This window comes from Pseudomonas sp. GB2N2 (assembly GCF_054897705.1).
Genome location: NZ_CM142701.1, coordinates 3,954,250 through 4,011,920, shown reverse-complemented (window position 1 = coordinate 4,011,920; position 57,671 = coordinate 3,954,250). Strand labels below are relative to the sequence as shown.

Here is a 57,671-nt window from a genome sequence, read left to right as displayed (position 1 = left end):
GCTGGCGCAAGGCATGGGCGGATTCGACGCGGCCTGCCTCGCGGTGTGGTTGCACGCCAATGCCGGCGCGCAACAAGGTAAATCGGGCCGTGGGCTGGCGGCCAGTGATCTGATTCCAGCCATTCGTCAGTTGTTGGAGGAGCAAGCACCGTGTCTGAAGTAACCCTGTACCTGGCTGATGAAGAGGCGATGACCGCGTTTGGCGCACGCATCGCACAAACCACCGAAGGGCACGGTCTGATTTTTCTGGAAGGCGACCTGGGCGCGGGGAAAACCACCCTGTCCCGGGGCATCATCCGTGGCCTGGGGCATGTCGGTGCGGTAAAAAGTCCGACCTTCACCTTGGTAGAGCCCTACGAGATCGGTGATGTGCGCGCCTTCCATTTTGACCTGTATCGTCTGGTCGACCCGGAAGAACTGGAGTACCTCGGCATCCGCGACTACTTCGAAGATGACGCGTTGTGCCTGATCGAATGGCCCCAGAAGGGTGCAGGCTTTTTGCCAAAGCCCGACCTGACCATTACCATTAGTCCGCAAGACAGCGGGCGTTCGCTGAAAATTTTGTCCCAAGGCTCGCGTGGCGAGTCGTGGTGTGCCGCTTTGGCATTGGAATCCAATTAAATGATGGAGTCTGGTATGCGCTTTCGCGCGATGGTAGCTGCCGTAGGGTTGTTGTTTTTGGCGGTGACCGTCAACGCTGTGGCCGAAACAAAGGTCAACAGCGTTCGTCTGTGGCGGGCACCGGACAACACGCGGCTGGTGTTCGACCTGACCGGCCCGGTGCAACACAGCGTTTTCACCCTGACGTCCCCGGATCGGCTGGTGATCGACATCAACGGCGCAACCCTTGGCTCGCCACTGAATGTGTCCACCGCCAACACCCCGATCACCGCAATGCGCTCGGCCCAACGCACGCCGACCGACCTGCGGGTGGTCATCGACCTGAAAAAAGCGGTCACGCCAAAAAGCTTTACCCTCGCGCCGAATGCCCAGTACGGCAACCGTCTGGTGGTCGACCTGTTCGATAACGCCGCCGACGCCGCGCCGATTCTGGCGCCGACCAACGTCGCCACGGTGGCGCCGGTGCCGGTCACGCCGATCGATCCTCCAGTCAAGCTGCCGCCTGCTCCGGCCGGCAAGCGCGACATCGTCGTGGTCATCGATGCCGGCCACGGCGGCGAAGACCCGGGTGCCTCGGGCTCTCGCGGTCAGCATGAGAAAGACCTGGTATTGGCCATCGCCCGTGAACTGCAGCGCCAGGTCAACGGCATGAAAGGCTTCCGCGCCGAGCTGACCCGCACCGGCGACTACTTCATTCCGTTGCGAGGCCGTACCGAAATCGCGCGCAAGAAAGGCGCCGACCTGTTCGTTTCGATCCACGCCGACGCCGCGCCTTCTGCGGCTGCATTCGGTGCATCGGTGTTCGCCTTGTCCGATCGCGGCGCCACGTCTGAAACCGCCCGTTGGCTGGCCGACAGCGAAAACCGTTCCGACTTGATCGGTGGTGCCGGCAGCGTCAGCCTCGACGACAAGGACCGGATGCTGGCCGGCGTGCTGCTCGACCTGTCGATGACTGCTTCCCTGACGTCCAGCCTGAACGTTGGTCAAAAAGTCTTGAGCAACATCAGCCGCGTCACACCCTTGCACAAACAACGGGTGGAGCAGGCCGGATTTATGGTGTTGAAGTCCCCGGATATTCCATCGATCCTGGTGGAAACCGGCTTCATCTCCAACGCTAACGAAGCCTCGAAGCTGTCGGCGGCCAGTCACCAGCAGGCGCTTGCGCGTTCGATCAGCGCCGGTGTTCGTCAGTTCTTCCAGCAGAATCCGCCACCCGGCACCTACATTGCCTGGCTGCGAGATTCCGGCAAGATCGCTCAAGGCCCACGGGATCACCGGGTGAGTCCGGGCGAAACCCTGGCGATGATTGCCGTGCGTTATCAGGTGTCCCCGGCCACCTTGCGCAGCGCCAACAACCTGAAAAGCGACGAGCTGAAAATCGGTCAGACCCTGACCATTCCTGGTACCGAACTGGCGTCCAAAGAATGAATCAGGCGGTGATCGACGGCGCTCGCATCGAGCTGCTCAGCCCACGACTGGCGAACCAGATTGCCGCCGGTGAAGTGGTCGAGCGCCCGGCTTCGGTGATCAAGGAGCTGCTGGAAAACAGCCTCGACTCCGGCGCCAGGCGTATCGATGTCGATGTCGAGCAGGGAGGCGTCAAGCTGCTGCGGGTGCGTGATGACGGCAGCGGCATTTCGGCCGATGACCTGCCGCTGGCCCTGGCCCGTCACGCCACCAGCAAAATCCGCAACCTCGAAGACCTCGAGCAAGTCATGAGCCTGGGCTTTCGCGGTGAAGCTCTGGCCTCGATCAGTTCCGTGGCGCGCCTGACCCTGACGTCGCGCACCCGGGATGCCGATCAGGCCTGGCAAGTCGAAACCGAAGGCCGGGACATGGCGCCGCGCGTGCAACCGGCGGCTCACCCTGTGGGCACTTCGGTCGAAGTGCGTGACCTGTTTTTTAACACCCCCGCGCGGCGCAAGTTTCTCAAAACCGAAAAAACCGAATTCGATCACCTGCAAGAAGTGATCAAGCGACTGGCCCTGGCGCGGTTCGACGTCGCGTTTCATCTGCGCCACAACGGTAAAACCATCCTCAGTCTGCATGAAGCCCATGACGACGCGGCCCGCGCCCGGCGTGTGGCGGCGATTTGTGGTGCGGGATTTCTGGAGCAGGCGCTGCCCATCGAAATCGAGCGCAACGGCTTGCATTTGTGGGGCTGGGTTGGCTTGCCGACGTTCAACCGCAGCCAGGCGGACCTGCAGTATTTCTTTGTGAATGGCCGCGCGGTGCGCGACAAACTGGTCGCCCACGCGGTGCGCCAGGCCTATCGCGACGTGCTGTTCAATGGCCGGCATCCGACCTTCGTGCTGTTTTTCGAAGTCGATCCGGCCGGTGTCGACGTCAACGTGCACCCGACCAAACACGAAGTGCGTTTCCGCGACGGGCGCATGGTTCACGATTTCCTTTACGGCACCTTGCACCGTGCCTTGGGCGACGTGCGCCCGGATGATCATCTGGCGGCGCCGGTGGCGACGGCCATCGTTCGACCGCACGGCCTCGATGCAGGCGAATTCGGTCCGCAAGGCGAGATGCGCCTGGCGGCCAATGCCCTGCTGGAACAGCCGCAGGCACAACCGTCGTTTAATACGGCTGGTTCAGGTGCTGGCGCCGGTTATCAGTATCAATACACCCCGCGTCCGCAGTCCGGCGTGCCGGCGGCTGAAGCCCAGGCGGCTTACCGTGAGTTTTTTGCGCCGCTGCCGGAAGCCAACGCGATCGCGCTTCCCGCCGGTCAGGATGATATTCCACCGTTGGGTTACGCCTTGGCGCAACTCAAGGGCATCTACATTCTTTCCGAAAACGCCCAAGGGCTGGTGCTGGTGGACATGCACGCTGCCCATGAGCGGATCATGTACGAGCGCCTGAAGATCGCCATGGCCAGCGAGGGTTTGAGCGGTCAGCCGCTACTGGTCCCGGAATCCTTGGCAGTGAGCGAGCGCGAAGGCGATTGCGCCGAAGAGAACGTCGCATGGTTCCAGCGCCTGGGCTTTGAATTGCAGCGCCTGGGGCCGGAAACCCTGGCGATCCGGCAAATCCCGGCCCTGCTCAAGCAGGCGGAAGCCAACCGTCTGGTCAGCGACGTACTGGCGGACCTGATGGAATACGGCACCAGCGATCGGATTCAGGCGCACCTCAACGAATTGCTCGGCACCATGGCTTGCCACGGCGCGATTCGGGCGAATCGGCGTCTGGCCCTGCCGGAAATGAACGGCCTGCTGCGCGACATGGAAAACACCGAGCGCAGCGGTCAATGCAACCATGGCCGACCGACCTGGACCCAATTGGGCCTGGACGATCTGGACAAATTGTTCTTGCGCGGTCGTTGATGAGCCAGCTCCCACCTGCAATTTTCCTGATGGGCCCGACCGCAGCCGGCAAGACCGACCTGGCCATCGAGCTGACCAAAGTCCTGCCGTGCGAGCTGATCAGCGTTGATTCGGCGCTGGTTTATCGCGGCATGGACATCGGCACCGCCAAGCCCTCGAAAGCGATCCTGGCCGAGTTTCCGCACCGCTTGATCGATATTCTCGACCCCGCAGAGAGCTATTCGGCCGCCGATTTCCGTCGCGACGCGCTCGAAGCCATGGCCGATATCACCGCGCGCGGGAAAATTCCGCTACTGGTGGGCGGCACGATGCTCTATTACAAGGCCTTGGTCGAAGGTTTGGCGGACATGCCGGCGGCTGATCCCGAGGTTCGCGCGCAGATCGAAGAAGAAGCTGCACGCCTTGGCTGGCAAGCTCTGCACGACCAGTTGGCGAGCATCGACCCGGAATCCGCCGCGCGTATTCACCCGAACGATCCTCAGCGCCTCAGTCGAGCGCTGGAAGTTTACCGTGTCAGCGGTCAGAGCATGACCGCGCTGCGACTGAGACAATCTGCGCAAAGTACTGAAGCAGCCGCTTCGGGACTGCAACAATTGCCCTATACTGTCGCGAACTTGGCCATTGCTCCGGCAAATCGTCAGGTACTGCACGAACGAATTAAACAAAGATTCACGTTAATGCTGGAACAGGGATTCATTGACGAGGTCGTAGCCCTGCGTGAGCGAAGTGACCTGCATTCCGGGTTGCCGTCTATACGTGCCGTAGGCTACAGACAAGTCTGGGATTACCTGGATGGCAAGCTGACACAAGCCGAGATGCAGGAGCGTGGAATCATTGCCACGCGCCAGTTGGCGAAGCGTCAGTTCACCTGGCTGCGCAGTTGGGCTGATTTACATTGGCTGGATAGCCTGGATTGCGACAATCTGCCGCGCGCCTTGAAATACCTGGGGACCATCTCCATATTGAGCTGAGTCCTTGCAATTGCCGTCTATCCTTGGGGGTGTGACGGCCAAAGCCATCTGTTTACCTATTTTTTTATATTGAATCCTTAAAGGAGTGCGGCACATGTCAAAAGGGCATTCGCTACAAGACCCTTACTTGAATACTTTACGTAAAGAGAAAGTTGGGGTTTCCATCTACCTGGTCAACGGGATCAAACTGCAGGGCACGATCGAGTCTTTCGACCAGTTCGTCATCCTGCTGAAAAACACCGTCAGCCAGATGGTCTACAAACACGCTATCTCTACAGTGGTTCCGGTTCGTCCAATTCGTCTGCCTAGCGCAACCGAAACCGAAGCGGGTGACGCTGAGCCAGGTAACGCCTGATAGGAGTCTCCTTTGTTCTTTGAGCGCCACGGTGGTGGTGAGCGAGTGATCCTCGTTCACTTGGATGGACAGGACCCTGAGGCGCGCGAAGATCCGCAGGAGTTTCAGGAGTTGGCTAATTCGGCCGGCGCCGAGACCGTTGCGTTTTTTAACGTGCCGCGTCATCGGCCAACCGCCAAATACCTGATCGGCAGCGGCAAGGTCGAGGAACTACGCGACCTGGTCCATGCCGAAAAGGCCGATCTGGTGATCTTCAATCACATCCTCACGCCCAGTCAGGAACGTAACCTCGAACGTGTTTTCGAGTGTCGCGTGATCGACCGTACCGGTCTGATTCTCGATATTTTCGCCCAACGCGCCCGTACTCATGAAGGCAAGCTCCAGGTAGAACTGGCCCAGCTTGACCACATGAGCACCCGGCTGGTTCGTGGCTGGACTCACCTTGAGCGCCAGGGTGGCGGTATCGGCATGCGTGGCCCGGGTGAAACCCAGCTGGAAACCGACCGTCGTCTGCTGCGGGTTCGCCTGCGACAGATCAAGGGACGGTTGGAAAAAGTACGCAGCCAGCGCGAACAATCGCGACGCGGGCGTATGCGTGCGGATATTCCTACCGTATCTCTGGTGGGGTATACCAACGCCGGCAAATCCACGCTCTTCAATAACGTGACGAAATCCGACGTGTACGCGGCTGACCAGTTGTTTGCCACGCTGGACCCGACCCTGCGCCGTCTGGAACTGGACGACCTGGGGCCGATTGTCTTGGCCGACACCGTGGGCTTCATTCGCCACTTGCCCCACAAGCTGGTCGAGGCGTTTCGGTCTACGCTCGAAGAGTCGAGCAACTCGGACCTGCTGTTGCACGTCATCGATGCGGCCGAACCGGATCGCCTGTTGCAGATCGAGCAGGTGATGGTGGTGCTGGGCGAGATTGGTGCCCAGGACTTGCCGATCCTCGAGGTCTATAACAAACTCGATTTGCTTGAAGGCGTTGAGCCACAAATCCAGCGCGATGCCGATGGCAAGCCGCAACGGGTCTGGCTGTCGGCGCGTGATGGCAGTGGCTTGGAGTTGCTTGAACAGGCCATTGCCGAGTTGCTGGGCAGTGAGTTGTTTGTAGGTACCTTGCGCTTGCCGCAACGATTCGCTCGACTGCGTGCGCAGTTCTTCGAACTCGGCGCGGTGCAGAAAGAAGAATACGACGAAGAAGGTGTCAGCTTGCTGGCCGTTCGATTGCCGCGCACGGAGCTCAATCGGCTGGTCAGCCGTGAAGGCGTTGTGCCGACGGAGTTCATCGAGCAACACACTTTGCAATAAAAGCCTGAGAAAGCGGTTGTGCCGCAGTCGCAGGCATTCTGTAGCATTGGTCGGCGCGCCGTGGGTGCGTCTTTGCTTTATCAGATGGAGAGCGCTATGGCTTGGAATGAGCCGGGTGGCAACTCGAATAATCAGGATCCTTGGGGTGGCAAGCGCCGCAATAACGGCGACCGCAAGGGACCACCGGATCTCGACGAGGCCTTCCGAAAGCTGCAGGAAAGCCTGAACGGGTTGTTCGGTGGTGGTAAGAAACGTGGTGATGACGGCGGTGGTTCGGGCAAGAGTGGCGGCTTCGGCGGCATTCTTGGTGTCGTGCTTGTCGTGCTGGCGGCCGTGTGGCTTTACAGCGCGGTCTACGTCGTCGACGAACAGGAGCAAGCCGTAGTGCTTCGCTTCGGCAAGTACTACGAAACCGTCGGCCCGGGCCTGAACATCTATTTCCCGCCGATCGATCGCAAGTACCTGGAGAACGTCACGCGTGAGCGTGCCTACACCAAGCAGGGTCAAATGCTGACTGAAGACGAAAACATCGTCGAAGTGCCGCTGACCGTGCAGTACAAGATCAGCAACCTGCAGGATTTCGTGCTGAGCGTCGATCAGCCGGAAATCAGCCTCCAGCACGCGACTGAAAGTGCCTTGCGCCATGTGGTGGGTTCCACCGCGATGGATCAGGTGCTGACTGAAGGTCGTGAATTGATGGCCAGCGAGATCAAGGAGCGTCTGCAACGCTTCATGGATACCTATCGCACCGGTATCACCGTGACTCAGGTCAACGTACAGAGCGCAGCCGCACCGCGTGAAGTGCAGGAAGCCTTCGATGACGTGATCCGCGCCCGTGAAGACGAGCAGCGTTCGCGCAACCAGGCCGAAACCTACGCCAACGGCGTCGTACCGGAAGCCCGTGGTCAGGCCCAGCGCATCATCGAGGATGCCAATGGTTACCGTGACGAAACCGTCTCGCGCGCCAAGGGTGAGGCCGATCGCTTCACCAAGCTGGTCAGCGAGTACCGCAAGGCCCCGGAAGTCACGCGTGAGCGTCTGTACCTGGACACCATGCAGGAAGTCTTCAGCAACACCAGCAAGGTTCTCGTGACCGGCAACAAGAATGGCCAGAGCAATCTGCTCTACTTGCCGCTGGACAAGATGATCGACAGTGGCCGCAACACCAGCGCTCCGGTGACTGGCGCGGCAGCCACCAGCAATGAAGCGAATGCGCGTGCGGCAGCTGATCTGCAGCAACAGCAAGCACGTACCAGGGAGAGTCGCTGATGAGCAATAAATCGCTGATCGCCCTTATTGTCGGCGTCGTCGTGGCGATCGCAGCCTGGAACTGTTTCTACATCGTGGCTCAGACCGAGCGTGCGGTGCTGCTGCAGTTCGGTCGTGTGGTCCAGGCCGATGTTCAGCCAGGCCTGCATGTGAAAGTGCCTTACGTTAACCAGGTGCGTAAATTCGACGCACGCCTGATGACGCTGGATGCACCGACACAACGCTTCCTGACGCTGGAAAAGAAAGCTGTCATGGTCGATGCGTACGCCAAGTGGCGCGTGAAGGACGCAGAGCGTTTCTACACTGCGACGTCCGGCCTCAAGCAGATCGCTGACGAGCGTCTTTCCCGTCGTCTGGAATCGGGCCTGCGTGACCAGTTCGGTAAGCGCACGCTGCACGAAGTGGTATCCGGTGAGCGCGATGCGCTGATGACCGATATCACGGCGTCGCTGAACAAGATGGCAGAAAAAGAGCTGGGCATCGAAGTGGTCGATGTTCGGGTCAAGGCCATCGACCTGCCGAAGGAAGTGAACCGCAGTGTGTTCGAGCGTATGAGCTCCGAGCGTGAGCGTGAAGCTCGCGAGCACCGCGCCAAGGGTAACGAGCTGGCAGAAGGCATCCGTGCCGACGCCGATCGTCAGCGCCGCGTGCTGCTGGCTGAAGCCTATCGTGAATCCGAAGAGGTTCGCGGTGACGGTGACGCCCAGGCCGCTGCGATCTACTCCAAGGCCTACGGTCAGGATCAGGAGTTCTACGGTTTCTACCGTAGCCTGCGTGCCTACCGTGAAAGCTTCGCGAACAAATCCGACGTCATGGTCCTGGACCCAAGCAGTGACTTCTTCCGTTACCTGGAAAAAGCCAAGCCTTGATACAGCGTTGACCTGAATCATCCCCCGCCTGGCGGCTAAAGCCTCGGGCGGGGTGATCCTTTGGGAAAACGTGTGTATGATGCGGCAGCCGGGAAATTCCCGGCTTTTTTGCGTCTGCACGTTTGATTGCAGTTTTTATGCAGGCGCCCGAGTTGAATGACTCGACAGGTTTTTCGAGGAAAGTGGTAGGCGAAGCTGTTTTCAGGCTTTTCGCCACGTCGTTCATGCGCGTGGTTTGCACATGAACCGATCATTTTCTGCTTCACTCAAGGCTCGCCCATAGGCTGGCCGCCCGGACCATAGGGGAATGGCGTAATGGCAACGGTAGACCGCTGGCTGCTGCCAGATGGCATCGAAGAAGTACTGCCGCCGGAAGCGGCGCGCATTGAAGTCGCGCGTCGTCAGGTGTTGGATCTGTTCCAGAGCTGGGGTTACGAGTTTGTCGTGACTCCCCATATCGAGTACCTGGAATCCCTGCTGACCGGTGCGGGCTCGGATCTCGATCTGCGTACCTTCAAGGTCATCGACCCGCAGTCGGGCCGGCAGATGGGTTTCCGTGCCGACATCACGCCGCAAGTGGCGCGCATCGATGCGCATACCTTGCGCCGCGAAGGCCCGAGTCGTCTGTGCTACGCCGGCAGCGTGCTGCATGCCCAGCCACGCGCTTTGTCGTCCTCGCGCAGCCCGATCCAGCTAGGCGCCGAGTTGTACGGCGATGCCAGCCCGAGCAGTGACGTTGAAGTGATCAGCCTGATGCTGGCCATGCTGCAACTGGCCGACGTGCCGGATGTACACATGGACCTCGGTCATGTCGGCATTTATCGCGGTCTGGCCCGCGCCGCCGGTTTGTCCGGTGAAGTTGAACAACAGTTGTTCGATGCGTTGCAACGCAAGGCCATCGACGAGGTCATTACCCTGACCGAAGGTTTGCCTGCCGATCTGTCGGGCATGCTGCGGGCGTTGGTTGACCTGTGTGGCGGCCGTGAAGTGCTGGAAGCGGCGCGGGTGCGTCTGGCAAATGCGCCGGCCCCGGTTTTGGCTGCTCTGGACGACTTGCTGGCAATTGCCGAGCGTTTGTCCACGCGGTTCCCGGAGTTGCCGTTGTACTTTGACCTCGGCGAGTTGCGCGGCTATCACTACCACACCGGTGTGGTGTTCGCAGTGTTCGTGCCGGGTGTTGGCCAGTCCATTGCCCAGGGCGGTCGTTACGATGACATCGGCGCTGACTTCGGTCGCGCCCGTCCGGCAACCGGCTTCTCTACCGATTTGAAAACCCTGGTGACCCTGGGGCGTGCTGACATCGAGCTACCGTCTGGCGGTATCTGGATGCCTGACAGTACGGATGCGGCACTCTGGCAGCTGGTTTGCCAGTTGCGCAGTGAGGGTCAGCGTGTCGTCCAGGCGTTGCCTGGGCAACCATTGGCCGCCGCCCGTGAAGCGGACTGCGACCGGCAATTGATTCAGCAGAACGGGCTGTGGCAAGTATCGCCACTGGCTTCTTGAGTTTCCCTGTCGGCCCGTGGCCGGCACCAAGTTTGCGCGAATGAGGACAAGTGTTATGGGTAAGAATGTCGTAGTCCTGGGCACCCAATGGGGTGATGAGGGCAAAGGCAAGATCGTTGATCTGCTGACCGAACATGCTGCCGCCGTAGTGCGCTACCAAGGTGGCCACAACGCGGGTCACACCCTGGTGATCGATGGCGAGAAAACCGTCTTGCACCTGATCCCGTCGGGCGTGCTGCGCGAAGGCGTGCAGTGCCTGATCGGCAACGGCGTGGTGGTTGCTCCCGACGCTTTGCTGCGGGAAATCGTCAAGCTGGAAGAGAAAGGCGTACCGGTGCGTGAGCGCCTGCGTATCAGCCCGTCCTGCCCGCTGATCCTGTCCTTCCACGTAGCGCTGGACCAGGCCCGTGAAAAGGCCCGTGGCGAGCTGAAGATCGGTACCACCGGTCGCGGCATCGGCCCCGCTTACGAAGACAAGGTTGCACGTCGTGGCCTGCGCGTTGGCGACCTGCTCAACATGCCGCGCTTTGAAGACAAGCTGCGTGAACTGGTGGACTACCACAACTTCATGCTGGTGGGTTACTACAAAGAGCCGGCCATCGAGTTCGAAAAGACTCTTGCTGAGTGCAAGGAATACGCTGAGCTGCTCAAGCCGCTGATGCTGGACGTGACGGCCGAGCTGCACGACCTGCGTCGCGCGGGCAAAGACATCATGTTTGAAGGCGCCCAGGGTTCGTTGCTGGACATCGACCACGGTACCTACCCGTACGTGACCAGCTCTAACACCACCGCTGGCGGCGTTGCGACCGGTTCGGGTGTCGGCCCGATGTTCCTGGACTACATTCTGGGCATCACCAAGGCATACACCACGCGTGTAGGTTCGGGTCCATTCCCGACTGAACTGTTCGACGAAGTCGGTGCGCACCTGGCCAAACAAGGTCACGAGTTCGGCGCGACGACCGGCCGTGCCCGTCGTTGTGGCTGGTTTGACGCCGTTATCCTGCGTCGCGCTATCGATGTGAACAGCATCTCGGGCATCTGCCTGACCAAGCTGGACGTACTCGACGGTCTGGAAACCATCAACATCTGCGTCGGCTACAAAGATGCCGAAGGTAATACTGTTGCCCCGACTGACGCTGACAGCTACGTGGGTCTGCAGCCGGTGTACGAAGAAGTGCCGGGCTGGACCGAGTCGACCGTGGGCGCCAAGACCCTGGAAGAGCTGCCGGCCAATGCTCGTGCCTACATCAAACGTGTCGAGGCGCTGATCGGTGCGCCGATCGACATTATTTCGACAGGCCCGGACCGCAACGAAACCATCGTTCTGCGTCACCCGTTCGCTTAATAAGTCGTTGATGTAAAAAATAAAGGGCCCCTAATCGGGCCCTTTGTCGTATCTGCCGGCATCACGGCATGACCTTTGCTGTGTTTTCCTCAAGAGCTCATTAAGAGCATGTCTTCTGGCGTGCCATCAATTTAATGGCGTCAAAGCAGAGGGATATCAAGTGTCGGCGGTTCTCTCATTGTTACAAAGCCGTTTACTACGGCCGGTGTTCGTTACCCTTGGTATCGCCCTTTTAGTGCAGGTGCTGGTAGCGGTCGCCCTGACGCGGAGCACAGTGACTGCACTTGAGGCCGATTTGGGTGTGCGCCTGGGCGCGGACAGTCAAAAACTTTCCGGCGAACTGGAGCAAGCGGGACGCGAAGTCACGTCAAGCCTGGACAGTCTTTCCGCCAGCACGCGGCAGCGCCTGACGGCCGGTTTGTCCTCGCGACTAGAGGACGAACAGGCACAGCTGCGGACCACGCTGGAAAAAGCCCTGAAGGATTCCGCCAATGATATGGCGCAACTTCTGGCCTCGGTTGCGCCCCGCGCCATGTGGGACAGCGACGTTCCGACCCTCTCCGAATTCGCCCGTCGGGCCCAGCGCAATCCCAACGTGCTGTTTGTGGTGTATGACGATGCTACGGGGCAGCACCTGACGCGCTATCTCAACCGTGAAAACCCGATCAACAAAGCGCTTCTGGAGAAAGGCCAGGGCGAGCGTGCGCTGGACAAAGTGCTGGATGCGGCGAAGAACGATCCTTCGGTCTACTACCTCGAAGCCTCGATCAACCCTAACGGCGTGGAAATCGGCAAGGTTCTGATGGGCGTCTCCACCGCCTCGGTGGAAACCGATCTGGCGGCACTCGACAAGCGCTTCACCGCGCTGATCGCCAGCAGTGATCAACTGGTCGGCGACAGCCTCAAGGGCGCCGCCGCCGACAGCGCCACGGCAATGCGCGCGCGTCTGACGTCCGCCCAGGCCACCGCTGCTGAAATGAAAGCCAACACCACCAGTACCGTGCAGGAAGCCGCGGCGACCTTGCGCTGGCGCATCGGTATGGGCCTGGCGCTGGTCGGTTGCGGCGTGCTGCTGTTGCTGGCCGTGGTGCTGGGTCGTCGCGTGGTCAACCGCTTGAAGATGCTGATCGCCGCGATGGACGATTTGGCAGCGGGCGAGGGCGACCTGACCAAGCGGGTGCAGATCAACAGCAAGGACGAAATCGGCGACATGGCCTCGGCGGTCAATCGCTTTGTGGATAAGTTGCAGCCGATCGTGCGTGAAGCGGGGGATGTCGCTCAGCGTACAGGCGTTGAAATCGGTGCCATGACGTTGCGTAACGCCGGTGCCGATGCGGCAGCAGGTATGCAGCGCGACGAAGTGGCCGAAAGCTTGCGCGCATTGTCGCAAATGGCCGATGAAGCGCAGTCCGAAAGCCATGCCATGCAGGCGGCGTTGCAGCAAGTGGTGGACATTCGCTCGGCGACCGACGAAAACACCCGGACCTCGGCGAAAGTCGGCAGCCTGATCGAAGCGTTGGCCGGGCAGGTCGATACCGGTGCGAAAGTCATCGAGAGGCTGGCGCAGCAGAGCGAGCAGATTGAAGTGGTGCTGACTGTGATTCACGGGATCGCCGAACAGACCAATCTGCTGGCGCTGAACGCGGCCATCGAGGCGGCGCGTGCCGGTGAGACCGGTCGCGGTTTTGCCGTGGTGGCGGATGAAGTGCGAGCGCTGGCGAGCAAAACCCAGAGCTCCACGGGCGACATTCAGGCGCACATCGTTGCCTTGCAACAGGGTGCGCGTGAAGCGGTGGCGGCGATTGGGCAGGCCGGGCGTCAAGCCAGCGAAGGGTTGCTGGTGTTGCGTGACAGTGCCAAGTTGCAGCAGTCGGTGCAGGCGTCGGTCGAGCAGGTGCATGCGGCGATCGGGCTGGCGACGCAGGCAGCGGCGCATCAGGCGCAAGGCGCGCATGCGGTGCGGGGTCGGGTTGAAACCATTCATGCACAGGCTGAGAAAGCGGCTCAGGCGGTGGTGGAAACCACGGCCAGCGGCAAGGTGCTGGATGGCCTGGCAGCGCAGCTGAAGGCGAGCCTGGGGCAGTTCAGGGCCTGATCGGTTGCTTGAACTGGACCCTTCGCGAGCAGGCTCACTCCCACATTCGAACGCATTCCATCTGGAGGAATGCAGTTCCATGTGGGAGTGAGCCCACTCGCGATGGCGATCTCAGCGGCTCAAATATATCCGCGTCGTCAGCAGATACACCGGCAACCCCGACACCAGAATCAACAACGCCGCATAAGGCGCCGCCGCCGCAAACTCCACATTCGCGGTATGCGCCCACACCTCCGTCGCCAGGGTATTGAGCCCGGTCGGACTCAGTAGCAGCGTCGCCGTCAGCTCCTTCATCGCATCCAGAAACACCAGCGCAAATGCCGCGCCCAGCGCCGGGAAAATGATCGGCAGGGTGACCCGGCAAAACGCACTGAAGGATGAGGCCCCTAGCGTGCGCGCCGCTTCTTCCAGTTGCGGCGCCGCCTTGTTCAATGCTGTGCGAATCGGTGCCTGCGCCAACGGCAGGAACAACAGCGCATAAGCGATCAGCAGCAACGCCGAGGTCTGGTACAGCGCCGGCACATAGTGCAGGGCGAAATACACCAGCGCCAGGGCAATCACCAGGCCTGGCAGCGCATGCAGCAAATACGGCAAGCGCTCGGCCCAGATCGCCAGCTGACCTTTGTAACGTACCACCAGCAATCCCACCGGCACCGCCAGCACCAGGCACAACGCTGCGCCGCCCAGCGACAGCACAAGCGACGACAGCAACGCCTCGCTGATCGCCGCCACCGGAAACGCTGCCGAAGAACCCACTGTTAGCCAGTACGCCAGCATTGCCAATGGGACTCCGCTGCCAATGATCGCCAGCGTGAGGCAGTAAACTTGTCCAGCGCCCGCCCAGCGTCCCAGTCGCACCTGCTCCGCCCGGCGCGCTGCGCCTTGTCCAGTGCGCACGTGTCGACCTTTGCCGCGTACCCGCAGCTCAAGCCACAGCAACAGCAGACACATCGCCAGCAACACCGCAGACAGCATCGCCGCGTTGGCGTTGCTGAATTCCAGTTCGAACTGCTGATAGATGGCGGTGGTGAACGTCTGCAAGCCAATGATCGACAGCGCGCCGAACTCCACCAGCATGTGCAGCGCGATCAGCAGCGAGCCGGCCAGCAGTGACGGCCATAGCAGCGGAAGGGTGATTTTGAAAAACACCCCCCAACGATTCTGCCCCAGCGTACGGGCGGACTCTTCGAGGGATGGATCGAGATTGCGCAGCGTCGCCGCGACCGGCAAAAAAATCAGCGGGTATTTGGACAGGGTCATCACCAGAATCGCCCCGCCCAAACCTTCGAAATGAGCACTCAGCGAGACCCAGGTGAAGCTGCTGACAAACGCCGGTACAGCGAACGGCAAACACAGGATGACGCCCCACAGGCGCCGTCCCGGCAGATTGCTGCGCTCCAGCAGCCAGGCCAGCGACAAACCAATCACGCTACAGGCAGCCGTCACGCCCACCATCAGCGCCAGCGTATTGCGCAGCAACCCAAAAACGTACGGTCGCCACAGCAGATGCAGCGCTTCGGCCCAGCCCGCCTGCCAGGTCTTGATCCCGACATACGCCAGCGGCAACAGGCTGAGCACCACCAGCAGCAGAACCGGTAGCACCAGCCAGATCGACGGCCACTTGCGCCTTGGCACGTAACCCCCGCCGGATGTGCGGGCGGATAGCGATGCGCTCATCAGTTCAAGCCAACGTCACGTTCCAGGTCCAGAGCTTGTTCGGCGTTGCCAAGGTCGGCTGGCGTGACCTTGGGCGCTTCAAGCTCGCTGAACGGCTTGAGGCCGCGATCCGATTGCATGCCTTTGTGCAGCGGGTATTCGGCGGTCGTCTGGGTGATCACGCGCTGACCTTCTTCGCTGGCCATGTAGGCAAGAAATTGCTGGGCTTCTTTTGGATGTTTGCTGGACTTCAGCACCGCGGCGCTGGAAACGGTGATCAATCCGCCGACATCGCCGCCGGTGAAGTAATGCAGTTTCGAATCGAGCTGGCCCTTTTCACGCTGCAAGGCGAACCAGTAGTAGTTGTTCACCAGCACGGTTGCAACTTCGCCGTTTTCCACGGCTTTCAGCGCGACCATGTTGTTGCTGTAGGTCTTGCCGAATGCGCGCAGGCCGGTCAGCCATTCTTCGGCGGCGTCCATGCCGTGGACCTTGATGATCGCGACGGCTTGCTCCTGGAAGGCGCCGCTGGTGGGCACGAAGCCGACCTTGCCTTGCCATTTTGGGTCGGAAAATTCCATGACCGACTTGGGCAGGCTTTTTTCATCGATCAGTTTGGGGTTGAACGCAACCACGCGCACTCGGGCGGTGATGCCGATCCAGGTGCCATTACCCGCAACGTAGTCTTTTGGCAGAACGGCAAGGATGGCGGCATCGGTTTGAGCCAGCAGGCCTTGTTCGCCGAGTTTGTTCAGGGGCGGCGACTCTTCGGTGTAGATCACGTCAGCCGGGGAGCGATCGCCTTCTTCGACGACCTGGCTGGCGAGCTGGTTGCTGCTGCCTTTGCGCACGTTGACGTGAATGCCGGTCTTGGCTTCGAACGCTTTGGCGACGGCGTCGCCGACTTCCTTGTGTTGACCGTTATAGAGTGTCAGGGAAACTGAATCAGCAGCCTGGGAAAGCGCAGCAGCCATGGCCAGGCCGAGCAGGGTGATGGTCAGGCCGCGGCGCAGGGTATTTCGAAACATCATTCGCAGGGTTCCTCACTGTCGCATTGCAAAAACTTGCAACAATGATAAACGATATTGTTTCTCAAGTGCGCCTTGCGGAGCGCCGGCCGAATTCCTGTAGGAGCGAGCTTGCTCGCGAAGAATTAGGAATCCACGAGCTGTTTCAGAAAGCTCGCGTCATCGTTCAGGTCCATCGCGAGCAAGCTCGCTCCCACAGGGGGGGTGTTTTTGAAAACCAGAAACGCAAAAACCCGCTTTCGCGGGTTTCTGTGAAATTCAAGATTTTGACCTTGAATTTGAATTGGTGCCCAGAAGAAGACTCGAACTTCCACGACCTTGCGGTCACCAGCACCTGAAGCTGGCGTGTCTACCAATTTCACCATCTGGGCATTCATCGCAAGCGTTGCCGCTGTTGATGTGGCGCACTATACGGAGAGCATTTTGATCTGTAAACCCCTGATTTGGTTTTAATAAATCAGATACTTAGAATGCAAAAAACCCGCTTTCGCGGGTTTTTGTGTGAGCGTTGAAATTGATCTAATCTCAAGCTCGGAATTGGTGCCCAGAAGAAGACTCGAACTTCCACGACCTTGCGGTCACCAGCACCTGAAGCTGGCGTGTCTACCAATTTCACCATCTGGGCAGCATCGGCAACGTCTCCGTCGTCGATGGCGCGCACTATACGGAGCGTCTTTTTAACTGTAAACCCCCGGTATCAAAAAAACCTGAAAAATATTACCAGTGGCATTCAAATCAGCTTTGCGGTGCCGATAAAGGCCTTTAGACAGGCTCTGATAGCCTGAAATTTCCCGTTTCATTACGCCTATGCCAAACTAACCCGCATATAGACAAGGTGAAAACTCTCTAATGGCCGATTGGCAGTCCCTCGATCCCGAGGCCGCTCGTGAAGCGGAAAAATATGAAAACCCTATTCCTAGCCGCGAACTGATCCTTCAGCACCTTGCTGATCGGGGTTCGCCTGCTAACCGTGAGCAACTGGTCGAAGAGTTTGGTCTGACCACAGAAGACCAGATCGAAGCCCTGCGCCGCCGCCTGCGCGCCATGGAGCGCGACGCTCAACTCATCTACACCCGTCGCGGCACCTATGCGCCGGTGGACAAGCTCGACTTGATCCTCGGTCGCATCAGCGGTCACCGTGACGGCTTCGGCTTCCTGGTGCCGGACGACGGCAGTGACGACCTGTTCATGAGTCCGGCGCAAATGCGCCTGGTGTTTGATGGTGACCGTGCGCTGGCCCGTGTTTCCGGCCTGGATCGTCGCGGTCGCCGCGAAGGCATGATCGTCGAAGTCGTTTCCCGTGCCCACGAAACTATCGTCGGCCGGTACTTCGAAGAGGGCGGCATCGGCTTCGTGGTCGCGGACAACCCGAAGATCCAGCAGGAAGTGCTGGTCACCCCGGGCCGCAACGCCAGCGCCAACATCGGTCAGTTCGTCGAGGTGAAGATCACTCACTGGCCGACACCACGCTTTCAGCCGCAAGGCGACGTGGTTGAAATCGTGGGTAACTACATGGCGCCGGGCATGGAAATCGATGTCGCCCTGCGCGCTTACGATATCCCGCACGTCTGGCCTGAAGCGGTGTTGAAAGAAGCCGCCAAGCTCAAGCCTGAAGTCGAAGAGAAAGACAAAGAGAAGCGCATCGACCTGCGTCACCTGCCGTTCGTCACTATCGACGGTGAAGACGCGCGCGACTTCGATGACGCCGTTTATTGTGAAGCCCGTCCGGGCAAGCTGCGCCTGTTCTCCGGCGGCTGGAAGTTGTACGTGGCGATTGCCGACGTCTCCAGCTACGTGAAGATCGGTTCGGCGCTGGACAACGAATCCCAGGTTCGCGGCAACTCCGTTTACTTCCCGGAGCGCGTGATACCGATGCTGCCTGAGCAGCTGTCCAACGGCTTGTGCTCGCTGAATCCGGAAGTTGATCGCCTGGCCATGGTTTGCGAGATGACCATCTCCAAATCCGGCGAGATGACCGACTACTGCTTCTACGAAGCGGTGATTCACTCCCATGCCCGCCTGACCTACAACAAGGTCAGCTCGATGCTGGAAACGCCGAAACTCACCGAAGCGCGTCAGCTTCGTGGCGAGTACAACGACGTGCTGCCGCACCTCAAGCAGCTTTACGCGTTGTACAAAGTATTGCTGGCTGCTCGTCACGTCCGTGGCGCGATCGATTTCGAAACTCAGGAAACCCGGATCATCTTCGGGACCGAGCGCAAGATCGCCGAAATCCGTCCGACCATTCGTAACGACGCGCACAAGCTGATCGAGGAATGCATGCTGGCGGCCAACGTGGCCACTGCCGAATTCCTGAAAAAGCACGAAATCCCTGCGCTGTATCGCGTCCACAATGGTCCGCCGCCGGAGCGTCTGGAAAAACTCCGTGCGTTCCTTGGCGAACTCGGCCTGTCCCTGCACAAAGGCAAGGACGGCCCGTCGCCGAAGGACTACCAGGCATTGCTGGCGAGCATCAAGGACCGTCCGGATTTCCATCTGATCCAGACCGTCATGCTGCGTTCGTTGAGCCAGGCGGTGTACAGCGCTGATAACCAGGGCCACTTCGGCCTGAATTATGAAGCCTATACCCACTTCACCTCGCCGATCCGCCGCTACCCGGACTTGCTGACGCACCGGGCGATCCGCAGCGTCATCCACTCCAAGCAAGACACGCCGCACGTACGCCGTGCCGGTGCGATGACCATTCCGAAGGCGCGTATCTATCCGTACGACGAAGCCGCGCTGGAGCAGCTCGGCGAGCAGTGCTCGATGAGCGAGCGCCGTGCCGATGAAGCAACGCGTGACGTGGTGAACTGGCTCAAGTGCGAGTTCATGAAGGACCGCGTAGGCGAATCGTTCCCGGGTGTGATCACCGCTGTGACCGGTTTTGGCCTGTTCGTCGAGCTGACCGATATCTACGTCGAAGGCCTGGTGCACGTCACCGCGCTGCCGGGCGATTACTACCACTTCGATCCTGTGCACCACCGCCTCGCCGGCGAGCGCACCGGTCGCAGCTTCCGCCTGGGCGATACCGTTGAAGTGCGCGTGATGCGCGTCGACCTCGACGAGCGCAAGATCGACTTCGAGATGGCTGAAAAAACCATCAGCGCGCCAATTGGCCGCAAAAAGCGCGGGACGGAAAAAACCGAACCTGCTGCCAAGTCGACGGGTAAAACTGCGGCAGAGCCGGCCCCGGCGAAAACCGGCCGCCGTCCTGCCAAGGAAAAAGCGCCTGAAGCGTATCGCCCGAGCGATGCCGCGGCGAAAAACGCCGAGCTGCGTAAAAGCCGTGAAATGAAGCAGGCGTTGCTGTCTGATGCGAAAAGCGGTGGTAAAGCGGCGTCTGGGGGAAAGGCCGGACGGTCGGCGCCTGACAAGGCTCCCGGCAGCAAGCCAAGCAAGCACCGTAAGGGCCCGCCGAAAGCGGGTTCCGCTCCAGCCAAAAGTGGCGGGGCACGTAAACCTAAGGCCAAGTCATGAGTCAGTTGGAAAAAATCTACGGCGTGCATGCGGTAGAGGCATTGCTGCGTCACCACCCGAAACGCGTCAAGCAGATCTGGCTGGCTGAAGGCCGCAATGATCCGCGCGTGCAAACGCTGATCGAGCTCGCGGCGGAAAACCGCGTGGCGGTCGGCAATGCCGAACGCCGCGAGCTGGATGCCTGGGTTGAAGGCGTTCACCAGGGCGTGGTCGCGGACGTCAGTCCGAGCCAGGTCTGGGGCGAAGCAATGCTCGACGAGCTGCTTGATCGTACCGACGGCGCACCGCTGCTGCTGGTGCTCGACGGTGTGACCGATCCGCACAACCTGGGTGCTTGCCTGCGTTCGGCCGATGCGGCCGGTGCGCTGGCAGTGATCGTGCCGAAGGACAAGTCAGCCACGCTGACGCCAACGGTACGAAAAGTCGCCTGTGGCGCCGCCGAAGTGATTCCATTGGTTGCGGTGACCAACCTGGCGCGCACCCTGGAAAAACTCAAGCAGCGCGGCTTGTGGGTGGTCGGTACGGCGGGTGAAGCTGAGCAGAGTCTGTATCAGCACGACATGACCGGCCCGACCATCCTGATCATGGGCGCGGAAGGCAGCGGCATGCGCCGCCTGACCCGCGACCTGTGCGATTACCTGGTGCACCTGCCGATGGCCGGCAGCGTCAGCAGTCTCAACGTCTCCGTGGCCACAGGCGTCTGCCTGTTCGAAGCGCAGCGCCAGCGCAGCGTCAAAACCGCTGGGGCTGCCAAGAAGTCCTGATTAGCGCGATCCACTGTAGGAGCGAGCTTGCTAGCGAAGGGCTCAAGATCACCGCGGAGTATCGGCTTCCCCGCGTTATCGTTGATCACCTTCGCGAGCAAGCTCGCTCCTACAGTGCTTTCTGGTGCGGCTGTTCAAATAATCACCAATTGCCTTGCGCCTCTCCGGTCCCTTCTCTACAATTGCGCCCCTTGCTGTGACGGCAGGCACGCATGTGTCTATCGCAGGCAAGTCCATAAGTGTCATTCACTCCTTGTCTGACCGCTTTTGAGCGGCAGGCTACAACCCGTAAGGAGCATTCATGCGTCATTACGAAATCATCTTTTTGGTCCACCCGGATCAAAGCGAGCAAGTCGGCGGCATGGTAGAGCGTTACACCAAGCTGATCGAAGAAGACGGCGGCAAAATCCACCGTCTGGAAGATTGGGGCCGTCGTCAACTGGCCTACGCAATCAACAATGTTCACAAGGCTCACTACGTGATGCTGAACGTTGAATGCACTGGCAAGGCTTTGGCCGAGCTGGAAGACAACTTCCGCTACAACGATGCAGTGATCCGTAACCTGGTCATCCGTCGCGAAGAAGCCGTTACTGGCCAATCCGAGATGCTCAAGGCTGAAGAAAACCGCAGTGAGCGCCGTGAGCGTCGCGACCGTCCTGAGCACGAAGGCGCTGAAAGCGCTGATAGTGATGACAGCGACAACAGCGATAACGCTGACGAGTAATCCACGGACCTTTTGAGGAGCCTATTACATGGCACGTTTCTTCCGTCGTCGTAAATTCTGCCGCTTCACCGCTGAAGACGTGAAAGAGATCGATTACAAAGATCTCAACACTCTGAAAGCCTATGTATCCGAGACCGGCAAAATCGTTCCAAGCCGTATCACCGGTACCAAAGCACGTTATCAGCGTCAGCTGGCCACCGCTATCAAGCGCGCCCGCTTCCTGGCCCTGCTGGCCTACACCGACAGCCACGGCCGCTGAGACCGGGCAGTCGACACGTAGCAAAGGATTGAAAGCATGCGTGCCATAGCTGAGTTCATCATGCGCGGCCGTATGCAGGCCACTCTCGTAGTGGCCGGATGCGCGGCATTGCCGTTGTTGTATTGGTTGGGTGCTGCCGCAGGGTGCTTCGTGCTCCTGCGGCGCGGATTGAAGGACGCGTCAAGCGTACTTGCTCTGGGACTGCTGCCGGCCTTGGTCTGGTGGCTGTACTCCGATGACCCACGGGCACTTCTGGTGCTGCTGGGGTCTTGGAGCCTTGCGTTGGTTTTGCGCGCAAGTGAATCCTGGAACCGTGTGCTGCTGGTCAGCATAGCGATGGGAGTGGTGTTTGCAGTGGTGCTGGGGACAGCTTTTGCTCCCCAAATCGAGATGCTGGCGCAGGCTTTGATAAAAGTCATGCCGTCGCTACTCGGTGATGTCTACCAGAAGTTGTCGGTAGACGAGCAAGCGCATTTTGCGTCCCTGATTGCACCGGTCCTGACCGGCCTGATTGCGGCCTTGTTGCAAATCGTCAGTGTGCTGAGCCTGATTGTCGGGCGCTACTGGCAGGCGTTGTTGTACAACCCGGGTGGTTTTGGTCGCGAGTTTCGCACCATCCGCTTCCCGCTGGGGCTGGCGTTGTTACTGCTGGTGTTCATGCTTCTGGGGCCGAATATCGGTCCACAGATGGCCATGTTGACGCCGTTGTGCAGTGTCCCGCTGGTGTTCGCCGGGCTGGCCCTGATTCACGGGCTGGTGGCGCAAAAGCGACTGGCCAGGTTCTGGCTGGTGGGGTTGTACGTCACGCTGTTGCTGTTCATGCAGCTGATCTATCCGTTGCTGGTGGTCTTGGCCATCGTCGACAGCCTGATTGATTTTCGCGGTCGTTCGGCGCCGAAAGACGCCGATAGCGCGAACGGTGAAGGTTAAAAGTTAAGAGGATTTTCACATGCAACTGATCCTTCTGGAAAAAGTCACCAACCTGGGCAACCTGGGTGACAAAGTGAACGTTAAGGCTGGTTACGGTCGTAACTACCTGCTGCCTTACGGCAAAGCTACCGCTGCGACCCCAGCCAACCTGGCTGCGTTCGAAGAGCGTCGCGCTGAGCTGGAAAAAGCCGCAGCAGACCGTAAAACTTCGGCTGAAAGCCGTGCCGCCCAACTGGCTGAGCTGGAAGTGACTATCACTGCCACCGCCGGTGACGAAGGCAAGCTGTTTGGTTCGATCGGTACTCACGACATCGCTGATGCACTGACCGCCTCTGGCGTTGAAGTGGCAAAAAGCGAAGTTCGTCTGCCGAACGGCACCATCCGCAACGTAGGCGAATTCGACGTAGCCGTGCACCTGCACGCCGAAGTTGAAGCCACCGTACGCGTTGTTGTGGTAGCAGCTTAAGCAGCACTTGTCGGCTGGCACCCTCGGGTGCTTGTCGGTAACATCGGGCACGATCCTGTTTACAGGTCGTGCCCTTTGTCTTTCTGAAATCCCTGCTTTTCCTAATTAAACCAAGTGGCCATGAACGAAATCTCCGCTCCTGAGCAATACGATCTGCAAACCGCTTCCCTGAAGGTGCCGCCGCATTCCATCGAGGCCGAACAGGCTGTGCTCGGTGGTTTGATGCTGGACAACAACGCCTGGGAACGCGTGCTCGATCAAGTCTCCGACGGCGATTTCTATCGGCATGACCACCGCTTGATCTTCCGCGCGATTGCCAAGCTCGCCGACCAGAACTCCCCGATCGACGTCGTGACCCTTGCCGAGCAATTGGACAAGGAAGGTCAGACCTCGCAGGTTGGTGGCCTCGGTTACCTCGGGGAGCTGGCAAAAAACACGCCCTCCGTCGCCAACATCAAGGCCTATGCCCAGATCGTGCGCGCCCGGGCGACCTTGCGTCAGTTGATCGGCATCGCCACCGAGATTGCCGACAGCGCCTTCAACCCGGAAGGTCGCAGCGCCGAAGAGATTCTCGACGAAGCCGAGCGGCAGATTTTCCAGATCGCCGAGGCCCGGCCTAAAACCGGCGGCCCGGTGAGCGTGAATGACCTGCTGACCAAGGCCATCGACCGCATCGACACCTTGTTCAACACCGATAACGCCATCACTGGCCTGTCCACCGGCTACACCGACCTCGATGGGATGACCAGCGGCCTGCAGCCGTCCGACCTGATCATCGTCGCCGGCCGTCCATCGATGGGTAAAACCACCTTTGCGATGAACCTGGTGGAAAACGCCGTGTTGCGCAGCGACAAGTGCGTCCTGGTCTACTCGCTGGAGATGCCAGGCGAGTCGCTGATCATGCGTATGTTGTCGTCCCTTGGTCGTATCGATCAGACCAAGGTGCGTGCCGGTCGCCTGGAAGACGACGACTGGCCGCGCCTGACCTCGGCGGTCAACCTGCTGAATGATCGCAAGTTGTTCATCGACGATACGGCGGGTATCAGTCCTTCGGAAATGCGCGCGCGCACCCGGCGTCTGGTCCGTGAGCACGGCGATGTCGGCCTGATAATGATCGACTACCTGCAATTGATGCAGATTCCGGGTTCCAGTGGCGACAACCGGACCAATGAGATTTCCGAGATCTCCCGTTCCTTGAAGGCGTTGGCCAAGGAATTCAACTGTCCGGTAGTGGCGCTGTCCCAGCTCAACCGCTCCCTGGAGCAGCGCCCGAACAAACGTCCGATCAACTCCGACCTCCGGGAATCCGGAGCGATCGAGCAGGATGCTGACGTAATCATGTTCGTGTACCGGGATGAGGTGTATCACCCGGAGACCGAGCACAAAGGCATCGCCGAAATCATCATAGGCAAGCAGCGGAACGGCCCGATCGGTACGTCGCGACTGGCGTTCATTGGCAAGTACACCCGCTTCGAAAACCTGGCGCCGGGCAGCTACAACTTCGACGACGAATAACCTCCTGTGGGAGCGGGCAACGTGTGATTTCCGACTTTAGCCGTCGGAATTGGTCATTTTTTGTGCTATATTCCGCGCCCGCGATTTTTCATCTCAACACCGGTCACCGTCATGCAAACAGCCAAGCCGTTATTTGACTATCCCAAGTACTGGGCCGAATGTTTCGGGCCCGCGCCATTCCTGCCGATGAGCAGGGAGGAGATGGATCAGCTTGGCTGGGATTCCTGCGACATCATCATCGTCACCGGTGATGCGTACGTTGACCATCCGTCGTTCGGCATGGCGATCATTGGCCGGCTGCTGGAGTCCCAGGGCTTTCGCGTCGGGATCATTGCGCAGCCGAACTGGCAATCCAAAGACGACTTCATGAAACTCGGCGAGCCGAACCTGTTTTTCGGTGTCGCGGCCGGCAACATGGATTCGATGATCAACCGCTACACCGCCGACAAGAAAATCCGTTCAGACGACGCCTACACCCCCGGTGGCCTGGCGGGCAAACGTCCGGATCGCGCGAGTCTGGTGTACAGCCAGCGTTGCAAGGAAGCCTACAAAAACGTGCCAATCGTGCTCGGCGGCATCGAAGCGTCCCTGCGTCGCATCGCCCACTACGATTACTGGCAGGACCGGGTCCGCAACTCGATCCTGATCGACGCCTGCGCCGACATCCTGCTCTACGGCAACGCCGAGCGTGCGATCGTCGAAGTCGCCCAGCGTCTGTCCTACGGTCACAAGATCGAAGACATCACCGACGTGCGCGGCACGGCCTTCATCCGTCGCGATACGCCGAAAGATTGGTACGAAGTCGATTCCACGCGGATCGATCGTCCGGGCAAGGTCGACAAGATCATCAATCCGTACGTCAACACCCAGGACACCCAAGCCTGCGCTATCGAGCAGGAAAAGGGTCCGGTTGAGGACCCGAGCGAAGCCAAGGTCGTACAGATCCTTGCCAGCCCGAAAATGACCCGCGACAAGACCGTGATTCGTTTGCCGTCGGTTGAAAAAGTCCGTGGCGATGCGGTGCTTTATGCCCACGCCAACCGTGTGCTTCACCTCGAAACCAACCCGGGCAACGCCCGTGCGCTGGTGCAGAAGCACGGCGAAGTTGACGTCTGGTTCAACCCGCCACCGATTCCTATGACCACTGACGAAATGGACTACGTGTTCGGCATGCCCTACGCCCGCGTCCCGCACCCGGCGTACGGCAAGGAAAAAATCCCGGCCTACGACATGATCCGTTTCTCGGTGAACATCATGCGTGGCTGCTTCGGTGGCTGCACCTTCTGCTCGATCACCGAACACGAAGGCCGGATCATCCAGAACCGCTCCGAAGAGTCGATCATTCGCGAAATCGAAGAGATTCGCGACAAGGTGCCAGGCTTCACCGGTGTCATTTCCGACCTCGGCGGCCCGACCGCGAACATGTACCGCATCGCCTGCAAGAGCCCGGAAATCGAATCCGCGTGCCGCAAGCCGTCGTGCGTGTTCCCTGGCATTTGCCCGAATTTGAACACCGACCACTCGGCGCTGATCCAGCTGTACCGCAGCGCCCGTGCGTTGCCGGGCGTGAAGAAAATCCTGATCGCTTCCGGCCTGCGCTATGACCTTGCGGTCGAGTCGCCGGAATACGTCAAGGAACTGGTGACCCACCACGTCGGTGGTTATCTGAAGATCGCCCCGGAACACACCGAGGAAGGTCCGCTCAACCAGATGATGAAACCGGGCATCGGCAGCTATGACAAATTCAAGCGCATGTTCGAGAAGTACACCAAGGAAGCCGGGAAAGAGCAGTACTTGATTCCTTACTTCATCGCCGCCCACCCGGGCACCACCGACGAAGACATGATGAACCTGGCCCTGTGGCTCAAGGGCAACGGCTTCCGTGCCGACCAGGTGCAGGCGTTTTACCCGTCGCCAATGGCCACCGCCACCGCGATGTACCACTCGGGCAAGAACCCACTGCGCAAGGTCACTTACAAAAGCGACAGCGTGACCATCGTCAAGAGCGAAGAGCAGCGTCGTCTGCACAAGGCGTTCTTGCGCTATCACGACCCGAAAGGCTGGCCGATGCTGCGCGAAGCGTTGATCCGCATGGGCCGCGCCGACCTGATCGGACCGGGCAAGGATCAGTTGATCCCGCTGCATCAGCCAGCGACCGACAGTTACCAGAGCGCCCGTCGCAAAAACTCGACGCCGGCTGGCAGCCATAAAGTGGCCGGTGAGAAGACCACCAGGATCCTCACCCAGCACACCGGTCTGCCACCGCGCGCCAGTGATGGCGGCAACGCGTGGGACAAGCGTGAACAGGCCAAGGCTGCGGCATTTGCCCGCAACCAGCAGGCGGCCAAGGATCGCAAGGACGCGGCCAAAGGCAAAGGGCCCAAGCCTGCGCGCAAGCCTGTTGTGCCGCGTTAAGCCTCGCTTGAGCTGAATAGAACGCCAACCTTCGGGTTGGCGTTTTTTTTGATCTTCGCCACATTTGCGTGCAACTCCCTCAAACCAAATTCCCGCGTCGCCCGATTTTGGTGCTGTACTGCCCTTAGCAAATCCATGAAAGCGCCAGCATCACTGGATGGCATAAGTCTTGCGCGCTTTCGAATACGCTTAAGGCTCGCAGGAGGCACGCCGTGTCGATTCATGTCGCATTGCACCACGTCACGCATTACCGCTACGACCGCGCTGTCGAGCTCGGTCCGCAGATCGTTCGCCTGCGCCCGGCCGCTCACAGCCGCACGCGGATACTGTCCTATGCGCTGAAGGTCTCGCCCGAGCAGCACTTCATCAACTGGCAGCAGGACCCCCAGGGCAATTACCTGGCGCGCCTGGTATTTCCGGAGAAAACCACGGAGCTGAGAATCGAGGTCGATCTGCTGGCCGAGATGGCGGTGTTTAATCCCTTCGACTTCTTCCTCGAACCCTACGCGGAAAACATCCCGTTCATTTACGCCGCGGATGAGCGCAAGGAACTGGCGCCGTACCTGGAAACCTTGCCCCTGACGCCGAACTTCAAGGCGTACCTGGACGGCATCGACCGCACACCGCTGCCGAGCGTGGATTTCCTGGTCGCGCTGAATCAGCGCCTGAGCGATGACATCGGTTACCTGATCCGCATGGAGCCGGGTGTGCAGACGCCCGAGCACACCCTTGAACATGCCTCCGGCTCCTGCCGTGACTCGGCGTGGCTGCTGGTGCAACTCCTGCGTAACCTCGGCCTGGCGGCACGTTTCGTCTCCGGCTACCTGATTCAACTGACCGCCGACGTCAAAAGTCTCGATGGCCCTTCTGGCACCGACGTGGACTTCACCGACCTGCACGCCTGGTGCGAGGTGTATTTGCCGGGTGCGGGCTGGATTGGCCTGGACGCGACGTCAGGGCTGTTTGCCGGTGAAGGACACATTCCGTTGGCGTGTAGTCCCGATCCCGGCTCTGCGGCACCGATCAGTGGCCTGGTGGAGCCGTGCGAGTGCGAATTCACCCATGAAATGTCCGTGGAACGGATTTGGGAAGCGCCGCGGGTCACAAAGCCCTACACCGAAGACCAGTGGCTGGCGATCCAGGCCCTGGGCCGGCAGATCGACGCCGATCTGCTGGAAGGCGATGTACGCTTGACCATGGGCGGCGAGCCGACCTTCGTCTCCATCGACGATCCCGACGGCGACGAATGGAACACCGCCGCGCTCGGGGAGGACAAGCGTCGTTTGTCCGCCGAACTGTTCCAGCGCATGCGTAAACACTACGCGCCGAAAGGGCTGGTGCATTTTGGTCAGGGCAAGTGGTACCCCGGCGAGCAATTGCCGCGCTGGTCGCTCAATTGCTACTGGCGCCGCGACGGCGTGCCGATCTGGCACAACAGCGCGCTGATTGCCGACGAGCAGGACGACTATGGCGCCGATGGGGAGCTGGCCGGGCGTTTTCTGGCGAGTGTCGCCGAGCGCCTGAAAATTCCGACGCGTTTCGTGTTCCCGGCCTACGAAGACAATTTTTATTACCTGTGGCGCGAAGGCAGTTTGCCGCAGAACGTCAGCGCCGAAGACTCGCGCCTGGAAGAACCGCTGGAGCGCGCGCGTCTGCGCAAAGTTTTCAGCCAGGGCCTGGAAAAAGTCATTGGCCAGGTGCTGCCGCTGGCGCGCACCGCCAAGGGCAATCAGTGGCAAAGCGGCCGCTGGTATTTGCGCGACGAACACTGCCGGCTGGTGCCGGGGGATTCTGCGCTGGGTTACCGCTTGCCGTTGGGTTCGCAGCCCTGGGTGAAGGCCGCCGAGTATCCGTTCATCTACCCCACCGACCCCAATCAGGAATTCCCGACGCTGCCAGACACTCAGCAATTAAACAGTCCGAGAGCAGCGGCGGAAGCGATTGAGCGGGATCTGGAAATCGACGAGTCTGCCGATTGGCTGACCCGCACCGCGTTTTGCGCCGAGGCGCGGGAAGGGCGTTTGTACCTGTTCATGCCGCCGCTGGAACGGGTCGAGGATTATCTGGAACTGGTCACCGCGATTGAGGCCACGGCGCAGGAGCTGCATTGCCCGGTCCTGCTGGAAGGCTATGAGCCGCCGAGCGACCCGCGCCTGAGCAATTTCCGCATCACCCCGGATCCGGGCGTGATCGAGGTCAACGTGCAGCCGTCCGCCACCTGGGATGAACTGGTCGAACGCACCGAGTTTCTCTACGAAGAAGCGCGCCAGACCCGCCTGACCACGGAAAAATTCATGATCGATGGCCGGCACACCGGCACGGGCGGCGGCAACCATTTCGTTCTCGGTGGCGCGACGCCGGCTGACTCACCGTTCCTGCGTCGCCCCGATTTGCTGCGCAGCCTGATCAGTTACTGGCATAACCACCCGTCGCTGTCCTACCTGTTTTCCGGATTGTTCATTGGCCCGACGTCCCAGGCGCCGCGCGTCGATGAAGCGCGCAACGATGCGCTGTACGAGCTGGAAATCGCTTTCGCGCAAATGCCTGAACCCGGCGAGGAATGCGCGCCGTGGCTAGTGGATCGACTGCTGCGCAACCTGCTGATCGACGTGACCGGCAATACGCATCGCGCCGAATTTTGCATCGACAAGCTCTATTCACCGGACGGTGCGACGGGACGCCTCGGCTTGCTCGAGTTGCGCGCCTTTGAAATGCCGCCTCACGCGCGCATGAGCCTGGCCCAGCAACTGCTGCTGCGGGCACTGGTCGCGAAGTTCTGGCGCGAGCCGTATGCGCCGCCGAAATTGGCGCGTTGGGGCACGGAGCTGCATGACCGCTTCCTGCTGCCGCACTTTATCGAGCAGGATTTTGCCGACGTCATCGTCGATCTCAACGCTTCGGGTTATCCAGTGCGTGCCGAGTGGTTCGCGGCGCACCTGGAGTTCCGTTTCCCCAAAGTGGGTGATTACGTTGTCAGCGGCATCGAGCTGGAATTGCGTCAGGCGTTGGAGCCCTGGCATGTGCTGGGCGAGGAGGGCGCGGTCGGCGGCACGGTGCGTTATGTGGATTCGTCCCTTGAACGCCTGCAAGTCAAACTCACCGGCCTGCCGCCGCAGCGTTACCTGCTGACCTGCAACGGCATTCCGGTGCCGTTGCAACCCACCGGTCGGGTGGGCGAGTTCGTTGCCGGCGTGCGCTTCCGCGCCTGGCAACCGGCCAACTGTCTGCAACCGACAATCCCGGTCCACGCGCCGTTGGTGTTCGACCTGCTCGACACCTGGATGCAGCGCTCGCTGGGCGGCTGTCAGTACCACGTCGCCCATCCGGGCGGGCGTAACTACGACAGTTTGCCGGTGAATGCCAATGAAGCCGAGAGTAGGCGAATGGCGCGTTTCTTCCGAATCGGACACAGCCCGGGGAAACTTCCTATACCGATTGTGGAAATTAACGACGAGCTGCCGATGACTCTCGATTTGCGACGTTTCTAAACCCTACGCGACGCTCGGATTATTCGTCTATCCGGGCGTCATGAGCCTGCGTTAGTCTGACCGTTCTTTGCTGTCCGCCGAGCTTTCCATGCCTGACCTGCTAGACCGCTACCCGCTGACGGCGGGCACTTACCACGAACTGCTCGACAACGGCGGCGCCGTGCGTCCGCACTGGCGGCGCCTGTTCGACCAGCTGCAACGCAGCACGCCCGCGCAACTGCTGCAGCGTCAGGCACTGCTGACCCGGCAGATCCAGGAAAACGGCGTGACCTACAACGTCTACGCCGACCCCAAGGGAGCGGACCGGCCGTGGGAACTCGACCTGCTGCCGCATGTCATCGCGGCAGATGAGTGGGAGCAATTGTCGGCGGGGATTGCCCAGCGTGCGCGTTTGTTGAACGCGGTACTGGCTGACCTGTACGGCCCGCAACGCCTGATCGCGGAAGGCTTGCTGCCTGCCGAACTGGTCTTCGGTCACAACAACTTTCTCTGGCCCTGCCAGGGCATTGCGCCGCCCGACGGGGCTTTTCTGCATCTTTATGCCGTCGATCTGGCGCGCACGCCCGACGGGCGCTGGTGGGTCACGGCGGATCGCACACAGGCACCGTCCGGCGCCGGTTATGCCCTGGAAAACCGCACCATCGTGTCGCGGGCGTTTCCCGAGTTGTACCGCGATTTGAAAGTGCAGCATCTGGCCGGGTTCTTCCGCACGCTTCAGGAAACCCTGGCCCGGCAAGCGCCGAGCGATGATGAAGTGCCATTGGTGGTGCTGCTGACGCCGGGGCGCTTCAACGAGAGCTATTTCGAACACCTTTATCTGGCGCGACAGCTCGGTTACCCACTGGTGGAGGGCGGCGACCTCACGGTGCGCGACGCCACGGTCTACCTGAAAACCTTGAGCGGCTTGCGCCGCGTCCACGCGATCATGCGGCGGCTCGACGATGACTTCTGCGACCCGCTGGAACTTCGCACCGACTCGGCGCTCGGCGTGCCGGGGTTGCTTGAAGCCGTGCGGCAAGGGCGCGTGCTGGTGGCCAACGCGCTGGGCAGCGGTGTGCTGGAGTCGCCGGGGTTGCTGGGCTTTCTGCCGAGGATCAATCAATTCCTGTTCGGCGAAGAGCTGATCCTGCCTTCTATCGCCACGTGGTGGTGCGGCGAACCACCGGTGCTGGCCCAGGCACTGGAAAAACTCCCGGAGCTGCTGATCAAACCCGCGTTTCCGTCACAAAGCTTTGCCCCGGTGTTTGGCCGGGATTTGAGCGAAAAACAGCGCCAGACGCTCGCCGAGCGCATGCAGGCGCGGCCTTACGCCTATGTCGCGCAAGAACTTGCGCAATTGTCCCACGCCCCGATCTGGCAGGCCGAAGACGGTCGGTTGCAGCCCCGGGCCATCGGCATGCGCGTGTATGCGGTGGCGAGTCGGGACGGCTATCGGGTGCTGCCCGGCGGTTTGACCCGTGTAGCTGCCGATGCCGACGCCGAAGTGGTGTCGATGCAACGTGGCGGCGCGAGCAAGGACACCTGGGTGCTGGGGGAACGCGCCCCGAGCGGCGAACAATGGAAAGCCCAGCGCAATATTGGCGTGCATGATCTGGTGCGACTCGATCCGTATCTGCCGTCACGGGTCGTGGAAAACCTGTTCTGGTTCGGCCGTTACTGTGAGCGTTGCGATGACAGCGCGCGGTTGCTGCGGATCATGCTGACGCGTTATGTCGATGGCGACGACCCGCAAGCCCTGGAGGCGGCGGTCGACCTGGGCGAACGGCTGATGTTGTTGCCCGATGAAGGTGAATTGCCGGAACGACTGCTGGCGGCGTTGCTCGGCGATGACTGGCCGTTCAGCCTGCGTTCCAACCTGCAGCGTTTGCAGTGGGCCGCGTCACAGGTGCGCGGCAAGCTCTCGCGGGAAAACTGGCAGGCGCTGGTGGAATTGCAACGCGAGGCCATCGAACTGGAAACCGAGGAACCGGATTTCGGCGAGTTGCTGGATTTTCTCAACCGTCTGGTGATGTCGCTGGCGGCGCTGTCCGGTTTCGCCCTCGACGACATGACCCGGGACGAAGGTTGGCGCTTCCTGATGATTGGCCGGCGTATCGAACGCCTGCAGTTTCTCAGCGGCAGCCTGGCGGCGTTTCTGCGTGGCAGTGGCGCATTCGATCAGGCCGGACTGGAGTGGCTGCTGGAGCTGGGCAACAGCAGCATCACCTACCGCTCGCGGTATCTGGCGGTGGCGCAATTGCTCCCGGTCCTCGACCTGCTGCTACTCGACGAGCAGAACCCCCACGCCGTGGTGTTCCAGCTGAAACTGGTGACCCGCACCCTCAAACGCTTGAACGATGACTTTGGCGTACCGCGTGAATCCTGCCTGCCGTTATTGGTGGAGCGCTTGGCGCGCTTCGACCTGGGATGTCTGGAGAATTCGCTGTTCGGTGAAACCAGCGTGCGCGCGGCCGTTGATGGTCTGGCCAATCTGCTGCAAGAGATTGCGGATGCCAGCGGGCAAGTGTCGGATCGTTTGGCGTTGCGCCATTTCGCCCATGTCGATGATGTCAGCCAGCGCACGGTGTCCGTTTGATGAGCGCCCATTACCAGATTTTCCACGACACCCATTATCACTACGACAGTCCGGTGTCGCTGGCTCAGCAGCTTGCGCATCTGTGGCCACGGCCCTGTGCCTGGCAGCGCTGCACCGCTCGGCAATTGCAGATCAGTCCTGAACCGACAACACGCCGGGACGAGCTGGATGTGTTCGGTAATCCGCTGACCCGGCTGGCCTTCGAGCGGCCACACGATGAATTGTTGGTCAACGCCAGCCTCACGGTCGAAGTGCTGCCCCGGCCAACGCTGGATTTTAATCAGTCACCGGCATGGGAAGACACCCGCAACGCGCTGACCTACAGCAGTCAGCCGCTGTCGCCCGAGGTGATGGAAGCCTGCCGTTACCGGTTCGAATCGCCCTATGTGCACCTCAAGCGCAATTTCGTCGAATTTTCGGAAAGCTGCTTTCCGGTGGGTCGACCGCTGTTGCTGGGTGTCCAGGCGTTGATGGAGAAGATTTTCAGCGAGTTCACCTTTGATGCCGAAGCCACTCAAGTGGCGACGCCTCTGGTGGAAGTGCTGGAACGTCGACGGGGTGTCTGCCAGGACTTCGCGCACCTGATGCTCGCGTGCGTGCGTTCCCGCGGGTTGGCGGCGCGTTACATCAGTGGATACCTGCTGACTCAGCCGCCACCGGGCCAGCCACGACTGATCGGTGCCGACGCCTCGCACGCCTGGGTTTCGGTGTTTTGCCCGGTGTCGGGCTGGGTGGATTTCGATCCGACCAACAATGTGCAACCGGCACTCGAACACATCACCCTGGCCTGGGGCCGGGATTTTTCCGATGTTTCGCCGTTGCGGGGGGTGATTCTGGGGGGCGGTAATCACGACCCGGAAGTCAGCGTCACCGTGATGCCATTGGATTAACGAAGACCCCTGTAGGAGCGAGTTTGCTCGCGATGGACATCCACGATGGCGCGTCCTGTCTGGAAAAACGCGCTGTCTTCGATATCTTCGCGAGCAAGCTCGCTCCTACACACAGATCCGGTGGGCCTGATCAGATCATCGGGCCCTGAGGTCTCAGGCGTCGGGCGCCTGATCTTTCGGTGTTTCAATATCACTTTCTGCGGCCACTTCACCCTCTGTTTCCGGGTTCAGTGCAGCGGCTTCTTCTTCAGCTGTAGCTTTCTTGCGCTGAAGCTTTTCCTCTTTCTTCTGCTCCTTGGCCAAGTCTCTCTGACGTTTGGCGAAGGAATAATTAGGTTTAGCCATGGGCGATCCTCTTGGGTCGAAGGTGAGGTTGAGCGGCGCATATTCTGCCCTGTATCGGTGCCAAGCCGTTAGCTGGGTTTTTGCTCGGTCCATTTTGACAGTACCGAGGTTACCAGGCGTCCAGTGCATCGAGCAGGGTTTGCGGCGATTCGCTCACTTGCAGCATGTCACGGTGTTCTTCGCGAACGAAGCTTTGGCCGACGATATGATCAAGAAAACCAGTCAGGCGCGCAACGCTCCAAGGTCTAAACTTCGCGCTGGGACGTTTTGACAGCTCTAAAGTTGTATACAGTTTTTGACTCAAGTCATAGGAACTTGCGAAGTTTTCAGGCAGTCTTCTGTCCATTCGCACTTTTGATAACCCTGCCTTGGAGATTCACCATGTTTGCCAAACTTGTTGCGGTATCCCTGTTGACACTGGCCAGCAGCCAACTGATGGCTGCCGAGTGCAAGACGACCATCGACTCCACTGATCAAATGTCCTTCAACACCAAGGCCATTGAAATCGACAAAAGCTGCAAGACCTTCACCGTTGAACTGACCCACTCCGGCAGCCTGCCGAAAAACGTCATGGGCCATAACTGGGTTCTGAGCAAAGAAGCCGACATGCAGCCGATCGCCACCGATGGCCTGGGTGCCGGGATTGATAAGAACTACCTGAAAGAAGGTGATGCGCGCATCATCGCTCACACCAAAATCATCGGCGCCAAGGAAACCGACTCGGTGACCTTCGATGTGTCGAAGCTGGATGCGGCTGAGAAATACGGCTTTTTCTGCTCGTTCCCGGGCCACATCTCGATGATGAAAGGTACGGTTACGCTGAAATAAGCGAATCGGCCTCATAAAAAAGCGTCCTGCGAGGGACGCTTTTTTTGTGCCTGGCGAAAGACCGAGTCATCGTTCAACGCCAGCAAGCAGGCTCCTACAGGTTTTGTGTCGGACTCCGGAAATGGGCACGACGCAATCCCTGGGAGCGGGCTTGCCCGCGATGGCGTCGGGACAGGCGCCGACATTCTCACGGTGCAAACGGCATCTCGCGCTTGTGATGCGTCTTGCGGTACGTATCACAAATAATCCTGAACGCTTCCTCCCGTACCGGCTGGCCATGCAGGAACGCGTCGATCTCGGCGTAAGTCACGCCGTGGGACGCTTCGTCCGGTTTGCCCGGCGACAGATCCTCAAGGTCTGCCGTCGGGATTTTTTCCACCAGCGACTCCGGCGCGCCGAAACTGCGGGCGATGGCGCGGACCTGGTTTTTCACCAAACCGCTCAATGGCGCCAGGTCGCAGGCACCGTCACCGAACTTGGTGAAGAAACCCATCACCGCTTCCGCCGCATGATCGGTGCCGATCACCAGACCATGGGCCGCGCCGGCGATGGTGTACTGGGCGACCATGCGCATCCGCGCCTTGGTGTTGCCGAGGACGAAATCCACCGACACTGCGTGCTTGCCTTCAAAGGCCGCCACTTCATTGGCCAGCGACTTCACCGCCGGGCCGATGTTCACGGTGTGGCGCTCGTCCGGTTTGATGAAGTCCACCGAGGCCTGGGCATCGTGTTCATCAAACTGGGTTTCGTACGGCAGGCGTACCGCGATGAATTTGTAGTTGTCATCACCGCTGCGCGTGCGCAGTTCGCGCATGGCACGCTGGGCCAAAAGGCCGGCGGTCAGTGAGTCGACACCGCCGCTGATGCCGAGCACCAGGGTCTTGAGCCCGGAATTGACCAGGCAATCCTGGATGAAGCTGATGCGCCGGGCGACTTCAGCCTCGAGGGCGCCCTTGTTCGCGAATGGCGGTTGAACCTTGAGCTGCTCGGCAATCTCACGCTGTACGGCTTGCATGAATTCACTCCTTGCTTGGTGTACTGGAAAGGGCGGCAGGTACTTTGAACACGTGTCGCAAGTACGCGACGAAATTCGGGTCTGTGCAGTGCGTCTTGCCGGGCTCGTCGGAGATCTTCGCCACCGGTTGGCCGTTGCAGGCAGTCATTTTAAGCACGATGCTCATCGGTTCAACACCTGGAATATCGCAGGTCAGGTTGGTGCCGATGCCGAAGCTGACATTGATCCGACCGCGCAACGCGCGAAATATTTCCAGCGACTTGGGCAGCGTCAGGCTGTCGGAGAACACCAGGGTCTTGCTCATCGGGTCGATGCCCAACTGGTGGTAGCGGGCGATGGCCTTTTCCGCCCAGATCACCGGGTCCCCGGAATCATGGCGCAGGCCGTCGAAGAGCTTGGCGAAGTACAGGTCGAAATCGTTGAGGAAGGCATCGGTGGTGATGCAATCGGTCAGGGCGATCCCGAGCAGGCCGCGGTATTCGCGTACCCAGCAATCGAGGGCGGCAATCTGGCTGTCGATCAGTCGCGGGCCCAGTTGCTGGTGGGCCATGATCCATTCATGAGCCATGGTGCCCAGCGGTTTCATGTCCAGTTCTCGGGACAAATGCACATTGCTGGTGCCGACGAAACGTCCGGGGAAGTCGTGCTTGAGCACGCTCACCACTTCTTCCTGCACGCGGTAGGAAAAGCGCCGACGAGTGCCGAAATCCGCTACCTGCAATTCGGACAATTCGTCGCTGCCGGCGTTGGCGGTCAGCCAGTCGAACTTGCGGTAAAGCTGCTCACGGGCCTGTTCCAGCACGATGTCCCGGTAGCGATAGCGGTTGCGCACTTCGCTGACAATCGACAACAACGGCACTTCGAACAGGATCACATGCAACCACGGCCCGCGCAGGCGGATGAAGAGTTCGCCGTTTTCAATGCCGGTGTGGACGTAGCGCAGGTTGAAACGGAATAACCCGAGGAAACGCAGGAAATCCGGCTTCATGAAGCTGATGCGCTCCATGAAACTCAACTGGTCGGCGCTCAGGCTCAACTCGGCCAAGCGTTCGATCTGAAAGCGTATCTCTGCCAGATAAGGGCGCAGGTCTTCACTGTTGCGGCAACGAAACTCCCATTCGACTTCGACGTTCGGGTAGTTGTGCAGCACCGCCTGCATCATCGTCAGTTTGTAGAAGTCGGTGTCGAGCAGGTTCTGCACGATGCGATCGGCAAACACACTCTCGCTCATAACGGGGTTCTCCACTTTGAATACGGACAGTGGCGCATATCGGTGCCGGGTATTGCCAGTGATTTTTGCGTTGAAGGCGATACGGGGAATTGTGTGAGCTCTCACACTCTCGGTATGTCGGGACTATCGATCTGCTCCAGCATCCACTTCACAAAGTCCCGCACCTTGGGCACTTCCGCCGAATGTTCGGGGTACGCGAGGTAGTAGGCGTCGGAACTGGGCATTGCATGCTGCCAGGGAATGACCAGTTTGCCGTCGGCTAATTCCTCCTCCACCAGAAACCGTGGCAACAGCGCTACACCGCAGCCAACCTGCGCGGCGCGGATGCACATGTAAAAGGTTTCGAATCGCGGGCCGTGGTAGCTGTGTTCGGTGTGGTACCCCTGACTGTCGAACCAGTCGTGCCAGGCCTGCGGCCGGGAAGCGTTTTGCAGCAACACCAGGTCGGCGAGTTGGGTGGGGTCGGTGAACGGTGTGTCCGGCAGGCTGCCCGGTGCACACACGGGCACCAACTCCTCGCCGAACAGCTTCAGGCATTCCGTCCGAGGACGTGAGCCCTGGCCGAAATAGAACGCCAGATCGCTGCGACCTTGCAGCAGATCATCGGCCTCCTGCTCGCTGCACAGGTCCAGGTGAATCGACGGATGGCGCAGGCGCCAGCCCTTCAAGCGCGGTACCAGCCAGCGGGCGCCGAAGGTCGGCGGTGTCGAGACACGCAGGACTTCGGTTTCGCCGCCGTAGGAACGCAGGTAATGGGTCGACATCTCGACTTGCGTAAGGATTTTTCGTACCTCGACCAGGTACAAATCCCCGGCCGGGGTCATTTGCAAACGTCGGCGCACCCGGCGGAACAGCAGGTGCTGCAACAATTCTTCGAGTTGCGCGACCTGTTTGCTGACCGCGCTCTGGGTCAGGTTCAACTCCTCGGCGGCCCGTGTGAAGCTCAAATGCCGGGTCACAGCTTCGAAACACTGCAGCGCGGTGATCGAAGGCAGGTAACGTTTATTCAGCATGGGTTGTCCTTTTTCGTGTTTCTTTCTGACCAGCAATTCGCAGCATGAATAAACGGAATGATATCTCTCTTAAAGGTCGTTTGTTGGGTAACCTCCGGCGAGCTAAAACTACAGGTCTGATCAGCCGTGGCTTTCCGGCTGCACGTTTTCTGTTTTTCGCTTGAGGAGTGACCCATGGTTGCCGCATTGCTTGATCGTCTTGGTGTGAACCCGGCCCTGTACCAGAACGGCAAAGTGCCGGTGCATTCGCCGATCGATGGCAGCCAGATTGCCGCTGTGAACTGGGAAGGCGCCGCTGAAGTCGAGCAGCACATCAGTCGCGCAGATCATGCGTTCGAATTGTGGCGCAAGGTTCCGGCCCCGCGCCGTGGCGAGCTGGTGCGGCAACTGGGCGACATCCTGCGCGAATACAAGGCCGACCTCGGCGAGCTGGTGTCCTGGGAAGCCGGCAAGATCACTCAGGAAGGCCTGGGTGAAGTTCAGGAAATGATCGACATCTGCGACTTCGCCGTCGGTCTGTCCCGTCAACTGTACGGCTTGACCATCGCCTCCGAGCGTCCTGGCCACCACATGCGCGAAACCTGGCACCCGCTGGGCATCGTCGGCGTGATCAGCGCGTTCAACTTCCCGGTCGCGGTCTGGGCCTGGAACACCACGCTGGCGCTGGTCTGTGGTAACCCGGTGATCTGGAAACCGTCAGAGAAAACCCCGCTGACCGCGCTGGCCTGCCAGGCGCTATTCGATCGTGTGCTGAAAAACTTCAGTGATGCGCCGCCGCACCTCAGCCAAGTGATCATCGGCGGCCGCGATGCCGGCGAAGCATTGGTCGATGACCCGCGTGTCGCGTTGATCAGCGCCACCGGTAGCACGCGCATGGGCCGCGAAGTGGCGCCGAAAATCGCCGCACGTTTTGCCCGCAGCATTTTGGAGCTGGGCGGCAACAACGCCATGATCCTCGGCCCAAGCGCCGACCTCGACATGGCCGTTCGCGCGATCCTGTTCAGCGCCGTCGGCACTGCCGGCCAGCGTTGCACCACCCTGCGTCGCCTGATCGCCCATGAATCGGTGAAAGAGGAAATCGTCACCCGCCTGAAAGCCGCGTACTCGAAAGTGCGTATCGGCAATCCGCTGGAAGGCAACCTGATCGGCCCGCTGATCGACAAGCACAGCTTCGACAACATGCAGGACGCGCTGGAGCAAGCCCTGAGCGAAGGCGGTCGCGTGTTTGGCGGCAAGCGTCAACTGGAAGACAAATACCCGAACGCCTACTACGTTTCGCCCGCCATCGTTGAAATGCCGGAGCAGAGCGACGTGGTCCGCGACGAGACCTTCGCCCCGATCCTCTACGTGGTCGGTTATAAGGACTTCGCCGAAGCCCTGCACCTGAACAACTCGGTGCCACAAGGCCTGTCCTCGTGCATCTTCACCACCGACGTGCGTGAAGCCGAGCAGTTCATGTCGGCGGTCGGCAGTGATTGCGGCATCGCCAACGTCAACATCGGCCCGAGCGGCGCGGAAATCGGCGGCGCGTTTGGTGGCGAGAAAGAAACCGGTGGTGGTCGTGAATCGGGCTCCGACGCATGGCGCGGCTACATGCGCCGCCAGACCAACACCGTGAACTATTCGCTGGAGTTGCCGTTGGCGCAGGGGATTACGTTCGATTAAGCAGCGCCAAGTTGCAAGCTACAAGCTTCAAGCAAACTGGCTTGCAGCTTGTAGCTTAAAGCTTGCAGCTGCTCCGACAGGAGCTTGCAATGCCGTTACGCGAAGAGTGTCTGTGGGAAAAACTGACGCCGCAAAGGCCCGATAACCCGGCGCTCAAAGGCGACGTCAAAGTCGATGTCTGCGTCATTGGCGCCGGTTTCACCGGTCTGTCAGCAGCGGTGCATTTGCTCGAACAAGGTAAAACGGTAGCCGTGCTGGAGGCGCATCGCGCCGGCCATGGCGGTTCGGGGCGTAACGTTGGGCTGGTCAATGCCGGCCTGTGGATTCCACCGGACGATATCGAGGCCGGGTTCGGCGAAGCGGTGGGCAGTCAGCTCAACCGCATGCTCGGGGCGGCGCCCTCGCTGGTGTTCAGCCTGGTGGACAAATACACCATCGATTGCCAGTTGCGCCGCGAAGGCACGCTGCACATGGCGCACAACGCCCGTGGCGAAGCGGACTTGCGCAGTCGTGAAGCACAATGGAAGCGTCGCGGTGCACCGGTCGAACTGCTGACCGGCCAGGCCTGCGAACAGGCCACCGGCACCAAAAAAATCGCCGCCGCGCTGCTCGATCGGCGTGCTGGCACGATCAACCCGATGGCTTACACGACGGGGCTGGCCAACGCGGCCATCGGCCTCGGCGGTCAGCTGTTCGATCATTCGCCCGTGACCCGACTCGAGCGTCAGGGCCAGCGCTGGTCAGTGCAGACCGCACAAGGGTCGGTGTTCGCCGAGCAAGTGGTCATCGCCTCCAACGCTTACACCGAAGGAGACTGGACCGAACTGCGGCGCAACTTTTTCCCCGGTTACTACTATCAAGTGGCCTCAGTCCCGCTGACGGAAGACGCTGCGCAGCAAATCCTCCCCGGTGGCCAGGGTTCCTGGGACACCCGTCAGGTCTTGAGCAGCATTCGTCGGGATAAAGACGGGCGTCTGTTGCTTGGCAGTCTCGGTAATGGCAACCAGAAACCGGCCTGGTTCCTCAAGGCTTGGGCCGATCGGGTTCAGCAACACTATTTTCCGTACCTCAAACCGGTGGAATGGGAATGCACCTGGACCGGTTGCATTGCTTTTACCCCGGATCACTTGATGCGCCTGTTTGAACCGGCGCCCGGTTTAGTGGCAGTCACCGGTTACAACGGCCGGGGTGTGACCACGGGGACGGTGGTCGGCAAAGCCTTTGCCGATTATTTGTGTAACGGAAATCCTCAGGCGCTGCCGATTCCCTTCGCGCCCATGCAACCGCTGGCGGGTGTGGGTCTGCGCAGTTGTCTGTACGAGGCCGGGTTTTCGCTGTATCACGCAGGCCAGTGCCTGCGGATCGTGATTTGATTGTGGAAATTTGTTGCTGGAAGCGGCGCTTTTCGGCGCAGCGACTAGCCTGTAAAAGGTGCGGGTTGTAGCAGTACCGCACCAGCAGTGTGCACTTCGGTGACGCACGTTGTTACAGGCTGGTTGCACGTCGTTTGGCGCCGCGGTTGCAATGATGGCGCACGCGGGTTGCGCCTTTTAAAATAAATGGTTTCACCTCCCGCGGTTTAGACGGTTGCACGCCCAATGAAAATGGGATCGAAACAGTCGAAATAACAATAAAGCAGCGACTTTTTTCAGAATAAAAAACCGATGGCACGGCGCTTGCTCTGAGCATTCAGGAAGTCGCAGTGCCAACTAAAAAAAACCTTGGAGCACCACCTCATGTCCCAGACGTTTTACAAGAAAGGCTTTCTGGCCCTCGCAGTCGCAACTGCGTTGGGTGTTTCTGCGTTTGCACAAGCTGATGTGAAAATCGGTGTGGCAGGTCCAATGACTGGCGCCAACGCAGCATTTGGTGAGCAGTACATGAAGGGTGCGCAGGCAGCAGCCGATGCGATCAACGCGTCGGGCGGCGTAAACGGGGAAAAAATCGTACTGGTCAAGGGCGATGACGCCTGCGAACCGAAACAGGCTGTGACGGTCGCCAAGGACCTGACCAACCAGAAAGTTGCTGGCGTCGTCGGTCACTTCTGCTCCTCGTCGACCATTCCGGCTTCCGAGATCTACGACGAAGCAGGCATCATTGCAATCACTCCGGGTTCTACCAACCCACAGGTCACCGAACGCGGCCTGAGCGCGATGTTCCGTATGTGCGGTCGTGACGACCAGCAAGGCATCGTTGCCGGCGATTACATCGTCGACGTGCTCAAAGGCAAGAAAGTGGCGGTCATCCACGACAAGGACACCTACGGCCAAGGCCTGGCAGATGCCACCAAGGCTCAGTTGATCAAGCGCGGCGTGACCCCGGTGATCTATGAAGGTCTGACCCGTGGCGAAAAAGACTTCAGCGCCCTGGTCACCAAAATCCGCGCTGCCGGCGCCGACGTCGTTTACTTCGGCGGTCTGCACCCAGAGGCAGGTCCACTGGTTAAACAACTGCGTACCGAAGGCCTGAAAGACGTGAAATTCATGTCCGATGACGGCATCGTGACCGACGAACTGGTGACCACCGCTGGCGGCCCGCAATACGTCGACGGCGTGCTCATGACCTTCGGCGCCGACCCACGCCTGCTGCCAGACAGCAAGACCGTGGTAGACGCGTTCCGCAAAGCCGGCACCGAGCCTGAAGGCTACACCCTGTACGCCTACGCTTCGGTTCAGACCCTCGCTGCAGCCTTCAATGGCGCCAAGTCCAACAAGGGCGAAGAGGCGGCTGCATGGTTGAAGAAAAACACCGTCAAAACCGTGATGGGCGACAAGAACTGGGACACCAAAGGCGACCTGAAAGTCTCCGACTACGTGGTTTACCAGTGGGACAAGGATGGCAAATACCACCAGTTGGAAAAACAGAAGTGACATGAGCTGATGTGCCCGGCGCCCTGTGCGCCGGGCAATCAGAGAACATGTCCGTGCAGTACCTGTCTTTTCTCGTAGAGCTGCACACAAGCGTGTTGCGCGGGTGGCTGAACCCCGGTCCGTCGCACCCGGCTTCTGTGCAGTCTCTCAAATGCGTGAGATTGCGTTATGGATGGTATTTTCCTGCAGCAACTGGTCAACGGCCTGACCCTCGGGTCGGTCTATGGCCTGATCGCCATCGGCTACACAATGGTCTATGGCATCATTGGCATGATCAACTTCGCCCACGGCGAGGTTTACATGATTTCCGCTTACCTCGCGGCAATCAGTCTGGCTCTGCTGGCATACTTCGGTATTGAATCCTTCCCTCTGCTGATGCTCGGCACTCTGATCTTCACCATCATCGTCACGGCGGTCTATGGGTGGGTCATCGAGCGTGTTGCCTACAAACCCCTGCGTAACTCCACCCGACTGGCACCGCTGATCAGCGCCATCGGTATTTCCCTGATCCTGCAAAACTATGCACAGATCGCACAGGGCGCTCGCCAACAAGGCGTACCGACCCTGCTCACCGGTGCGTGGCGCGTTGACATAGGCACTGGCTTCGTTCAGCTGACCTACACAAAGGTGTTCATTCTGGTTGCCGCATTCGCCGGTATGGGCTTGCTGACCTACGTCATCAAGTACACCAAACTCGGCCGCATGTGCCGCGCGACCCAGCAAGACCGCAAGATGGCCTCGATCCTGGGGATCAACACCGACCGCGTGATTTCCTACGTGTTCATCATCGGTGCAGCGATGGCGGCCCTGGCCGGCGTGCTGATCACCATGAACTACGGCACGTTCGACTTCTACGCAGGCTTCGTCATCGGCATCAAGGCGTTCACCGCAGCGGTACTCGGCGGGATCGGCTCGCTGCCTGGCGCGATGCTCGGCGGGATCATTCTCGGCATTTCCGAGTCGCTGTTCTCGGGTCTGGTCAACTCGGACTACAAAGACGTTTTCAGCTTCTCGCTGCTCGTTCTCGTTCTGGTCTTTCGGCCCCAAGGCCTGCTCGGCCGTCCTCTTGTGTCGAAGGTGTAAGCGATGTCTTCAACCACTAAAAAAACCATTGATCTCAAAAGAAGCCTGGTTGACGCGATTCTTGCCGGTCTGGTCGCCCTGATTGTGTTCGGCCCGATTGTCGGCGTGGTCCTGGATGGCTACGGCTTCAACCTGCAACCGACCCGTGTGGCGTGGATTGTCGCCATCGTCATGGCTGGCCGCTTTGCCCTGAGCCTGTTCCTGCAAACGCCCAAGGGTTTGAAGATCCTTGAAGGCTTTGAAAGCACCGGCTCCGGGGTTCATGTACTGCCACCGGATTACAAAACCCGTTTGCGCTGGATCATCCCGCTGGTAATTGTCGTCGCCGTGGTCTTCCCGTTTTTCTCCAACTCCTACCTGCTGGGCGTGGTCATCCTCGGTTTGATCTACGTGCTGCTGGGCCTTGGGTTGAACATCGTGGTCGGCCTGGCGGGCCTGCTCGACCTCGGTTACGTGGCGTTCTACGCCATCGGCGCCTATGGCCTGGCGCTCGGTTATCAATACCTCGGGCTGGGTTTCTGGACCGTACTGCCACTGGCGGCGATTACGGCTGGGCTGGCGGGTTGCATCCTCGGTTTCCCGGTGTTGCGTCTGCACGGTGACTACCTGGCGATCGTGACGCTGGGCTTCGGCGAAATCATCCGCTTGATCCTCAACAACTGGCTGTCGCTGACCGGTGGGCCCAACGGCATGCCGGCGCCGCTGCCGACGTTCTTCGGCCTCGAGTTCGGCAAAAGGGCGAAGGATGGGGGTATTCCGTTCCATGAGTTTTTCGGCATCGCCTACAACCCCGACGTGAAGTATTACTTCATCTATGCGGTGTTGTTCCTCGTGGTGCTGGCCGTGCTCTACATCAAACATCGTCTGGTCAAGATGCCGGTCGGCCGCGCCTGGGAAGCCTTGCGCGAGGATGAAATTGCCTGCCGTTCCATGGGCCTGAACCACGTGCTGGTCAAGCTTTCGGCGTTCACCATTGGTGCTTCGACAGCGGGTCTGGCCGGAGTGTTCTTCGCCACGTACCAGGGGTTCGTCAACCCGACCTCGTTTACCTTTTTTGAATCGGCCCTGATCCTCGCCATCGTCGTGCTCGGCGGCATGGGCTCGACCATCGGCGTGGTCATCGCAGCCTTCGTGCTGACGGTGGCCCCGGAACTGCTGCGTGGCTTCGCGGAATACCGCGTGCTGCTGTTCGGCATCCTGATGGTGTTGATGATGATCTGGCGACCGCGGGGCCTGATTCGTATCAGCCGTACCGGTGTGACCCCGCGTAAAGGAGTAGCGCCATGAGCGAAGTCGTACTCTCGGTCGAGAAGCTGATGATGCACTTCGGCGGCATCAAGGCGCTCAGCGATGTGAGCCTGAAGGTGCATCGCAACTCGATTTTCGCCCTGATCGGCCCTAACGGTGCCGGCAAGACCACTGTTTTCAACTGCCTGACCGGTTTCTACAAAGCCTCCGGCGGCAAGATCGAACTCAATGTGCGCGGCGAGCAGACCAACGTCATCAAGCTGCTGGGCGAATCGTTCAAACCGACCGATTTTGTCTCGCCAGCTTCTTTCGCCAGTCGGCTGTATTACAAGATGTTCGGTGGCACTCACCTGGTGAACCGAGCCGGACTGGCGCGCACGTTCCAGAACATTCGCCTGTTCAAGGAAATGTCGGTGCTGGAAAACCTGCTGGTGGCCCAACACATGTGGGTCAACCGCAACATGCTGGCCGGCATCCTGAACACCAAGGGCTACCGCAAGGCTGAAAGCGATGCGCTGGACCACGCCTTCTACTGGCTGGAAGTGGTCGACCTGGTGGACTGCGCCAACCGTCTGGCCGGTGAACTGTCCTACGGCCAGCAACGCCGTCTGGAAATCGCCCGGGCCATGTGCACCCGGCCGCAGATCATCTGCCTCGACGAACCGGCCGCCGGCCTCAACCCTCAGGAAACCGAAGCGCTGAGCGCGATGATTCGGCTGCTGCGCGACGAGCACGATCTGACCGTGGTGCTGATCGAACACGACATGGGCATGGTGATGAGCATTTCCGACCACATCGTGGTGCTGGACCACGGCATTGTCATCGCCGAGGGTGGCCCCGAGGCGATACGCAACGACCCGAAAGTGATTGCGGCCTACCTGGGCGCCGATGAAGAGGAACTCGTATGACTAACGGGCCCATCCTCGAACTCAAGGACCTGGACGTGTTCTACGGGCCGATCCAGGCCCTGAAAAAAGTCTCGCTGCACATCAACGAAGGTGAAACCGTCAGCCTGATCGGCTCCAACGGCGCGGGCAAGTCGACGCTGTTGATGTCGATCTTCGGTCAACCGCGTGCGGCAAACGGTCAGATCCTCTATCAGGGCGTGGACATCACCCACAAGTCGTCGCACTACATCGCGTCCAACGGCATCGCCCAGTCGCCGGAAGGCCGGCGCGTGTTCCCCGACATGACCGTCGAGGAAAACCTGCTGATGGGCACCATCCCGATCGGTGACAAGTACGCCAAGGAAGATATGCAGCGCATGTTCACGCTGTTTCCACGGCTTGAGGAGCGCCGCACTCAGCGGGCCATGACCATGTCCGGAGGCGAGCAGCAAATGCTCGCCATCGCCCGTGCGCTGATGAGCCGGCCGAAACTGCTGTTGCTCGATGAACCGAGCCTGGGGCTGGCGCCGATCGTGGTGAAACAGATCTTCGCGACCCTGCGGGAACTGGCCAAGACCGGCATGACGATCTTTCTGGTCGAGCAGAACGCCAACCACGCGCTGAAGTTGTCGGATCGGGCGTATGTGATGGTCAACGGCGAGATCCGCCTGACGGGTACCGGCAAGGAACTACTGGTGAACGAGGAAGTGCGTAACGCTTATCTCGGCGGGCACTGAGTTCGTCGCTGAAAAAAAGCCCCGACGAGCAATCGCCGGGGCTTTTTTATCTTTGCGATTCGCCATAAACCCTGTGGGAACGTTGTTTTTTGAAATTGTGGAAAACAAATTCACCAAGCTCTCAATCCGCGACATAAAGCCGCTGCAAATAGTTGTTTTGTCACGCTTTTGACTTGTCCCCGTTTGCTGTGGAACTGGCTGTGAATAACGTGGGAGTAGCTGGCTGTAAGCCTTCAACGACGTGGCTTGCAGAGATGTGGTTATTCTTTGATCAGTGGTTTTCCAGGGCCGAAGCTCAGCATTGTCAATCTTTTTATTGACGGCGAAATTACTCTAAACCACAGCGGTGCAGCCTGTGGATAAGTCTGTGGTTAAACTCTGGAAAGACTCGGATGAGGGCCGTGGTTGCTGGCTTGGCGCCATCGCTCATGGCTCAGGCCAATCGTGCAAAATGCCATGGGCTACACGGCGGGCACTTCAGGGTCAAGCAAAAAACTTTGTAAATCCGCCGCAAAGCCTTGTGCTCAGCGGCTTGCAGCTTTTTGACTTGCCCCCGGAAACTGTGGACCGGCCTGTGGATAACGTGCGCGTACATGGCTGCAAGCCACAAGGGCTATGGCTTCGCTGGTGCTGATCGTTTTTCGTACAGGTTTCGCAGAGTTGTAGTGGTTGCCGCTGTCCCCAAGGCCGGGCATGCTGCCTGCTGATTTCTATTCCAATGGCTGATCATCAGCCGAAGCAAGGAGAACACGATGTCCAACACCCTGTTTATTACCGGCGCGACGTCCGGTTTCGGCGAAGCCTGTGCCCGTCGTTTTGCCGAGGCTGGCTGGAAACTGGTGCTGACAGGCCGTCGTGAAGAGCGCCTCAGTGCCTTGTGCGCCGAGTTGTCGAAACAGACCGAGGTCCATGGCCTGGTACTTGACGTGCGTGACCGCAAGGCCATGGAGGAGGCGATTGCCAATCTGCCGCCGTCCTTCGCCAAGCTACGCGGGCTGATCAACAACGCCGGCCTGGCGCTCGGCGTGGACCCTGCGCCGAAGTGCGACCTCGATGACTGGGACACCATGGTCGACACCAACATCAAGGGCCTGATGTACAGCACTCGTCTGCTGTTGCCGCGCCTGATCGCCCACGGTCGTGGCGCCGGCATCGTCAACCTCGGTTCCATCGCCGGCAACTACCCGTACCCGGGCAGCCACGTGTATGGCGCGAGCAAGGCGTTCGTCAAACAGTTCTCCCTGAACCTGCGCTGCGACTTGCAAGGCACGGGCGTGCGCGTCAGCAACATCGAGCCAGGCCTGTGCGAGAGCGAGTTCTCGCTGGTGCGTTTTGCGGGTGATCAGGATCGCTACAACGCGACCTACGCCGGTGCCGAGCCGATCCAGCCGCAGGACATCGCCGACACCATTTTCTGGGTGCTTAATGCCCCGGCGCACATCAACATCAACAGTCTGGAGTTGATGCCGGTGAGCCAGACCTGGGCAGGTTTTTCGATTGAGCGTAACAAGGCCTGAGACCGCGTAACGGCCTTCGCGGGCAAGCCACGCTCCCACAGGATCTGTGTCGTTCGCCGGAAATGACACGGCACAAATCCTGTGGGAGCGTGGCTTGCCCGCGATAGCGGTGTGTCAGTCAGCGAAGATACTCGACCAACCCGCGATAGCAGGTCGCCAAGTGATAAGGCGTGGTCGACGGCATGTCCTGACGGCTCACTGCACCGTGCTCATCCCGACATTCATACCAGCCGCGTGCATGCAGCGAATGCCGCTGCAGCGCCTGCAACTGGCGAAATACTTCGGTATCGCTGTGGGGCCGCAAGGTCAATGCACGCAGATACTCGGCCTGAGCCCAAATACGTTGCGTACCGTCCTTCGAATCCCCGTCCAGAGTGAGCATCGCCCGCACTGCTCCGGTCGACTGATCAACGCCTGCCTGCTCGGTGAACTTAAAGGCGCGCTCCAGAGAGGCGTGCAACGACGAACCGCGCAACAGAGGCGAAGATTCCAGCAGGAAATACCACTCGAACTGATGCCCCGGCTCGAACCAGTTATCCACAGCCCCGAGCGGTTTTTCCATCAGCACATCGTGCTGCGGATCGATAAAGCGCTTCTGCATGGCTGCGCATAACGCGACCAGCGAATCCCGCACGGCAATGTCATCGCGCACCGACAGCGTAGCGAGGAACGCTTCGGCCAGGTGCATCAACGGGTTTTGCAGTGGCCCGGAATTTAGTGACGACCAATCACGCCCGAGGCTGGCTTCGTACAGGCCGTCGCCCGTGGCGAAACGCTGCGCAACCACTTCCAGTACGGCATTGAGCACCGAATCCACCAGCGGCTCGCGAACCTTGTCCCAATAATGAGCACAGGCGAACAGGATGAAGGCGTGGGTGTAGAGATCCTTGCGCTGATCAAGCGGAGCACCCTGAGGATCGATGCTGTAGAACCAGCCTCCGTGCTCGGCGTCATGGAAATGTTGCTGCAGCGAACGGAACAGCGCCGCCGCACGCACTTCGGCGCCAGGCACTTGGCCGATCAGGCTGGAAAACAGATACAACTGCCGCGCGCAGGCCATTGCTCGATAACGCTGGGGCGGCAATGGTTGATGCCCGGCGTCCAGCGCCTCATAAGGCAGCGCCAGCTCGGCATTCCAGCCGGGGCCTTGCCAAAGGGGCACGATAACGTCCTGGAAATGCTGCTGCACCGAAGCAAACAGAGCGGTCAATTCAGGCTGGGAAGTGGAGCGGGGGGCATGCGGCATTGGCTGGCGTCGTCACGGCAGGGTTGATTGCGCGACATGTTATCAGGCCTGAGAGGTGTGGTGTCCTTCAGGTCCCCTTCGCGGGCAAGCCCGCTCCCACAATGGATCGCCCGCGAAGGGGTCATCACTAGCAATGCAAAATCAAACCGCCAACAACCAGACCCCAGTCGCCGCCGAAGCCGCGCCCGCCAGGCGCACCAACGGCGCCGCGGCCTGCGGCAATACGCTCACCACTGCGTAACCTGCCGCATGCAACACCGCTGTGGCGGCCATAAAGCCGGCGGCATACGCCCACGGATTCGACATGTCCGGCAACTCCAGCCCATGCGCCACTCCATGGAACAGCGCAAACAGCGCCGTCGCACCCACCGCCACGCTCAACGGCGGACGCACCGCCAGCGCTACCGCCAGACCCAACGCCAGCACCGACGCCGCAATCCCGCCTTCCAGCGCCGGCAAGTTCAAGCCTTCAAAACCGAGCAATCCACCGATCAGCAGGGTGCCAACGAACGTGCACGGCAGCGCCCAGCGTGCTGCGCCTTTTTGCTGCGCCGCCCACAAACCGACGGCAATCATCGCCAGCAAATGATCGAGGCCGCCCATTGGGTGGCTGATGCCGGCAAGCCAACCATTATCGACGTGGCCGGGGTGGGCGAAGGCGATGGCCGGGGTCAGTAGCAGGGCCATGGCGCCCAGGATGCGTTTAAGTGTCATGGATAAGCTTCCTTGTTGATAAGTCAGGCTGCGGTCAGCAGGCCCTGGCGTTCGATGAAAGCGATGATTGCTTCCAGGCCGAGGCCGGTTTTCTGGTTGCTGAAGACGAACGGCTTGCCGTTGCGCATGCGTTGGGTGTCGCTGTCCATCATCTCCAGCGACGCGCCCACCAGCGGTGCGAGGTCGACCTTATTGATCACCAGCAAATCGGATTTGCAGATTCCCGGCCCGCCCTTGCGCGGCAGCTTGTCGCCCGCCGAAACGTCGATCACATAGATCGTCAGGTCGGACAGTTCCGGGCTGAAGGTGGCCGAAAGGTTGTCGCCACCGGATTCCACCAGAATCAGGTCCAGCCCCGGAAAGCGGCGGTTCAACTGGTCGACGGCTTCGAGGTTGATCGACGCGTCTTCGCGGATCGCGGTATGCGGGCACCCGCCGGTTTCCACGCCGATGATGCGCTCCGGCGCCAGGGCTTCGTTGCGTACCAGGAAATCGGCGTCTTCGCGGGTGTAGATGTCGTTGGTGACGACGGCCAGGTTGTAGCGGTCGCGCAAGGCCAGGCACAACGCCAGAGTCAAAGCGGTTTTACCGGAACCGACCGGGCCGCCGATGCCGACGCGCAAAGGTTGAGCATTCATGTGATTCTCCAAAATAACCGGCCCTAGGAACGGAACAGACGGCTGTACTGGCGCTCGTGCGCCATGCAAGCCAGGGACAGGCCGAAAGCGGCGCTGCCAACGTGTTGGGGATTGATTCGGCTGGCGTTCTGCTGAGCTTCTTGCAACAGCGGCAGCAGTTGACTGGTCAGGCGCTGCGCCGCTTGTTGGCCCAGTGGCAGGGTTTTCATCAGCACCGCCAATTGGTTTTCCAGCCAGCTCCAGAGCCAGGCGGCCAGGGCATCCTGTGGGCTGATGCGCCATGCGCGGGCGGCCAGCGCCCAGCCCAGAGCCAGATGCGGTTCCGGCCTTTGTTCGAGAAAGGCGCGGGCGGGGGCGTCGAGTTCCGGCAAACCGTTGAGCAGTTGCTGCAAGGAGTAACCCATTTGCCGGCTCTCTTGATGCAACTCCCGGGTTTCGCGGCTGGCACGGTGTTCTTCGCAACGTTGCAGCAGTTCGCTCCAGTTTTCGTCGGCGGCGGCCACGCAATGGGTGAGCAGTAACGGCGCCTCGAAACGTGCCAGGTTCAGCAGCAATTGATCGCTGATCCAGCGGCGGGCGCTCTCGGCATCCGGCACTCGGCCGTTATCCACCGCCATTTCCAGGCCCTGGGAATAGCTGTAACCGCCAATCGGCAACTGCGGACTGGCGAGGCGCAGCAGCGCCCAGGCCGGGTTCATAGGCGCACGCCGAACTGATGCAGTTTCGGCGGATAGTTGAAGTCCTCGTCGCCCTGGCGTGAATGGTGATGACCGCCGCCATAGGCGCCATGCTCAGGCTGGAACGGCGCTTCGAGGTGTTCGACCTTGGCGTCCAGTTGTTCGAGCATCGCCTTGAGCACGTAATCGTCGAGCAGGCGCAGCCAGCCATCGCCGACCTGCAAAGCGACATGGCGATTGCCCAGGTGGTATGCCGCGCGAGTCAGTTCGAAGGCGTTGGCGCAGGTGACGTGTAACAGTTGCTCGGGCCGGGCGCAGACGCGGACGATGCGCCCGTCTTCAGCCTGCAGGCATTCGCCGTCATGCAGTGGCGGTTGGCCGCGCTCCAAAAACAACCCGACGTCTTCGCCCTCGGCACTGAAACAGCGCAAACGGCTTTTGCTCCGCGCTTCGAAGGTCAGGTGCAACTCGGCGGCCCAGAGGGGTTGAGGGTCGATTCTGCGATGAATCACCAGCATCGGAAGGCTTCCAGCAATGGACATTGCTGAGGCTAGAGCAAGGGGCTTGCCAATCGGGAAAAGTGTAGGAAATGCCTGTCGGAGCTTTGATGGTGGTTCAGGTTATTGCAGTGAATTGGTGCACGACTGGGGCAGGCGCACCAAATGACGGCGCCAGCCCTTGTAGGCGCTCGGTTTTACTCGGTACTGCCGAGGCCCTGCCAGTGTTTAAGGCCGATAAAGATAAAGCGCAGTTGCTGGGTGATTTTCGCTTGCGGCGTCAAATGCTCGGGCAGCGCCTCGACCGGTGGATCAATGATGTCGGGCAACGTCGCGAACACGCTTTTGACGATCAGATCGGCCATTACATTGAGGCCGGCGATGTCCAGGTGTTGCAGTTTCGGCATCAGCGACAGATCGGCCGCAAGGTCCGAGCTGATGTCCTCGCGCAAACGACCGATGGCGAGGCGCACTGGCAGCGAGCCACCGTATTGTTCGCGGGCGAGAAACAGGAACTGTGAACGATTGGCCGACACCACGTCGAGAAAGATCCGCACCGAGGCGTCGATGATGCCGCCCATGACAAATTCGTTGTGCCGCACCAGGCGGATGGTTGCGCGGAAGGTCTGACCGACTTCGCTGACCAGCACCAGGCCCAATTCATCCATATCGGCGAAATGCCGGTAGAAACCGGTGGGGACTATGCCGGCGGTTTTCGCGACCTCGCGCAGGCTCAGGCTGCCGAATCCACGGCCAGACTCCATCAAATGACGGGCAGCGTCCATCAGGGCGGTGCGGGTTTGTTGCTTCTGTTCGGCGCGGGGCAGCATCGCAAGAGTGTTTTCTGGACAGGACAGCGACGCACTCTAGCAAATCGGCTTTGCCGGCGTCGAACGAGTATCGAGAGGGATCAAGCGGGATAAAGCGCAGACAGTCTGTTCTATAAAGTCAAAAGCCCAATCCGGGGATTGGGCTTTTTTTCAGGGCCGCCATGGGCTTAGCTCAAAGCGCTGTTGCGCTCGATCACGCGGTCACCACCACCTTCGGCAAGGGTTTGACCTTGTGGCGTGCGATCGGAACCGTCAGCAGCCAGGGTTTGACCTTGTGGCGTGCGATCGGAACCGTCAGCAGCCAGGGTTTGACCTTGTGGGGTGCGATCAGAACCGTCAGCAGCCAAGGTTTGACCTTGTGGAGTGCGATCGGAACCGTCGGCAGCCAGGGTTTGACCTTGTGGAGTGCGATCCGAACCGTCTTGAGTGATCAGGCCTTTTTCTTTCAGGCGATCGTTACCGCCTTCAGCCAGGGTCTGGCCTTGTGGCGTGCGGTCGGAACCATCAGCAGCAACCGTCTGGCTGAACACCGAGTGGCTGGATTTGACTTGTGGAGTCGCCTGATCAGCAGCTGGCAGAGCGAAAGCGGTGCTGGCCAGCATGGAGAGGGTAAGGCTTAACAGTAATTGGCGTTTCATGATGGGATGCTCCGTAGGAGGGCTATAAAGTGGGTACGAGGGCAATGCTACTCTCGATAAGTCGATATAAAAGTTCATAAACGCAATGGTAATAATCAACGGAATTGATTGTTCCGCTAGAGCGCTCTAGACCGGGCGTTTCCGGGCAGCCGTTTTGCACCGAGGTGGGTAGTTTCGACTCACTCACGCCGCACAAAAGTGCGGGGTCGGTAACGCTGGATCTGGGGGCAGAGTGATCGCGGACGATTATTTGAGCGTTAAGCCGCCATTTCGGTTAAACCTGCGCGCCGTTTCCCAGTCCTAGATGTCATGGCAGGCCGGTTCTGGCCTAACGTTTCACACGCGCGTCGCGGTAAGGGCGCTCAGTCGTATTCAGGAGCCCCGTGCAATGACGCGCACCCCTAAAATGTTTGCCTGGATTTTTGCCAGCCTGGTTGTATTGCTGGCGGTACTGGTTCTGATCATCGTGTTCTTCGATTGGAACCGGATCAAACCGACGATTAACAACAAAGTTTCGGAAGAGCTGCACCGATCGTTCGCTATTAATGGTGATTTGTCGGTGGTCTGGCGGCGCGAACTCGACGAGGGCGGCTGGCGCGCCTGGGTGCCGTGGCCGCATGTGGTGGCGCAGGACCTGAGCCTCGGCAATCCGGAATGGTCGAAGCAGCCGCAAATGGTCACGCTCAAACGCGTCGAACTGCGCATCTCGCCGTTGGCGCTGTTGGCGCAACGGGTCACGATCCCCCGCATTGATTTGACCGAGCCGAATGCCGACCTCCAGCGTCTGGCCGATGGCCGCGCGAACTGGACCTTCACATTTGACCCGAAAGACCCGAACGCCGAGCCTTCCAGCTGGGTGGTCGACATCGGCGCGATCGGTTTTGACAAAGGTCACGTCACCCTTGACGACCAGACCTTGAAAACCCAACTCGACCTGATCATCGATCCGCTGGGCAAACCGATTCCGTTCAGCGAAATCGTTGGCGATAAAGCCGCGAAAACCGCGCAGGACAAAGGCGCTACGCCTCAGGACTACGCGTTTGCGCTGAAGGTCAAAGGCCAATACCACGGTCAGAAACTGGCGGGCGACGGCAAAATCGGCGGCCTGCTGGCCTTGCAGGATGCTGCCCGACCTTTCCCTTTGCAGGCTCAAGTCAACATTGCCGACACCCGTGTCGAACTCGCCGGTACGTTGACCGACCTGCTGAATCTCGGTGCGTTGGACCTGCGCCTGAAACTGGCGGGCAGCAGCCTCGGCAACCTCTATCCGCTGACCGGCGTGACCCTGCCGGATTCGCCGCCCTACGCCACCGACGGCCACTTGATCGCCAAGTTGCATGAGCCGGGGGGCGCGGTGTTCCGCTATGAAGAGTTCAACGGCAAGATCGGTGACAGCGACATTCATGGCAGCCTGGCCTACGTCGCCAGCCAGCCACGGCCGAAACTCAGTGGCTCGCTGATTTCCAATCAACTGCTGTTTGCCGACCTGGCGCCGCTGATCGGCGCCGATTCCAACGCCAAGCAAAAGGCCCGTGGCGGTGAAAGCAAGCAGCCGACGGACAAGGTATTGCCGGTCGAGGAGTTCAAGACCGAACGTTGGCGCGACATGGATGCCGATGTCGAGTTCACCGGCAAGCGCATCGTCCACAGTGAAAAACTGCCGTTCAATGACCTCTATACCCACGTGGTGCTGACCGATGGCGTGCTCAGCCTCGAACCCCTGCGCTTCGGCGTGGCTGGCGGCAAGCTGGATGCGCAGATTCGCCTGAACGGCCGCACCGAGCCGCTGGAAGGCAGTGCCAAACTGACTGCGCGCGGTTTCAAACTCAAGGAACTGTTCCCGACCTTTGAACCGATGAAGACCAGTTTTGGCGAGTTGAATGGCGATGCCGACATCAATGGGCGTGGCAACTCGGTGGCGAAATTGCTGGGCACGGCCAATGGCAACCTGAAGATGCTGATCAACGACGGCGCCATCAGTCGCGAGTTGATGGAGTTGGCGGGGCTAAACGTCGGGAACTATGTGGTCGGCAAAATCTTTGGCGACAAGGAAGTGAAGATCAACTGTGCGGCGGCGGACTTTGATATCAAGACCGGCCTGGCGACCACACGCTTGTTTGTCTTCGATACCGAGAACGCGATCATCTATATCGATGGCACCGCGAACATGGCGACTGAACAACTCGACCTGACGGTAACGCCGGAATCCAAGGGCTGGCGCTTGATCTCGCTGCGTTCGCCGCTGTTCGTGCGGGGTAAGTTCATCAAACCGGATGCCGGCGTGAAAGCGGTGCCGCTGTTGTTGCGCGGGGCGGGAATGGTGGCGTTGGCCGTGATCGCGGCACCGGCGGCGGGATTGCTGGCGTTGGTGGCACCGAGTGGCGGCGAGCCGAATCAGTGTGCGCCGTTGTTGCAGCAGATGAAGGCGGGCAAGGCGCCTGTGACCGTCAAGCCCACTAAATAAATCTTTTACTTTTAACACTTACAAATCTTTCAGAATGTCGGCCATGTCATCCGCATGCTCTTCTTCCTGAGCCAGGATGTCTTCAAAGATTCGCCGGGTAGTCGGGTCTTTCTCACCGATGTACTGAATGATCTCGCGGTAGCTGTCGATGGCGATGCGCTCGGCAACCAGGTCTTCGTAGACCATCTCCTTGAGTGAATTGCCAGCCACGTACTGCGCGTGGGAATTTTTCGACAGCAGGTCAGGGTTGAACTCAGGCTCGCCGCCCAGTTGCACGATGCGCTCGGCCAATCGGTCGGCGTGGTGACCTTCCTGCTTGGCGTGCTCGAGGAATTCCTCGGCGGCGACGTGGGCTTTCAGGCCGTTGGCCATAAAGTAATGGCGCTTGTAGCGCAGCACGCAAACCAGTTCGGTGGCCAGCGACGCGTTGAGCAGACGCAGCACTTCATTGAGATCAGCGTTGTAGCTTTCAGTCACCGCGCCATTCTCGACGTTCTGACGGGCACGGGCGCGAAGGGTCGTTACATCGGACAAATGCATGTCACTCATCTCGTTCTCCTGGAGGCTAATCCGGTTTTGCGCCACTTTCTGGGGGAAGTGATCGCTACCTAGTTGTGAGTGATGCGTGGTGCGAAAAGTTTGATGTGATTTTTTTATCGTGGTGTCAGCCCCGATAACGCCGCTTCTTCCCTTAACCACGCAAAAAATGCCCGGACTGGCGGATGTCGCTCGCGTCCCGGTACGCACAGCGCGCTGTACCCGGCGCCAGCCACCTGAATGTCACCCCGGTAAGCCACCAACAAACCGCGGGCCACGCTCTCGGACACCAGAATATTGCTCGCCAGCATCAGGCCCTGCCCAGCGATGGCAGCTTGCAGGGCGTAATGTTCTTCGTCGTATTCCCGGACCGCCGGTTGCCCCGTCAGCCAGGTTTCGGCGGACTGCGCGCACCACGCTTCCCAGCCATGGGCGTAGAGCTTCGAATTGTGCCAGTGCACGCTGATCAAGGTTGGCGTGCGCAGCGCCGCCTGCGCCACTTGATCGGGTGAGCCGTACACGCCAAACGACTCATCAAACAGGCACAAGCCATACAGGTTTGGATGGTCACCGAGGCTGTAGCGCAGCGCCAGATCGACGCTGGCGTCCTGGTGCAGATCGACCACTTCGCAATGGGTATCCAGGCGCAGGCTGATGTTCGGGTGTCGCGCATAAAAGCGGCCAAGTCGCGGCACCAGCCACAGCGCAGCGAACGCGGCGGTGGTGGAGAGCGTCAGGCTGGTGCCGCTGCGTTGCGGGCGCAAAGTGTCGATGCTCTGCGCCACGTCCAGCAAGGCGCCGTGCAGGCTGCTAAACAGTCGCTCACCGCAGTCGGTCAGGCGCACTTGCCTGGGCAGTCGCTCAAATAATGGCACGCCGAGCCAGCTTTCGAGGGAGCGAATCTGGTGTGAGACCGCTGTCGGCGTCACCGCCAGTTCTTCGGCCGCGGCCTTGAAGCTCAACAGGCGTGAGGCGGATTCGAAAGCGCGCAGGGCGGTCAGTGGCAGCGAGGCAAACATTGAACACTCCATGGATGAAATGGATTCATCCTGACTGATTTCTACTCATTTGAAGCGGCGAGAGGTGAGCCTCAGAGTTCAGCTCACATGTTGTCCGAGTCTAATCCA

48 protein-coding genes, 2 tRNA genes and 1 pseudogene (1 of these 51 running past the window's edge) are annotated in these 57,671 nt (G+C 60.0%); 33 read left to right on the top strand and 18 right to left on the bottom strand.

Features of this window, described 5'->3' with window-relative positions:
- The 12 genes from ACYZT4_RS18530 to ACYZT4_RS18475 form a co-directional block, all read left to right on the top strand.
- On the top strand, positions 1-163 hold the 3' end of the coding sequence (locus ACYZT4_RS18530) for an NAD(P)H-hydrate dehydratase (protein ID WP_461988731.1). 1,337 nt of this gene lie to the left of the window's left edge; only the last 163 of its 1,500 coding nucleotides appear in the window; its start codon lies off the left edge, out of view; it ends in the stop codon at positions 161-163.
- A complete protein-coding gene (tsaE, locus tag ACYZT4_RS18525) occupies positions 151-621 on the top strand; it encodes a tRNA (adenosine(37)-N6)-threonylcarbamoyltransferase complex ATPase subunit type 1 TsaE (protein WP_461982047.1) in 471 nt (156 codons plus the stop codon). The genes ACYZT4_RS18530 and tsaE overlap by 13 nt, the downstream gene beginning before the upstream one ends.
- Entirely contained in the window at positions 622-2,049 is a 1,428-nt protein-coding gene (locus ACYZT4_RS18520) for an N-acetylmuramoyl-L-alanine amidase (protein WP_461982045.1), read from the top strand.
- Positions 2,046-3,953, top strand: a complete 1,908-nt coding sequence (gene mutL, locus ACYZT4_RS18515; RefSeq protein ID WP_461982043.1) for a DNA mismatch repair endonuclease MutL — start codon at positions 2,046-2,048, stop codon at positions 3,951-3,953. Before ACYZT4_RS18520 ends, mutL begins: the two co-directional genes overlap by 4 nt.
- A complete protein-coding gene (miaA, locus tag ACYZT4_RS18510) occupies positions 3,953-4,924 on the top strand; it encodes a tRNA (adenosine(37)-N6)-dimethylallyltransferase MiaA (protein ID WP_461988729.1) in 972 nt (323 codons plus the stop codon). The genes mutL and miaA overlap by 1 nt, the downstream gene beginning before the upstream one ends.
- Before the next feature lie 94 nt (positions 4,925-5,018).
- Positions 5,019-5,279, top strand: a complete 261-nt coding sequence (gene hfq / locus ACYZT4_RS18505; protein WP_299828917.1) for an RNA chaperone Hfq — start codon at positions 5,019-5,021, stop codon at positions 5,277-5,279.
- A gap of 12 nt (positions 5,280-5,291) precedes the next feature.
- On the top strand, positions 5,292-6,593 hold the full coding sequence (gene hflX, locus ACYZT4_RS18500) for a ribosome rescue GTPase HflX (protein ID WP_461982040.1): 1,302 nt from the start codon (positions 5,292-5,294) through the stop codon (positions 6,591-6,593).
- Between the two features lie 96 nt (positions 6,594-6,689).
- Positions 6,690-7,862 (top strand): FtsH protease activity modulator HflK, encoded by a 1,173-nt coding sequence (hflK, locus tag ACYZT4_RS18495; protein WP_461982038.1) that lies wholly within the window; start codon positions 6,690-6,692, stop codon positions 7,860-7,862.
- Positions 7,862-8,731: a protease modulator HflC gene (hflC, locus tag ACYZT4_RS18490; RefSeq protein WP_059405812.1), complete on the top strand. Its 870-nt coding sequence runs from the start codon at positions 7,862-7,864 to the stop codon at positions 8,729-8,731. Before hflK ends, hflC begins: the two co-directional genes overlap by 1 nt.
- Positions 8,732-9,046: 315 nt before the next feature.
- On the top strand, positions 9,047-10,234 hold the full coding sequence (locus ACYZT4_RS18485) for an ATP phosphoribosyltransferase regulatory subunit (RefSeq protein WP_461982036.1): 1,188 nt from the start codon (positions 9,047-9,049) through the stop codon (positions 10,232-10,234).
- Between the two features lie 55 nt (positions 10,235-10,289).
- Complete coding sequence (locus tag ACYZT4_RS18480; protein ID WP_461982034.1) at positions 10,290-11,579, top strand: adenylosuccinate synthase; 1,290 nt, start codon at positions 10,290-10,292, stop codon at positions 11,577-11,579.
- A 160-nt stretch (positions 11,580-11,739) separates the two neighbouring features.
- The gene (locus tag ACYZT4_RS18475) at positions 11,740-13,674 is read left to right on the top strand and encodes a methyl-accepting chemotaxis protein (protein WP_461982032.1); all 1,935 of its coding nucleotides are present in this window, start codon (positions 11,740-11,742) and stop codon (positions 13,672-13,674) included.
- Positions 13,675-13,785: 111 nt separating this feature from the next.
- On the opposite strand, the gene ACYZT4_RS18470 is transcribed toward ACYZT4_RS18475, so the two are convergent.
- From ACYZT4_RS18470 to ACYZT4_RS18455, 4 genes are all read right to left on the bottom strand, one after another.
- Positions 13,786-15,351, bottom strand: coding sequence for an ABC transporter permease (locus tag ACYZT4_RS18470; RefSeq protein ID WP_461982030.1), 1,566 nt, complete (start codon positions 15,349-15,351; stop codon positions 13,786-13,788).
- Complete coding sequence (locus ACYZT4_RS18465; RefSeq protein WP_461982028.1) at positions 15,351-16,361, bottom strand: extracellular solute-binding protein; 1,011 nt, start codon at positions 16,359-16,361, stop codon at positions 15,351-15,353. The genes ACYZT4_RS18470 and ACYZT4_RS18465 overlap by 1 nt, the downstream gene beginning before the upstream one ends.
- Before the next feature lie 281 nt (positions 16,362-16,642).
- Positions 16,643-16,729: transfer RNA gene (locus ACYZT4_RS18460), tRNA-Leu, on the bottom strand.
- A 167-nt stretch (positions 16,730-16,896) separates the two neighbouring features.
- Positions 16,897-16,983, bottom strand: a tRNA-Leu gene (locus tag ACYZT4_RS18455).
- Between the two features lie 224 nt (positions 16,984-17,207).
- Between ACYZT4_RS18455 and rnr the strand changes: the two genes are divergently transcribed.
- The 11 genes from rnr to ACYZT4_RS18400 all read left to right on the top strand — a co-directional run bounded on the left by rnr (position 17,208) and on the right by ACYZT4_RS18400 (position 33,864).
- Positions 17,208-19,838 (top strand): ribonuclease R, encoded by a 2,631-nt coding sequence (gene rnr, locus ACYZT4_RS18450; protein WP_461982026.1) that lies wholly within the window; start codon positions 17,208-17,210, stop codon positions 19,836-19,838.
- Positions 19,835-20,602 carry a 23S rRNA (guanosine(2251)-2'-O)-methyltransferase RlmB gene (rlmB, locus tag ACYZT4_RS18445; protein WP_461982024.1) on the top strand — a complete coding sequence of 256 codons (768 nt, stop codon included), beginning with the start codon at positions 19,835-19,837 and terminating at the stop codon, positions 20,600-20,602. The genes rnr and rlmB overlap by 4 nt, the downstream gene beginning before the upstream one ends.
- A 301-nt stretch (positions 20,603-20,903) precedes the next feature.
- A complete protein-coding gene (gene rpsF / locus ACYZT4_RS18440; protein ID WP_003217491.1) occupies positions 20,904-21,326 on the top strand; it encodes a 30S ribosomal protein S6 in 423 nt (140 codons plus the stop codon).
- A 28-nt stretch (positions 21,327-21,354) separates the two neighbouring features.
- On the top strand, positions 21,355-21,585 hold the full coding sequence (gene rpsR, locus ACYZT4_RS18435) for a 30S ribosomal protein S18 (RefSeq protein WP_002551829.1): 231 nt from the start codon (positions 21,355-21,357) through the stop codon (positions 21,583-21,585).
- A 36-nt stretch (positions 21,586-21,621) separates the two neighbouring features.
- Entirely contained in the window at positions 21,622-22,515 is an 894-nt protein-coding gene (locus ACYZT4_RS18430; protein ID WP_461982022.1) for a hypothetical protein, read from the top strand.
- Positions 22,516-22,534: 19 nt separating this feature from the next.
- Complete coding sequence (rplI, locus tag ACYZT4_RS18425; RefSeq protein WP_008035347.1) at positions 22,535-22,981, top strand: 50S ribosomal protein L9; 447 nt, start codon at positions 22,535-22,537, stop codon at positions 22,979-22,981.
- A 120-nt stretch (positions 22,982-23,101) separates the two neighbouring features.
- Positions 23,102-24,496 (top strand): replicative DNA helicase, encoded by a 1,395-nt coding sequence (dnaB, locus tag ACYZT4_RS18420; RefSeq protein WP_461982020.1) that lies wholly within the window; start codon positions 23,102-23,104, stop codon positions 24,494-24,496.
- A 111-nt stretch (positions 24,497-24,607) separates the two neighbouring features.
- Positions 24,608-26,911 (top strand): YgiQ family radical SAM protein, encoded by a 2,304-nt coding sequence (locus tag ACYZT4_RS18415; RefSeq protein ID WP_461982018.1) that lies wholly within the window; start codon positions 24,608-24,610, stop codon positions 26,909-26,911.
- A 212-nt stretch (positions 26,912-27,123) separates the two neighbouring features.
- Positions 27,124-30,399 (top strand): transglutaminase family protein, encoded by a 3,276-nt coding sequence (locus ACYZT4_RS18410; RefSeq protein WP_461982016.1) that lies wholly within the window; start codon positions 27,124-27,126, stop codon positions 30,397-30,399.
- 88 nt (positions 30,400-30,487) lie between these two features.
- Positions 30,488-32,974, top strand: a complete 2,487-nt coding sequence (locus ACYZT4_RS18405) for a circularly permuted type 2 ATP-grasp protein (RefSeq protein WP_461982014.1) — start codon at positions 30,488-30,490, stop codon at positions 32,972-32,974.
- Positions 32,974-33,864 carry a transglutaminase family protein gene (locus ACYZT4_RS18400; protein ID WP_461982012.1) on the top strand — a complete coding sequence of 297 codons (891 nt, stop codon included), beginning with the start codon at positions 32,974-32,976 and terminating at the stop codon, positions 33,862-33,864. Before ACYZT4_RS18405 ends, ACYZT4_RS18400 begins: the two co-directional genes overlap by 1 nt.
- 153 nt (positions 33,865-34,017) lie before the next feature.
- Here the strand turns inward: ACYZT4_RS18400 and ACYZT4_RS18395 are convergent, their stop codons facing one another.
- Positions 34,018-34,209 (bottom strand): hypothetical protein, encoded by a 192-nt coding sequence (locus tag ACYZT4_RS18395; protein ID WP_461982010.1) that lies wholly within the window; start codon positions 34,207-34,209, stop codon positions 34,018-34,020.
- A gap of 68 nt (positions 34,210-34,277) precedes the next feature.
- A pseudogene (locus tag ACYZT4_RS18390) lies at positions 34,278-34,441 on the bottom strand (TIGR00730 family Rossman fold protein); the annotation flags it as partial.
- Positions 34,442-34,590: 149 nt separating this feature from the next.
- Between ACYZT4_RS18390 and azu the strand changes: the two are divergent.
- Positions 34,591-35,037: an azurin gene (azu, locus tag ACYZT4_RS18385; RefSeq protein WP_461982008.1), complete on the top strand. Its 447-nt coding sequence runs from the start codon at positions 34,591-34,593 to the stop codon at positions 35,035-35,037.
- A 187-nt stretch (positions 35,038-35,224) separates the two neighbouring features.
- Here the strand turns inward: azu and nadE are convergent, their stop codons facing one another.
- The 3 genes from nadE to ACYZT4_RS18370 form a co-directional block, all read right to left on the bottom strand.
- On the bottom strand, positions 35,225-36,052 hold the full coding sequence (gene nadE / locus ACYZT4_RS18380; protein ID WP_461982006.1) for an ammonia-dependent NAD(+) synthetase: 828 nt from the start codon (positions 36,050-36,052) through the stop codon (positions 35,225-35,227).
- A 4-nt stretch (positions 36,053-36,056) separates the two neighbouring features.
- The gene (pncB, locus tag ACYZT4_RS18375) at positions 36,057-37,283 is read right to left on the bottom strand and encodes a nicotinate phosphoribosyltransferase (RefSeq protein ID WP_461982002.1); all 1,227 of its coding nucleotides are present in this window, start codon (positions 37,281-37,283) and stop codon (positions 36,057-36,059) included.
- 101 nt (positions 37,284-37,384) lie between these two features.
- Positions 37,385-38,296, bottom strand: coding sequence for a LysR family transcriptional regulator (locus tag ACYZT4_RS18370; RefSeq protein WP_461982000.1), 912 nt, complete (start codon positions 38,294-38,296; stop codon positions 37,385-37,387).
- Between the two features lie 174 nt (positions 38,297-38,470).
- Here ACYZT4_RS18370 and amaB point away from each other — a divergent pair, with 174 nt between their 5' ends.
- From amaB to ACYZT4_RS18330, 8 genes are all read left to right on the top strand, one after another.
- On the top strand, positions 38,471-39,961 hold the full coding sequence (amaB, locus tag ACYZT4_RS18365; RefSeq protein WP_461981998.1) for an L-piperidine-6-carboxylate dehydrogenase: 1,491 nt from the start codon (positions 38,471-38,473) through the stop codon (positions 39,959-39,961).
- A gap of 89 nt (positions 39,962-40,050) precedes the next feature.
- Positions 40,051-41,334 carry an L-pipecolate oxidase gene (amaA, locus tag ACYZT4_RS18360; RefSeq protein WP_461981996.1) on the top strand — a complete coding sequence of 428 codons (1,284 nt, stop codon included), beginning with the start codon at positions 40,051-40,053 and terminating at the stop codon, positions 41,332-41,334.
- 363 nt (positions 41,335-41,697) lie between these two features.
- Entirely contained in the window at positions 41,698-42,831 is a 1,134-nt protein-coding gene (locus tag ACYZT4_RS18355; RefSeq protein WP_461981994.1) for an ABC transporter substrate-binding protein, read from the top strand.
- A 168-nt stretch (positions 42,832-42,999) separates the two neighbouring features.
- Entirely contained in the window at positions 43,000-43,914 is a 915-nt protein-coding gene (locus tag ACYZT4_RS18350; protein WP_461981992.1) for an ABC transporter permease subunit, read from the top strand.
- 3 nt (positions 43,915-43,917) lie between these two features.
- Complete coding sequence (gene livM, locus ACYZT4_RS18345) at positions 43,918-45,201, top strand: high-affinity branched-chain amino acid ABC transporter permease LivM (protein ID WP_461981990.1); 1,284 nt, start codon at positions 43,918-43,920, stop codon at positions 45,199-45,201.
- Positions 45,198-46,070: an ATP-binding cassette domain-containing protein gene (locus tag ACYZT4_RS18340; protein WP_461981988.1), complete on the top strand. Its 873-nt coding sequence runs from the start codon at positions 45,198-45,200 to the stop codon at positions 46,068-46,070. Before livM ends, ACYZT4_RS18340 begins: the two co-directional genes overlap by 4 nt.
- A complete protein-coding gene (locus ACYZT4_RS18335; RefSeq protein WP_461981986.1) occupies positions 46,067-46,786 on the top strand; it encodes an ABC transporter ATP-binding protein in 720 nt (239 codons plus the stop codon). The genes ACYZT4_RS18340 and ACYZT4_RS18335 overlap by 4 nt, the downstream gene beginning before the upstream one ends.
- 752 nt (positions 46,787-47,538) lie before the next feature.
- Positions 47,539-48,303 (top strand): SDR family oxidoreductase, encoded by a 765-nt coding sequence (locus ACYZT4_RS18330; RefSeq protein WP_461981984.1) that lies wholly within the window; start codon positions 47,539-47,541, stop codon positions 48,301-48,303.
- A 118-nt stretch (positions 48,304-48,421) separates the two neighbouring features.
- Here the strand turns inward: ACYZT4_RS18330 and ACYZT4_RS18325 are convergent, their stop codons facing one another.
- From ACYZT4_RS18325 to ACYZT4_RS18295, 7 genes are all read right to left on the bottom strand, one after another.
- Complete coding sequence (locus ACYZT4_RS18325) at positions 48,422-49,549, bottom strand: AGE family epimerase/isomerase (RefSeq protein WP_461981982.1); 1,128 nt, start codon at positions 49,547-49,549, stop codon at positions 48,422-48,424.
- 141 nt (positions 49,550-49,690) lie between these two features.
- Entirely contained in the window at positions 49,691-50,263 is a 573-nt protein-coding gene (locus ACYZT4_RS18320; protein WP_461981980.1) for a HupE/UreJ family protein, read from the bottom strand.
- Between the two features lie 23 nt (positions 50,264-50,286).
- Positions 50,287-50,901, bottom strand: coding sequence for an urease accessory protein UreG (ureG, locus tag ACYZT4_RS18315; RefSeq protein ID WP_461981978.1), 615 nt, complete (start codon positions 50,899-50,901; stop codon positions 50,287-50,289).
- Positions 50,902-50,924: 23 nt separating this feature from the next.
- Positions 50,925-51,599: an urease accessory protein UreF gene (locus ACYZT4_RS18310; protein ID WP_461981976.1), complete on the bottom strand. Its 675-nt coding sequence runs from the start codon at positions 51,597-51,599 to the stop codon at positions 50,925-50,927.
- Complete coding sequence (gene ureE, locus ACYZT4_RS18305) at positions 51,596-52,096, bottom strand: urease accessory protein UreE (RefSeq protein ID WP_461981974.1); 501 nt, start codon at positions 52,094-52,096, stop codon at positions 51,596-51,598. Before ureE ends, ACYZT4_RS18310 begins: the two co-directional genes overlap by 4 nt.
- A 176-nt stretch (positions 52,097-52,272) precedes the next feature.
- A complete protein-coding gene (locus ACYZT4_RS18300) occupies positions 52,273-52,905 on the bottom strand; it encodes a TetR family transcriptional regulator (RefSeq protein ID WP_461981973.1) in 633 nt (210 codons plus the stop codon).
- 167 nt (positions 52,906-53,072) lie between these two features.
- Positions 53,073-53,543, bottom strand: a complete 471-nt coding sequence (locus ACYZT4_RS18295) for a hypothetical protein (protein WP_461981971.1) — start codon at positions 53,541-53,543, stop codon at positions 53,073-53,075.
- Between the two features lie 388 nt (positions 53,544-53,931).
- On the opposite strand from ACYZT4_RS18295, the gene ACYZT4_RS18290 reads away from it, so the two are divergent.
- Positions 53,932-56,007 carry an AsmA family protein gene (locus ACYZT4_RS18290; RefSeq protein ID WP_461981969.1) on the top strand — a complete coding sequence of 692 codons (2,076 nt, stop codon included), beginning with the start codon at positions 53,932-53,934 and terminating at the stop codon, positions 56,005-56,007.
- Positions 56,008-56,025: 18 nt separating this feature from the next.
- Here ACYZT4_RS18290 and ACYZT4_RS18285 read toward each other — a convergent pair whose 3' ends face one another.
- On the bottom strand, positions 56,026-56,556 hold the full coding sequence (locus ACYZT4_RS18285; RefSeq protein ID WP_461981967.1) for a ferritin-like domain-containing protein: 531 nt from the start codon (positions 56,554-56,556) through the stop codon (positions 56,026-56,028).
- A 104-nt stretch (positions 56,557-56,660) separates the two neighbouring features.
- Entirely contained in the window at positions 56,661-57,575 is a 915-nt protein-coding gene (locus ACYZT4_RS18280) for a LysR substrate-binding domain-containing protein (RefSeq protein ID WP_461981965.1), read from the bottom strand.
- Between the last annotated feature and the right edge of the window lie 96 nt (positions 57,576-57,671).

Excerpts from the sequence above, each read along its gene's own strand:
- ACYZT4_RS18520 (WP_461982045.1), top strand. The coding sequence starts at position 622 with ATGATGGAGTCTGGTATGCGCTTTCGCGCGATGGTAGCTGCCGTAGGG.
- mutL (WP_461982043.1), top strand. The coding sequence starts at position 2,046 with ATGAATCAGGCGGTGATCGACGGCGCTCGCATCGAGCTGCTCAGCCCA.
- miaA (WP_461988729.1), top strand. The coding sequence starts at position 3,953 with ATGAGCCAGCTCCCACCTGCAATTTTCCTGATGGGCCCGACCGCAGCC.
- hfq (WP_299828917.1), top strand. The coding sequence starts at position 5,019 with ATGTCAAAAGGGCATTCGCTACAAGACCCTTACTTGAATACTTTACGT.
- hflK (WP_461982038.1), top strand. The coding sequence starts at position 6,690 with ATGGCTTGGAATGAGCCGGGTGGCAACTCGAATAATCAGGATCCTTGG.
- hflC (WP_059405812.1), top strand. The coding sequence starts at position 7,862 with ATGAGCAATAAATCGCTGATCGCCCTTATTGTCGGCGTCGTCGTGGCG.
- ACYZT4_RS18485 (WP_461982036.1), top strand. The coding sequence starts at position 9,047 with ATGGCAACGGTAGACCGCTGGCTGCTGCCAGATGGCATCGAAGAAGTA.
- ACYZT4_RS18480 (WP_461982034.1), top strand. The coding sequence starts at position 10,290 with ATGGGTAAGAATGTCGTAGTCCTGGGCACCCAATGGGGTGATGAGGGC.
- ACYZT4_RS18470 (WP_461982030.1), bottom strand. The coding sequence starts at position 15,351 with ATGAGCGCATCGCTATCCGCCCGCACATCCGGCGGGGGTTACGTGCCA.
- ACYZT4_RS18465 (WP_461982028.1), bottom strand. The coding sequence starts at position 16,361 with ATGATGTTTCGAAATACCCTGCGCCGCGGCCTGACCATCACCCTGCTC.
- rnr (WP_461982026.1), top strand. The coding sequence starts at position 17,208 with ATGGCCGATTGGCAGTCCCTCGATCCCGAGGCCGCTCGTGAAGCGGAA.
- rlmB (WP_461982024.1), top strand. The coding sequence starts at position 19,835 with ATGAGTCAGTTGGAAAAAATCTACGGCGTGCATGCGGTAGAGGCATTG.
- rpsF (WP_003217491.1), top strand. The coding sequence starts at position 20,904 with ATGCGTCATTACGAAATCATCTTTTTGGTCCACCCGGATCAAAGCGAG.
- rpsR (WP_002551829.1), top strand. The coding sequence starts at position 21,355 with ATGGCACGTTTCTTCCGTCGTCGTAAATTCTGCCGCTTCACCGCTGAA.
- ACYZT4_RS18430 (WP_461982022.1), top strand. The coding sequence starts at position 21,622 with ATGCGTGCCATAGCTGAGTTCATCATGCGCGGCCGTATGCAGGCCACT.
- rplI (WP_008035347.1), top strand. The coding sequence starts at position 22,535 with ATGCAACTGATCCTTCTGGAAAAAGTCACCAACCTGGGCAACCTGGGT.
- dnaB (WP_461982020.1), top strand. The coding sequence starts at position 23,102 with ATGAACGAAATCTCCGCTCCTGAGCAATACGATCTGCAAACCGCTTCC.
- ACYZT4_RS18415 (WP_461982018.1), top strand. The coding sequence starts at position 24,608 with ATGCAAACAGCCAAGCCGTTATTTGACTATCCCAAGTACTGGGCCGAA.
- ACYZT4_RS18405 (WP_461982014.1), top strand. The coding sequence starts at position 30,488 with ATGCCTGACCTGCTAGACCGCTACCCGCTGACGGCGGGCACTTACCAC.
- ACYZT4_RS18400 (WP_461982012.1), top strand. The coding sequence starts at position 32,974 with ATGAGCGCCCATTACCAGATTTTCCACGACACCCATTATCACTACGAC.
- ACYZT4_RS18395 (WP_461982010.1), bottom strand. The coding sequence starts at position 34,209 with ATGGCTAAACCTAATTATTCCTTCGCCAAACGTCAGAGAGACTTGGCC.
- azu (WP_461982008.1), top strand. The coding sequence starts at position 34,591 with ATGTTTGCCAAACTTGTTGCGGTATCCCTGTTGACACTGGCCAGCAGC.
- nadE (WP_461982006.1), bottom strand. The coding sequence starts at position 36,052 with ATGCAAGCCGTACAGCGTGAGATTGCCGAGCAGCTCAAGGTTCAACCG.
- pncB (WP_461982002.1), bottom strand. The coding sequence starts at position 37,283 with ATGAGCGAGAGTGTGTTTGCCGATCGCATCGTGCAGAACCTGCTCGAC.
- ACYZT4_RS18370 (WP_461982000.1), bottom strand. The coding sequence starts at position 38,296 with ATGCTGAATAAACGTTACCTGCCTTCGATCACCGCGCTGCAGTGTTTC.
- amaB (WP_461981998.1), top strand. The coding sequence starts at position 38,471 with ATGGTTGCCGCATTGCTTGATCGTCTTGGTGTGAACCCGGCCCTGTAC.
- amaA (WP_461981996.1), top strand. The coding sequence starts at position 40,051 with ATGCCGTTACGCGAAGAGTGTCTGTGGGAAAAACTGACGCCGCAAAGG.
- ACYZT4_RS18355 (WP_461981994.1), top strand. The coding sequence starts at position 41,698 with ATGTCCCAGACGTTTTACAAGAAAGGCTTTCTGGCCCTCGCAGTCGCA.
- ACYZT4_RS18350 (WP_461981992.1), top strand. The coding sequence starts at position 43,000 with ATGGATGGTATTTTCCTGCAGCAACTGGTCAACGGCCTGACCCTCGGG.
- livM (WP_461981990.1), top strand. The coding sequence starts at position 43,918 with ATGTCTTCAACCACTAAAAAAACCATTGATCTCAAAAGAAGCCTGGTT.
- ACYZT4_RS18340 (WP_461981988.1), top strand. The coding sequence starts at position 45,198 with ATGAGCGAAGTCGTACTCTCGGTCGAGAAGCTGATGATGCACTTCGGC.
- ACYZT4_RS18335 (WP_461981986.1), top strand. The coding sequence starts at position 46,067 with ATGACTAACGGGCCCATCCTCGAACTCAAGGACCTGGACGTGTTCTAC.
- ACYZT4_RS18330 (WP_461981984.1), top strand. The coding sequence starts at position 47,539 with ATGTCCAACACCCTGTTTATTACCGGCGCGACGTCCGGTTTCGGCGAA.
- ACYZT4_RS18325 (WP_461981982.1), bottom strand. The coding sequence starts at position 49,549 with ATGCCGCATGCCCCCCGCTCCACTTCCCAGCCTGAATTGACCGCTCTG.
- ACYZT4_RS18320 (WP_461981980.1), bottom strand. The coding sequence starts at position 50,263 with ATGACACTTAAACGCATCCTGGGCGCCATGGCCCTGCTACTGACCCCG.
- ureG (WP_461981978.1), bottom strand. The coding sequence starts at position 50,901 with ATGAATGCTCAACCTTTGCGCGTCGGCATCGGCGGCCCGGTCGGTTCC.
- ACYZT4_RS18310 (WP_461981976.1), bottom strand. The coding sequence starts at position 51,599 with ATGAACCCGGCCTGGGCGCTGCTGCGCCTCGCCAGTCCGCAGTTGCCG.
- ureE (WP_461981974.1), bottom strand. The coding sequence starts at position 52,096 with ATGCTGGTGATTCATCGCAGAATCGACCCTCAACCCCTCTGGGCCGCC.
- ACYZT4_RS18300 (WP_461981973.1), bottom strand. The coding sequence starts at position 52,905 with ATGCTGCCCCGCGCCGAACAGAAGCAACAAACCCGCACCGCCCTGATG.
- ACYZT4_RS18295 (WP_461981971.1), bottom strand. The coding sequence starts at position 53,543 with ATGAAACGCCAATTACTGTTAAGCCTTACCCTCTCCATGCTGGCCAGC.
- ACYZT4_RS18290 (WP_461981969.1), top strand. The coding sequence starts at position 53,932 with ATGACGCGCACCCCTAAAATGTTTGCCTGGATTTTTGCCAGCCTGGTT.
- ACYZT4_RS18285 (WP_461981967.1), bottom strand. The coding sequence starts at position 56,556 with ATGAGTGACATGCATTTGTCCGATGTAACGACCCTTCGCGCCCGTGCC.
- ACYZT4_RS18280 (WP_461981965.1), bottom strand. The coding sequence starts at position 57,575 with ATGGAGTGTTCAATGTTTGCCTCGCTGCCACTGACCGCCCTGCGCGCT.